This window comes from Cryobacterium sp. TMT1-2-1, assembly GCF_004403955.1.
GTDB lineage: Bacteria > Actinomycetota > Actinomycetes > Actinomycetales > Microbacteriaceae > Cryobacterium > Cryobacterium psychrotolerans.
Map to the genome: position 1 here is coordinate 1 of NZ_SOHC01000031.1, position 56,255 is coordinate 56,255.

The window sequence follows — 56,255 nt, forward strand, 5'->3', positions numbered from 1 at the left end:
CGACCCCCGGCCAAACCCCAGGCCCCCGGCCCGGCCGCGCCTCGCCCAGGCCCGGCCGGCGCACGGGCGTCGCCGCGGCCCAGTCGAAGAGGCGGCGCTCCAAACCGTCGAGGCACGGCTGGAACGGCGCCGCGCGAGCCGCGTCCTCGAACCACGAAGCCAGCTGCCCGGCCGCAGGCGAGGCTGGATCCTCGGCGTCGAGACAGTCGAACACCCCACGAACCAGTATGCCCAGCCGCAGGTAATTGGCGCGGAGCGCCGGGATCCGCGGTCTTCCGGCCGGCGGCAGGTCGCGGAGGCCGCCGAGTCCGGCGAGGACCGGGCGTCCGCTCGCGTCGAAGAGCACCGAGGCCTGGCTGAGGCCATCATGCGCGTAGCCGGCCGCATGCAGCGCCGAGAGTGCCGTGACGACCGGGGCGAGGATTGTGACGGCCTCCCCCGGCCCGATCGTGTCGACGCAGGCCAGGTGCCGGCTGAGGGACGTCCCGGCCAGGCGTTCCAGCACCAGGCAGACCCGTCCGTCGGGAAGGGTCGCAACGTCCAGCAGCGCGGGCAACAGCCCCGCGGGACACCGCGACAGCGCACGGATCTCACGTTCGACCGACGCAGGATCCGCCTCCGGGCCGAAGACCTTCAGCGCCACGACGACCGCACGGCCGGCTCCCTCGCCCGTGGGCCGCCCCGCGCCCGGGCCGGCATGCCCGAGGTAGACGACGGCCCGTCGGCCCGACCCGAGGCGGCGCACCACCCGGTAGCCGGCGATCATCGACACGTGCGGGAACTCACCGGGACCGCCGCCGACCGGGTCGTCGGGCTGCGTGCCCGGGGTGTCCCCCGGCGCCGCAGCCCGGTGTGCGCGTCTTCCCACCAGGCCAGTGTCGCGCCGGGGCGGTGAGCGCCGGTCTCCACCACGGACTCCGGGGGACGACGCTTCGGCCATCGACGGTGGAGGAGGGGCCCAGACCCTAGACTGGACCCCATGCTCGACTTTGTCGTCGCGGGGCTAAGCGCCAACTCCGTGCCGTATGTTGAGGGCCTTGAGCTCCAACGCGCAGTCCACCGTTCGGTCGTCTCCGGTGAGAGACCCGACACCGTCATCCTGCTGGAACACCCCGCCGTGTACACCGCCGGCAAACGCACCAATCCGGAGGACCGTCCCACCGACGGAACGCCGGTCATCGATGTGGACCGGGGCGGCAAGATCACCTGGCACGGGCCGGGACAGCTGGTCGGGTATCCGATTCTGCACCTCGCCGAGCCCGTCGACGTCGTCGGCTACGTGCGCGGCCTCGAGGGGATCCTCATCGACGTGCTCGCCGGCTTCGGCATCGAGGGAGTCCGCGTCCCCGGCCGCTCGGGGGTCTGGGTCGGCCCGGCCGGCCGGGAAGACAAGATCGCGGCCATCGGCATCCGGGTTGCCGAAGGCGTGACCATGCACGGCTTCGCCCTCAATTGCAGCAATTCGCTCGAACCGTACAGCCGGATCGTCCCCTGCGGGATCAAGGATGCCGGCGTGACGACCATGTCGCGCGTGCTCGGCCGCGAGGTGGACACGTCCGAACTCATCGAACCCGTCCGCGCCCGATTCCAAAACGACGCGATGAGCAACGTGATGGACATCGTGACGAGCGACGTGGCGGTGACCGCGTGAGCGCCGCACCCGACGGCCGGAAGATGCTCCGCCTGGAGATCCGCAACGCCGAGACACCGATCGAGCGCAAGCCCGAGTGGATCAAGATCAAGGCCAAAATGGGGCCCGAATACCAGAAGATGCAGAGCCTTGTGAAGAGCGAGGACCTGCACACGGTCTGCCAGGAGGCGGGCTGCCCGAACATCTACGAGTGCTGGGAAGACCGCGAGGCGACATTCCTGATCGGCGGCTCGCAGTGCACCAGACGCTGCGACTTCTGCATGATCGACACCGGCAAACCGGCCGACTACGACCGCGACGAACCGCGCCGCGTCGCGGAATCCGTCGTCAAGATGCAGCTGCGGTACGCCACCGTCACCGGCGTGGCCCGCGACGACCAGCCCGACGAGGGCTCGTGGATCTACGCCGAAACGATCCGCGAAATCCACCGGCAGAGCCCGGGCACGGGCGTGGAAATCCTGGTGCCGGACTTCTCCGGCAATCCGGACCACCTCGGCGAGGTCTTCTCGGCCCGGCCCGAGGTGTTCGCGCATAACGTCGAGACCGTGCCGCGCATCTTCAAGCGCGTCCGCCCGGCATTCCGGTATGACCGGTCCCTCGACGTGCTCACGCAGGGGCGGAACGCCGGCCTGATCACCAAGTCGAACCTGATCCTCGGCATGGGCGAGGAGCGGGCGGAGGTCAGCCAGGCCCTCCAGGACCTCCACGATGCCGGCACCGACATCATCACAATCACCCAGTACCTGCGCCCCAGCGCCCGCCACCTGCCGGTGGCGCGCTGGGTGAAGCCGGAGGAGTTCGTCGAGCTCAAGGAGGAAGCCGAGGCGATCGGATTCCTCGGCGTGCTGTCCGGGCCGCTCGTGCGGTCGTCCTACCGGGCCGGCCGCCTGTGGGCCCAATCCATGCAGAAGAGCGGCCGCGACGTGCCCGACCATCTGCGGCATCTTGCGGATGCCACGCTCGGCTTCGCGCAGGCCGTGTCGTGAGCCCTTTTCGGTCACGCGGTATTCGGCTGACTGGGTAGTCTTAGACTCATGGCACGCAGCAAGGACAAGACCCCCCGTCCCCCGAAAGAACCCGGCCGCATAAAGCAAATGTGGCAGGTCTTCCAGATGACGAGGCGCTACGACTCGAACATCGTCCTGTTCATGATCCTGGGCTTCCTGATCCCCGTCGTGGTGAGCATCGGATTCGCCCTGCTCACCTCGGGCGGCGGCTGGACCATCGCCCTGTGGGCCGTCGCCGGCGTGCTCGGCGGCGTGCTCGCGATGATGATCATCCTCGGTCGCCGTGCCGAGAAGGCCGCGTACTCCCAGATCGAGGGCCAGCCGGGAGCCGTCGGCGCGGTGCTTCGCAGTTCGCTCAAGCGCGGCTGGGTCGGCAGCGAAATGCCGGTCGCCGTGAACGGCAAGACCCAGGACGCCATCTACCGCGCCGTCGGCCGCGGCGGTGTCGTGCTGATCAGCGAGGGACCTCGCACCCGCACCGCGCGCATGCTGGACGACGAGCGCCGCATGGTGTCCCGGCTCGGCGGCAGCATCGCCGTCACCGTCATTTCGGTCGGTCCGGACGAGGACGCGGTCCCCCTGCACAAACTGGCGCGCCGCCTGACAAAGATCAAACCGACGCTCACGAAGGCTGAAGTTCTGGCCGTCAACAACCGTTTGAACTCCATGGCCAGGAAGCTGCCCATCCCCAAGGGCGTCGACCCGGCGAAGGCGCGCCCGAAGCGCGCGTAGCCGCAGCCGAACCGGAACGCCCGGCCCGTCGGGCCGGGCGTTTTCATGCCCGGACCCACGCTGGTGCAGGCCCGGACCAGGCTCGACGTTCCGACGACTCGAGGTCAGCCTCGGACGAGAACGGTTCCGGCTACCTTGTCGTGGAAGCCGCGCTGGTCTGAGTCCCAGACGAGCGCCGGAATGACCAGGCCGAGCAGGATCGAGCGCACGATCGGCCGCCAGGGCCCCACCCAGCCGCCGGTGAGCGGCACGACGTACAGCCCGACCAGGCGGTGTCCGATGCTACCGCCGATCGTCGGAATGAACACGATCTGCAACGCGACGAAGATGGCCGTGGTCGCGATGCCGTTCACGAAACCGTCCCGGGAGAAGAACAGGGCCGATGCCGCATAGGCCAGCGCCCAGTCGATCGCGAGGGCAGCGATCCGTCGCCCGGCGCGGGCCACCGATCGGGGCCCGGATCGGGGAAGACCAAGCCGCTCGCCCGGCCATGTGCTCGGTGCGAGCTGGCCAAAGGGAATGGATTTCGATCTCGGTTCCGGCACTCGATCAGTCTACCGAGCTGGCTCCGGCGTAACATGTGTGAAACATAAGCGTCACCCTCGGGTAACGCCGCCAGACTAATCTCGGGGAAGTCGTACCGACCGACCTCTGTCCCAGATCCACGCCCATTGGAGTTAATCCGCATGTTCCGCGATTCCTCAGAAGTGCTCAAATTCATCAAGGAAACGGACGTCAAGTTCCTTGACATCCGCTTCACCGACCTGCCCGGTGTGCAGCAGCACTTCAACATCCCGGCATCGACGGTGGATGAAGACTTCTTCACGGTCGGCCAGATGTTCGATGGTTCGTCGATCCGCGGTTTCGCGTCGATCCACGAGTCGGACATGCAGCTCATCCCCGACGTCACCACCGCCTACATCGACGCTTTCCGCGCCGAGCGCACCCTCATCATGCTCTTCGACATCTATAACCCGCGCAACGGCGAGATCTACTCGAAGGACCCGCGCCAGGTCGCCAAGAAGGCCGAGAAGTACCTGGCCTCCACCGGCATCGCCGACACCGCGTTCTTCGCTCCCGAGGCCGAGTTCTACATCTTCGACGACGTGCGCTACGAAGTGAACCAGCACTCCAGCTTCTACTCCGTCGACTCCAGCGAGGGCGCTTGGAACTCCGGCAAGCAGGAAGAGGGCGGAAACCTCGCCAACAAGACCCCGTTCAAGGGCGGCTACTTCCCGGTCAGCCCGGTCGACCAGCACGCCGACCTGCGCGACGACATCTGCCTCAAACTGATCGACGCCGGCCTCATCCTCGAGCGCAGCCACCACGAGGTGGGCACGGGCGGCCAGGGCGAGATCAACTACCGCTTCGACACCATGGTGCACGCGGCCGACGACATCCTGAAGTTCAAGTACATCGTCAAGAACACCGCGCACGACTGGGGCAAGACCGCCACCTTCATGCCGAAGCCCCTGTTCGGCGACAACGGCTCCGGGATGCACACGCACCAGTCCCTCTGGGCCGACGGCCAGCCGCTGTTCTACGACGAGGCCGGCTACGGCGGTCTCTCCGACCTCGCCCGCTGGTACATCGGCGGGCTGCTCAAGCATGCCCCCGCGGTCCTCGCGTTCACCAACCCGAGCGTGAACTCGTTCCGTCGCCTGGTCCCCGGTTTCGAAGCTCCCGTCAACCTGGTCTACTCGGCCGGTAACCGCTCCGCGTGCATCCGGATTCCGATCACCGGCACGAACCCGAAGGCAAAACGCATCGAGTTCCGCGTTCCGGACGGCGCGAGCAACCCGTACCTCGCCTTCGCTGCGCAGCTGATGGCCGGCCTCGACGGGATCAAGAACCGCATCGAGCCGCACGAGCCCGTCGACAAGGACCTGTACGAGCTCCCGCCCGAAGAAGCCAAGAGCATCCCCCAGCTTCCCGCGTCGCTCGAGGCCGCGCTGGACGCGCTCGAGGCCGACCACGACTTCCTGCTCGCCGGAAACGTGTTCACGCCCGAACTGATCGAGACCTGGATCAGCTACAAGCGCGAGAACGAGATCAAGCCGCTCGCGCAGCGTCCGCACCCGTTCGAGTTCGAGCTCTACTACGGCGTCTGACGACGTCGCCACGCGTTCCCGCCGGGGCCGCATCTCTTCGGAGGTGCGGCCCCGCCGCGTTGCGCGGGCTGGCGTGCGGGTCAGCCGGTGGCGGGCCCGGCGCGCTCCACCGGGCCGTAGAAGAGCCGCTCGAACACGGCGCGCGCCCGGCGGGTGACGGCGAGGTATTCCTCCTCGAGCGCGTTTGCGGAGCCCGGCGGATACTCCATCATCCGGGCGATGCCCTCGAGTTGAACGCGGTCGGTGGGGAGCACATCCGAGGTGCGGTTCGTCCAGAGGGTGATGGCCGAGCGGGCGCGCGAGGCGAATTCCCACGCGGCACGGAGCGTAGCCGCGTCCGCCTCGGCGACCAGGTCGGCGTCGACGGCAGCCTGGAGCGCGCTCAGGGTCGATGTCGTGCGCAGGCCGGGCACGGCCGCTGCGTGCTGCAACTGGAGCAGCTGAACGAACCACTCCACGTCGCTCAGCGAGCCCCGGCCGAGCTTGAGGTGCCGGTTCGGATCCGCCGCCTGGGGAAGGCGTTCGTTCTCGACCCGCGCCTTGATGCGCTTGACCTCGCGCACCTCCTGCTCGGCGATCGCGACCGGATAACGCACCGAGTCCGCCACCGCCTCGAAGTCGCGAAGCAGCGCCGGGTCCCCCGCCACTCCCCTGCCCCGCAGCAGCGCCTGAGCCTCCCAGGTGAGAGACCAGCGCCGGTAGTACGCCTCGTAGGAGTCGAGTGAGCGGGCCACGGGGCCGTTCTTGCCTTCCGGCCGCAGGCCGATGTCCAGGTCGAGCGGGAGGCGGTTGTCCTCGGTGAGCCGGTTGATTTCGAGCACAATGAACCTGGCGCGGTCGTGGGCGGCTTCGCCCTGCAGCGTACCCGCCCGGAACACATACATGACGTCGGCATCCGAGCCGAAGCCCAGTTCGGCGCCGCCGAACCGCCCCATGCCGATGACCGCGAATTCGATCCCGTCCGGCGGGGCTGCTGCGTCCGCGCCGCCCAGTGCCGTTCCGCGGATGGCGGCAAGCACGCTCTGGATGACGGTGGCATTGACGTTGGTCAGCCCGGCAGCGAGCTGCTCGATCGTGAGTTTGCCGAGGACGGACGAGAACGCCAGCCGGAGCATCTCCCTGCGCCGGGCCGTGCGCAGGATCGACGCGGCGGCATCCGGGCTCTCATGCCTGGCGAGCACGGCGCGCGCCTCCTCCTGCAACGCAGCGAGCGGTCGCGGCCGCAAATCGTCTTCGTGTTCCAGCCACGCGACGGCCTCGGGGATCTTCTCGAGCAGCTCGCCGACGAACCGGGACGCGGACAGCACGTGGGTCAGGCGCTGTGCGGCGCCGGATGAGTCCCGCAGCATGCGGAGGAACCAGTACGTCGAGCCCAGGTTGTCGCTCAGCCGCCGGAAGGCAAGCAGACCGTAGTCGGGGTCGGCGCCCTCCGAGAACCACTGCAGCATCACCGGGAGCAGGTGGCGCTGGATCGCCGCGCGGCGGGACACCCCGCCGGTGAGCGCGGCGATGTGGCCGAGGGCTCCCTTCGGGTTGCGGAAGCCGATCGCGGCGAGCCTGGCCTCGGCCTGGGCGCTCGTGAGGGCTCGTCCCTCGGCCGGCAGCGCGGCGACGGCGGACAGCAGCGGGCGGTAGAACAGGCGTTCGTGCAGGCCGCGCACGCGCTGTTTGGTGTCCATCCACCGTGCCGTCAGTTGGGAGGCGCTCGTGGCCAGCCCGGTCGCGCGGGCCAGGATGCGCAGGCTGGCCTCATCGCGCGGCACCAGGTGGGTGCGGCGCAGCTTCTCAAGCTGCAGCCGGTGTTCCATCAGCCTGAGCATGCGGTAGTCCTGCGCGAATTCGGCGGCCTCCGCGCGCCCGACGTAGCCCGCCTCCGCGAGGGCGACCAGGGCGGGCAGGGTTCCCGGCTGCCTCACGTCGGGGTCGGCCTGGCCGTGCACCAGCTGGAGCAGCTGCACGGTGAACTCGATGTCGCGCAGACCGCCGGGACCGAGCTTGAGCTGCACGTCGACTTCGTCATCGGGAATATTCGTCGTCACGCGCTCACGCATCCGCTGGACGGATTCGACGAAGTTCTCCCGGCTCGCGCTGGTCCACACCTTCGGGCCGACCGCCTCGACGTACCGGGCGCCCAGGTCGTGGTCGCCCGCAAGCGGCCTGGCCTTGAGCAGGGCCTGGAACTCCCAGCTCTTCGCCCACCGGTCGTAGTAGGCCAGATGCGACTCCAGCGAGCGAACGAGGGCGCCGTCCTTGCCCTCCGGCCGGAGGTTCGGATCGACCTCCCAGAGCTCCGGCTCGACGGCGAACTCATTAATGCCGCGCATCATCAGGATGGCCAGCCTGGTGGCAATGTCGACCGCCCGCGCGCTGTCGAGGTCGGATGCCTCGTCGCCCTCGGCGACGAAGATCACGTCCACGTCGCTGACGTAGTTCAGTTCGTTCGCCCCGGCCTTTCCCATACCGATGACCGCCAGGCGCGTCGCACGCACCTGCTCGACCGGGAAGATACCGTGGGCGGCAACGGCACCCGAGCACATGCTGCGGGCGACGGCCAGCGACGCCTCCAGGGCCGCCGCCGCGAGGTCGGCCAGGGTGCGCGCCACACCGTCGACGCCCGCGACCGGGTCTTCCTGCTCCAGGTCGAATGCCGCCAGCTCCGCGAGCCGCCTGCGGTAGCGCACGCGCAGAGCCACCCACCCCGCATCCTCGACCAGGGTGGCGAAGCCGTCGCGGGCGCCGACGGAATCGAGGAGGTCGGCGGACAACTCGTCGAGGCCCGGGAGGGACGTCCGGGCCTCCGCGAGTATGCCGAGTTCATCGGGGTGCCGGAGGAAGAAGTCGGCCAGGCCGCTCGACGCCCCGATCACCCGCAGCAGGCGGAGGGTTGCGTCCGGATGCTCGAGCAGGGCGCGCACCTCCCCCGGCGCCTGGCGCAGGAGGGCCAGCAGGGCGCCGAGGGCGGCATCCGGGCTCGCCGTGCTGCCGAGCAGTGGCAGGAGTTCGGCTCCATCCGGGCCGCCCAGGGAGAGGACCTCCGCGAGCCGGTCCCGGACGACGCCGAGTTCGACGAATCCCACCCGGGCAAGCTCGGTCAGGGTCAACTGTGGCCGCGCCATGACGAGCCGCTCCTCCGCCTCCGCCTAGAGCATCTCGAGGTTCTTGCGCAGCTCGAACGGGGTGACCTGGGACCGGTACTCCCGCCACTCCTGGCGCTTGTTGAGCAGCACATAGTTGAAGACCTGCTCGCCCAGCGTTTCCGCGACGAGCTCCGACTCCTCCATGAACTGGATGGCGTGGTCGAGGCTGGCGGGAAGCTGGTGGTAGCCGAGGGCACGGCGCTCCGTGTCGCTCAGGCTCCAGACGTTGTCCTCCGCCTCCGGGGGAAGCTCGTAGCCCTCCTCGATGCCCTTGAGACCGGCGGCGAGCATGAGCGAGTAGGCGAGGTAGGGGTTTGCAGCGGAGTCGATGGCCCGGTACTCGACGCGCGCACTCTGCCCCTTGTTGGGCTTGTACAGGGGCACGCGGATGAGCGCCGAGCGATTGTTGTGGCCCCAGCAGACGAAGCTCGGGGCCTCGTCGCCGCCCCACAGCCTCTTGTAGGAGTTGACGAACTGGTTCGTGACCGCGGTGATCTCCGGCGCGTGCTTGAGCAGGCCGGCGATGAACTGGCGGCCGGTTTTGGAGAGCTGGTACTGAGCCCCGGCCTCGTAGAAGGCGTTCGTGTCGCCTTCGAACAGTGACAGGTGCGTGTGCATCCCGGAACCCGGATGCTCGGACATGGGCTTGGGCATGAACGTCGCGTAGACGCCCTGCTCGATCGCCACCTCCTTGATGACGGTCCGGAAGGTCATGATGTTGTCCGCCGTCGTCAACGCGTCGGCGTAGCGCAGGTCGATCTCGTTCTGGCCCGGGCCCGCCTCGTGATGGCTGAACTCGACCGAGATGCCCAGGTCTTCGAGCATCCGCACCGAGCGGCGGCGGAAGTCGTGCGCCGTGCCGCCGGGGACGTTGTCGAAGTATCCGGCCGAGTCGACGGGAACCGGGCCGTTCTTGCCGTACTTGGACGACTTGAGCAGGTAGAACTCGATCTCGGGGTGCGTGTAGAAGGTGAAGCCGCGCTCGGCCGCCTTCGCGAGGGTGCGTTTGAGCACGTTCCTCGGGTCGGCCACGGCCGGCTGGCCGTCCGGGGTCGTGATGTCGCAGAACATGCGTGCGGTCGGGTCCACTTCGCCGCGCCAGGGCAGGATCTGGAACGTGGTCGGGTCGGGGTGCGCGAGCACATCGGCCTCGAACGACCGGGTCAGGCCTTCGATGGCCGACCCGTCGAATCCGAGCCCCTCGGCGAACGCCCCTTCGACCTCGGCCGGGGCGATGGCGACCGATTTGAGGGTACCGACGACGTCGGTGAACCACAGCCGGACGAACTTGATTCCCCGCTCCTCGATGGTACGAAGAACGAAGTCGCGCTGCTTGTCCATTCTGGCCCTTTCTTGTTCCCTCCTAGGCTAGTGTCTGGCGCCGCCGATATCGCGAAAACCGGGCCGGGGAGCCGCCGATGACGGTCTGACTACACTTGAGCCATGCCAGAGTCACCCGCCCCCGCCGCATCCGCCGCCGCCCCGGAGCAGAACCCGTTCGCGGTCGTTCCCCCCGGTCCCAAGCGAGTACGCACCCGCCATTTCCACACCGCGAAGCAGCAGGGGATCCCGATCACCGGGCTCACCAGCTACGACATGCTCACGGCCCAGATCTTCGACCAGGCGGGGATCGATTTCCTGCTCGTGGGCGATTCGGCCGGAAACAACGTGTTCGGCTACGAGACGACCCTCCCGGTGACCGTCGACGAACTCATCCCCCTTACCCGCGCCGTGGCCCGAGCCGTGACACGGGCACTCGTGGTGGCGGACATGCCGTTCGGGTCTTACGAGACCGGCGCGACCGAGGCCCTGCACACCGCCGTTCGCTTCATGAAGGAAGCCCAGGCCCACGCGGTCAAGCTCGAGGGCGGCGTGCGCAGCCACAAGCAGATCAAACGGATCGTCACCTCCGGTATCCCGGTGATGGGCCACATCGGCTTCACCCCACAGAGCGAGCACGGCCTGGGCGGGCACATCATCCAGGGCCGCGGCGAGGCAGCAGATCGGCTGATCGAGGACGCTCTCGCCGTGCAGGACGCCGGCGCATTCGCGATTGTCCTCGAAATGGTGCCCGCGACGGTCGCCGCCCAGGTGACCGCGCGCCTCGAGATCCCTACCATCGGGGTCGGGGCCGGGCCCGACGTTGACGGCCAGCTGATGGTCTGGACCGACTTCGCCGGCATGACCGACGGCCGGGTGCCCCGCTTCGTGCGCCAGTACGCGAACCTGCGCGCCGTCCTGACGGATGCCGTGCACCAGTTCAAGGACGACGTCGATTCAGGCGCCTACCCGGCCCCCGAGCACAGCTACGAGTGAGCCGGCGGCGCGGTCAGCGTTCGTCCCGGGCGTCGTCCTCTGCCCATTTGGCGCTGTTCGCCCGGAGCTTCTCCAGGGCGTGACTCGCCTCGAGCTCGGTGGCGAAGGGACCTACCCGATCGATTGACTGCGACTGGGGGCCCTGTTCGACCTTGCCGGTGCGCATGTTGTACCAGAACTGGTGTTCAGAATCAGCGGTCATAATTGATCCTATGCCTAAGAATCCCGTCGGTCATCTCATCCCCGGAACGGTCTCGGCCACCCGCCCGGTCCCCTCCCGCATCGCCCGCCCCGAGTACGTCGGCAAGGAAGCCCCCTCCCGTTTCGAGGGCTCGGACGTCTACTCGCCCGAGAAGATCGAACTGATCCGCGAATCCGGCCGGATCGCCGCCCAGGCCATCCAGGCCGTCGGCCGGGCCGTCCGGCCCGGAGCGACCACGGAGGAGCTCGACGCCGTCGGCCACGACTTCCTGGTCGCCAACGATGCCTACCCGTCGACGCTCGGCTACCGGGGCTACCCCAAGTCCCTGTGCAGCTCGGTGAACGAAGTGATCTGCCATGGCATCCCCGACGACACCGTGCTGGAGAACGGCGACCTCGTGAACATCGACATCACCGCGTTCAAGAACGGTGTGCACGGCGACAGCAATGTCACGTTCATCGTCGGTGAGGCGACCGAGGAGGTCACCCTCCTTGTCGAGCGAACCCGGGAGGCCCTCGCGAGGGGGATCAAAGCCGTGGCGCCCGGGCGCCGGGTCAACGTGATCGGCCGGGCGATCGAGTCCTACGCCAAACGCTTCAACTACGGAGTCGTGCGCGATTTCACCGGCCACGGTGTCGGCGAGGCGTTCCACTCCGGGCTGATCATCCCCCACTACGACTCGGCCCCGCTCTACGACACAGTGATGGAGGTCGGCATGGTGTTCACGATCGAGCCGATGCTCACCCTGGGCACGCACCAGTGGGACATGTGGTCGGACGACTGGACCGTGACGACGAGGGATCGGAGCATGACGGCCCAGTTCGAGCACACCCTCGTGGTCACGGAGCGCGGAGCCGATATCCTCACCCTGCCGTAGCGGGTAGGTTTTCCTTATGAGTTCTACCACGGCCATCGGGATCGACATCGGCGGCACCGGCATCAAGGGGGCTGTGGTCGACCTCTCGACCGGTGCGCTGCTCTCCGATCGAGTCAAGCTCGCGACGCCGAAGGGCGGGAGCCCACGGGACATCGTCGAAACCACCCGCCAGCTCCTGGGCATGGTGTCGACGGGCTCGGCGGGGGGTGCCGACCTTCCGATCGGCGTCTGCTTCCCCGCCGTGGTCAAGCACGGCCGGACCATGTCGGCCGCAAACGTGTCCGAGAAATGGATCGGCCTGGCGGCCGAGCAGCTCTTCGAGGACGGCCTCGGCCGCCCGATCCACTTCGTGAACGACGCGGATGCCGCCGGCTATGCCGAGGCGCAGTTCGGCGCCGCCCGCAATGTGCCGGGCGTCGTGCTCCTGACCACGCTCGGCACCGGCATCGGCACCGCGCTGCTCAACGATGGCCTGCTCGTGCCGAACACCGAGCTCGGCCACCTCGAGATCGACGGGCACGATTACGAGACCCGCGCGGCCTACTCGGTCAAGGAACGGGAGAACCTGAGCTGGGCGAAGTGGGCCGGCCGCCTGCAGAAGTACTACTCGACGCTCGAGAAGCTCTTCACCCCCGACCTGTTCATCGTCGGCGGCGGCGTGTCCAAGCACCACCAGGAGTTCCTGCCGCTGCTGAGCCTGTCGACCCCGATCGTGCCCGCCGTGCACCGCAACAACGCCGGCATCCTGGGCGCGGCGGCACTGGCGATCGGGTTCGCCGGCGTCTGAACCCGCGCCCGGGTAGGCTCCCGCCGTGGACCTATCGTGTGTGAGGAGGCTCGCCGCATGACGCCGCTCGCTGACCTTTCTTTCATCGAACCGGCGGACCGTCGGCAGTGGCGGGCCTGGCTGGAGGCCAACCATGCCGACTCCCCCGGCGTGTGGCTGGCCGTGGGTAAGAAGGGGAACACGGTCACCACGCTGACCTACCAGGCTGCGGTGGAGGAGGCCGTGTGTTTCGGCTGGATCGACAGCGTGGTGAATCGCCTGGACGAGGCCCGCTTCAAGCAGCTCATGACCCCGCGGAGGCCCGGCAGCGTGTGGGCGCAGAGCAACAAGGAACGCGTCGCTCGGCTCGCCGAGCAGGGCTTGCTGGCTCCCGCGGGATTGGCGGCCGTGGCGGCCGCGAAGGCCGACGGATCATGGACGATCCTGGACGAGGTGGAGACACTCGTTGCCCCGGCCGACCTCGCCGCGGTCCTCGCCGGCAAACCCGGTGCCGAGCACGGGTTTGCGGCGCTTCCGCCGTCGACGCGCAAGCAACTCCTGTACTGGGTCGCGAGCGCCAAACGCCCGGTGACGCGCGAGAAACGGATCGCGGAGGTCGTCGCGGCCGCCGCGGAGAACCGTCCGGTGCGACCCGGGCCGGCCGCGCCCTGACCCCGGGGGCCGAGGCCGACGACCGGGCGCTGCGGGGAGGGAATGGGCCGGCTGGTACGCCGGGTTCTGTCCCGGTGCCAAAGCACCCTGGACGGCCATCTATCTTGGGACTGCGTTGCCGCAGCCCTCTAGCGGTCTACCCGGAAACTCGGCGAGCAGCCTTAGCGTTTCCTGTTCGACCTTGCTCCGGACGAGGTTTACCGAGCCGACCAGGTCACCCTGGCCTCTGGTGGTCTCTTACACCACCGTTTCACCCTTACCCCCAGCCGAGGCCGGTGGCGGTTTACTTTCTGTGGCACTGTCTCGCGGGTTGCCCCGGGTGGGTGTTACCCACCGCCCTGCTCTGTGGAGCCCGGACGTTCCTCGGCATCCGCTGCTCCGAAAAGCACCGAATGACGCGACCGTCTTGCCGACCCATTCAGGTCAAATCCTACAGCCCGAAGCTGTGTCCCATGTCCATGGCCCGGTTGGCCAGCGCATCCGCGCGGGCATTCTCGGCGCGCGGAATCCACTCGAAGGTGACCGGCCGGTGGCCGATCAGTTCCCGTGCCTCGGCCGCCAACTCCCGCATGTCGGGATGTTTGATCTTCCAGCGGCCGGACATCTGTTCGACGACGAGCTGGGAGTCCATGCGCACGAGGATGCCCGCCGTCGGATCGAGCTCGAGTGCGCGGCGGAGGCCTTCGACCATTCCGCGGTACTCGGCGACGTTGTTCGTGGCGATGCCGACCCAGGTCCCGATTTCGGCAAGAATCTCGCCGGTCTCAGCGTCGATGACGAGCGATCCGCTGCCGGCGCGCCCCGGGTTCCCGCGAGACCCGCCGTCCGCCTCGACGATGAATGACCGGCCCACTAGATGCCGGATTCCTCCGTGCGCACCAGGATGGCCCCGCAATCGGGGCAGAAGACGACTTCGTCGGCGTCGGCGGAACGCACGCTCTCCAGGTCGCTGCCGGTGAGCGTCATCGTGCAGCCGCTGCAGGTGCGCGCCCGGAGCAGGGCCGCGGCGTTGCCCCGGCCAACCACCCGCCGCTTCTCGTAGAGTGCGCGAAGTTCTTCGGTCAGGGTCGCCGCGATCGTCTCGCGGTCCCTGGCGAGGTCGCCCAGCTCGCGGTTCAGTTCGGCGAGCCGGATGTCCCTGGCCTTCTCCGCCTCGCTGATCCGGTCCGCGAGGGCGTCGCGGACGGTTTCCACCTCGGCGACGGCGGCTTCGCGCTCTTCGAGGCGTTCCATCACAGCCAGTTCGATTTCCTCGAGGTCGGTGTGCCGCTTCCGCAGGGCGGCCAGTTCGGTCTCGAGCGCCTGGACGTCTTTGACCGACGATGTGTGCTCGACGCGCTCGGTGTCCCGGGCGATGCGCTTCTCCACCACATCGACATCGGACTCGATCCGGCCCAGCTCGATCCGCACATCCTCGAGTTCGCCGGTGCGCGCCGTCAGGGTCGTCCGTGTCTTCTCGGCCTCGGTGCCGAGCGCGGCGAGTTCGGCGTGCTGGGGCAGCGCCTTCGTCTGGTGCTGCGTCTGCTGGAGCCTGGTGTCGAGCGCCTGGAGCCGAAGAAGCTCCTTCTGCTGTGCTGGGGATGCCTTCACAATGTCCTGACCTTTACGAGTGTTGAGTGGGAACGGGTTGAGGGAGCCGGCCGGCTACTGGATGACGGCAAAGTCCCACGGATCCGTGCGGAGCTCGCTGACGGAGACGCGCATGCCGGGAAGAGCTTCGCGCAATTGCCCGGCCGCGGTCTCAAGCCACAACCATTCACTGGCCCAATGTGAGACGTCGAGCAGCGCGGGACCGGCGCCGCCGAGCCGGGCCTGCTCGCGCGCCTCGGAGGCGGGGTGGTGCCGGAGGTCGGCGGTGATGTACACGTCGGCGGCGAGCACGGACGGGTGCGCGAGGAGCGAGTCCCCGGCGCCGCCGCACAGGGCGACGGTTTCAATCGGCTGCCCGTACTCCCCCGCCGCCCGCACCCCTGATGCAGTGGGCGGCAGCAGCTGGGCCACCCGACGGGCCAGCTGGCCCAGGGTCGTCGGTTCGGCGAGCCGGCCAACGCGTCCGATGCCCGTCCCGGGGACCGTGCCCGCCGTGATGGGCAGGGCGTCAACGAGCCCCAGCCGTGAGGCGAAGACGTCCGAGACGCCGTCGACGACGATGTCGGCGTTGGTGTGGGCCGCCAGCAGCGCGCAGTTCGCGCGGATGAGACGGCTCAGCAGCGCCCCCTTGTAGCGGTCCTCGGCGACGGTGGTCACGCCGCGCAGCAACAGTGGGTGGTGCACGAACAGGAGGTCGGCATTGGCCTCGATGGCCTCGTCGACGGTGTCGGCCACGGCATCGACGGCCAGGTGGATGTGGTCGATCGGACCGGCCGGATCCCCGCTCAGCAAGCCGGGCGCGTCCCACTGCTCGGCTCCGGACAGCGGCCACAGATCGTGGGCGACCCGGGTTACGTCGGCGAGCGAGAATGACACGGGGCCAGCCTACCGGTGACTAGCTGTCGTCCGGGTGCCTGCGGACTCTGCTGCGCCTTTTCGAGAAGAATCCCCATCGCCTCGTGACCTCGACGACGCGCTCGTCCGCACGAACGCGCGGGCTGGTGATCGGTTCGGCGGCCCCGGGGACGACGTCGTCGGCATCATCCGGGAGATCCGCGTCGAACCCGCTCGCCGGCACCGCGTGAGACGGAACCGGATGAGAGGCGGTCCGGGCACCGTCATCGACCGCAGCGGCGAGATCGTCATCGCCGTGCGCTTCGGGTCCTTCGGGTGGTCCGGAGCCTTCCTGCCCCGCCGACTCGCGGTCGAGCATGCCCGGATTCTACCAACACGGGCTCCAGTTTGGTCCGGTCCGGAGCAACGAGCGCGAACACGCTTGCCATCAAGAGGATGAGGCCGGTCCAGCCGACCGGGTGGAGCCGCTCGCCGACGACGAGCACGGCCAGAACGGTGGCCACCAGCGGCTCAATCAGCGTGAGGGTCGTGGCCGTGCTGCTCCGCACGTGCCGCAGCCCCGCGCCGAAAAGCAGATAGGCCGCGAACATCGGCCCGATGGCCAGGTAGGTCGAGATCCCGATCGTGCGAGCCTCGGCCAGGAGCGGGGCCCCCGTCGCGATGAGCACAGGCAGGAGGCACAGCGCTCCAACGCCGAACAGAGCCCCCATCGTGGCGCTGGAGCCGTGCCCCCGGGCGATCATCCGGTGGGAACTGTCGGTGTAGACGGCGTAGCTCAGGCCTGCCACGAGGCCGAGCAGCACCCCGAGCGGAGCCGAGCCGTCCGCTGCAACGTCGGCCGGGCGCCCGATCACCAGCAGGGCCGTGCCGACGAGGGCGATGGCCGTGCACGCGGCCCACCGCCGAGTCAGGCCGCCCGGGTCCCGGAGGAACTCGATCAGGCCGGCGAAGACGGGAGCCGAGGCCAGCGACACCACGGTGCCCATCATCACCCCGGCCAGGTGCATGGAACTGTAGAAGGCCAGCGGGTAGAGCACGACTCCGACGACGCCGACGACCAGGTGCGGACGGATCGAGCGATCCCGAATCACCCGCAGCGCACCGAGCGAGGAGAGCGCGAACAACAGCGCCCCACCGACGGCCATCGTCGCTGCGCCGGTTGCGAGCGGGCCGACGCTGCCCGGCAGGAAATGTGCGGCCGTGCCCGTCGTTCCCCAGAGCACTGCCGCCAGGAGGATCGGGGCGACCCCGCGGGCCTCTCTCACCAGCCCAGGGTCCCGGGCTCACCCTTGAACGGCCCGACGACGCGCGAGGTGATCCAGCCGCCGTAGAACCCGCCGGCCTGCGGCCGCACCCGTTCACCGTCCACCGTGCACTCGTCCATCCGGCCGGGATACACGGCGACGCGGCCGACCAGGTCCAGGTATCCGGGACGAGGCGACGGATAGGACCAGGCCGCGGAGTCGGCCCGCTCCCCGGTGGGGGCGACCACGGTCAGGTACGACGCTTCCCCCTTGTATTCGCACACGGTGTGGCCCTCCGCGGGCTGCAGGACCCCTGGCGCGAAGGCCGCTCGCGGCAGGTAGTAGACCGGCGGATGGCTGGTCTCCAGCACACGCACGGCATCCGTCGTGTCGGCGATGACCCGGCCGCCGAAGCGCACGACGACTCGGGATGGAACCGACTCAACCCGGGGCGGGCGCGGATAGTCCCACACGGATTCCTGGCCCGGCCCGGGCCGGGCGACCTCTTCAGGGGGCGGTTTCATCCAGCCAGCGTACGGCACCGTGACCCGGGTAGACTCCCCGCTGACAGCCTGATCGAGTAGCGCACTCCGGCGCGACTCGCGGAAAAGGAGACGTTTCCATGGCCGAACGCGTGATTGTCGCCATCGACGGCGGCCCGGCCAGCAGCGCGGCCGTGGACTGGATGCTCGAGCGAGCGCGAACGGTCAACCTGACCGTGGAACTGACCACGGTGATCGAACTGGGCTGGGTCCCGGCCGGAGGGCCGCAAGACGACTTCCACCTCGTGTACGAACGGGCGCTGGCGGAGGCGGCACGCCGGGTCGACGAGGCCGCGCCGAGCCTCAAGAAGACCAGTGTCATGCGTCGGGGCGCCCCGGTCGAGGAACTCATCCGCGCCTCCGCCAAGGCCGACCTCCTGGTGATCGGCACGAAGAAAACGGGCTTCATGGCCGGGGCGGTGTACGGCACCCTGCCGCTCCGCCTCGCCGCGCACGCTCGTTGCCCGCTTGTCGTCGTTCCGGCCAATTGGACGCACCTGGACGGGCCTGTCGTGGTCGGCGTTGAGGACGATGACACCTCGGATGTCGCGCTTGACTTCGCCGCCCGTGAGGCCGTCCGACTCGGTCGCGGCCTGGTCATCGTGCACGCCTGGAGCATCCCGGCGACCCTGGGCTTCGACGACGGCCTGATGATCCCTTTCGACGACCTCCGGCAGGCCCACGACGAGATTCTGGCCAGGGCCGCGGGGCGCATCCGGGAGGCGAATCCTGGCATGGACGTCACCGTGACCCTCGAGCAGGGCCCGGCCGCGCAAACACTCGTCGACGCGTCGCGGACCGCGGAGCTCCTGGTCGTCGGCACTCACGGGCGCGGGGCGGTAGCCGGGCTCATCCTGGGTTCGGTGAGCCACGATGTGCTGCTCAACATGCCCTGCCCGATTGCGGTTGTTCCCCGCGCGGTCACCGGTGCGGCGACCGCGATGCAGCCCAAGCAGTAGCCGAATTCGATCAGTAGTCGAATTCGTCGAACTGGGCGAATGCGGGATCGTGGGCCAGCCCGATGGGAGTCTGGAGCGACTGGTCCTCGGCCTTGCGATGCAGGAGTTCCGTCGTGCCCAGTTCGACCAGTTCGAACGCGGCCGGTTCGGACGTCACGCTGACCAGCTGGCTCGCGGAGCCGATCAGGAACTGAGCACGGCCCTGCCTGCCGTCATCGCTGATGATCGGGATGTCCACGACGTCGACCTGGCGTCGCCCGCTAAGCGCCTCGGCATAGACGAGCACGGCGTCTGCTAGATCGCTTCCGGTGACGACGGACCCGCCCGGATGAAAGATGCGCTTCATTGGAATCCCTCGATTGCGCACGGCTGAACGTGTGCTGCCGGGGTCCGGGGCTGCACAACCATTCTACGCCGAGCCGAGCCTTGAGCGCGCCCGGTTCACCACCGAATGTGCAGCGGTGAGGGTCAGAGGGAAAGGGTGCGGGTGACGACGCGTTCGGCGACGTCGACCAACGGGATGCCGTTACGCCGGGCGTAGTCTCGCAGCAGGGCGAACGCCTCATCCATGTTGGCGGAATGGGTGAAGGCGAGGACCCCCTTGGCCTGCTCGATCAAGACCCGGCTGTTCAGCGCATGCTGGAGCTGCTGGCGTGCGTCGTCGCTCTCCCGGATGGCCCGTTCCTGGAGGATGCCGATGGTGGCCACATCGGCGAGGGCCTGCACCGTGACGATATCCGCCTCGCCGAGGGCGCCGAGGCGGTCCCAGAAGATGTTCAGTGAACCGATGGTCGTCGTGCGCAACCTCAGCGGCACGGCGATCATGGAAGCGAAACCCTGTTCGAGCGCCCCGGCGCGAAACCGCGGCCACTTGGGTCCGACGGCGTCGATGTCCCCGACGGCGACCGCACGCCCGGTCGTGAGGCACTCCACGCACGGGCCGCTACCGGATCGGAGCTGGAGGATCTCAACGAGTCGGCCGCGTTCATTGGTCGATGCAACGACCTCGAGTTCGCCTTCCCCGGCCGACAGGATGATACCCGCTGCCGAGGCCTCGAAGAGGGGCACGCACTTCTCCACCAGCGTCTGCAAGAGGTCGACTATGTCATAGCCGACGACGAGGGTGTCGGCAAGTGTGACGAAAGTCTCGACCAGCTGACCTTCACGTGTCTGGGTCACCATGAGGCCATTCTAGATGTCGTTCAAATGCGAGGTGAAATCCACCCGCCGAGCGACGATGTCCGCCGCAACCTCGCGCACCGACCGTCCGTGTGAAAACGCGTAGCCGTTGATGACGAGCAACGCATCCGCGGCGGACAAACCGAGTTGGGCCAGGATCATCCCGGTGGCCTGGTGAACGACCCGTCGGGAGTAGCCGCTGTCGGCCTCGGCGTCCTGCTTGAGGGTCTGCGCGGAAAGGCTGCGCCGGAGCACCTGGAGGGCGACGATGCCCGCCAGGGCAACGGCATCCGCGATCTGCGCCGGCGACAGTGTTCCCGGTCGCCGGGCATACAGGTCGACGGCTCCGATATCGAGGGACCCGAGCGTGAGCGGGAATGCGTAGAGCGCCCCCACCGGTGCGTCACCGATCGCCTCGAGGAAAATGGGCCAGGACGAGGGAGCGGCGCTGTGGAGGTCGGGCGCGAGGACCGGCCGGCGCGACGTCAGCGCCTCCCAGCAGGGCCCCTCGCCGAGGTCGAACTGGAGCTCGTCGATCCGGGCCGCCTGCGTGTCGCTCGCACACACCGTTTCGGTGCCGAACGGGGCGCCCAGCGTCGAAATCGCGACCCCGGTGACCGGCAGCAACCCCAGGAACGGCCGACACAGGCTGGTCGCGTTTTCGTGGGCCGTGGAGAGTTCCTCGACCGCTGCTCCGAATGCTCGACCATCAGGCATGGTGGGCAGGTGCGGACGCGGGTGCAGTACAGCGGGTTGTCATGGTGACCTCAGGATCACCCCGCTTCGCGGCGGACCAACCAGTTTCGACGTGTGGCACGGACAAGGCCGCGTTACCTTCAGCGTATCCCCCCGCCGGCGAGCCGAGCCGGATTGGCCGACCCCCCTTGACAAAGTGAGCGACGCACCCCAAGGCGGAAGCGGTGCAGGAGGAGGGACGCGACCACTATTGCGCGATCACTCGTGGTGGGCCCTACCGGGCTCGAACCGATGACATCCACGGTGTAAACGTGGCGCTCTACCAACTGAGCTAAAGGCCCCGACCGCGCCACTCCGGCGCGAGATCGAGTAGGTCAAGCATACCCAACGTGGACCTACAGTGGTGCATGAGCACTGAGCGACTGACCTGGCACGGCCAGCACAAGAAGACCCTCGACCGTGGCGCCCGGGCGGCCGACGTCATGCGCAACAAGATGGGCAGCTGGCCGTTCGTAGGAGCGTTCCTCGCCATCATGGCGGTCTGGGCGGTCCTGAACACGGTCGGGCTGGACCGTGCGCTGCACTGGGATCCCTACCCGTTCATCCTGCTCAACCTGTTCCTCAGCATGCTCGCCGGCCTGCAGGGCGCCATCCTGCTGATTGCGGCGAAGCGGCAGGACGCCATCTCGGCCGCGCTCGCCCAGCACGACTATGACACCGACGTCGCGGCGAAGGCCGATATCGGCCTGCTCATGGAAGTCAATAACCGCCAGCTGGAGATGATCATGGACCTGCGCCTGCTGGTGACGGCCCTGCACGACGAACGGTCCGGCACCCCGGCCCCCGCGGCCCAGTAAGCGGCCGGCGGCAACGGGGTCAGGCGGGCTGAAGTTCGGCCAGCGCCGCCTGGTACGCGCTGAAGGAGCGGGGCTCCCCCGGCTCTGTGATGAAACTCGCTCGGATGATCCCGCGCGGGTCGATCAGGAAGGTCGCCCGGTTCGAGAACCCCCTGGCATCCAGGAACACCCCGTATTCCTTGGCGACGGCGCCGTGCGGCCAGAAATCGGCGACCAGGCTGAAGGTGTAGCCCTCCTGCTCCCCCCACGCGCGCAGCGCGTGCCGGGAATCGACGGAGATGCCGATGACCTCAACCCCGGCGTCGGCGAAGAGCGACAGGTTGTCGCGCAGCTCGCAGAGCTCGCCGCTGCAGATTCCCGAGAAGGCCAGCGGGAAGAACACCAGCGCGACCGACTTGTCACCGCGGTACTGGCTGAGCTGGATGCGCTCGCCGTACTGGTTGACGAGCTCGAAATCGGGTGCAAGGGTCTCGTTTTCCAGTGCCATGCTGCGTTTCCTTTCCGTGCCGCGATGGAGGCGGCTGAACACGGTCCCAAAGCATAGCCCCGCCGGATCGGCGCACCAAGACGACCGAGCCCCGGCGTGCGCGGACGGGGACTAAAATCAGTAGGCTGGCGTGGTGTCGTGGGGTGTGATTGACCCACCCCCGCTTGCGGCACCACTAAACATGGCACGACCTGCCGAATAGAGAGAGGTCGAGTGTGACTGTCGACGATCAGGATCCCTACTCCGTTGCTAAGCACGACGCAGACCCCCAGGAGACCGCCGAATGGTCTGAATCGCTGGACTCACTCGTAGCGGCCCACGGCCACGAACGCGGCCGCGAGATCATGCTGAGCCTGCTCAAGCGTTCCAAGGAACTGCACCTGGGTGTGCCGATGGTGCCCACCACGGACTACATCAACACGATCGCGGCGGAGAACGAACCCGAGTTCCCCGGTGACGAAGACATCGAGCGCCGCTACCGCGCCTGGATCCGGTGGAACGCGGCCGTGCTGGTGCACCGCTCACAGCGCCCCGGCATCGCCGTCGGCGGCCACATCGCGACCTACGCGTCGTCCGCCGCCCTCTACGAGGTCGGCTACAACCACTTCTTCCGCGGCCAGGACCACCCGGGCGGCGGCGACCAGATCTTCATCCAGGGCCACGCCTCCCCAGGCACCTACGCGCGCGCCTTCCTCGAGGGCCGTCTGAGCACGGACCAGCTCGACGGGTTCCGCCAGGAGAAATCGCACGCTCCCAACGGCATTTCGTCTTACCCGCACCCGCGCCTGATGCCGGAGTTCTGGCAGTTCCCGACCGTGTCGATGGGCCTCGGGCCGATCAACGCGATCTACCAGGCCCAGCTGAACCGGTACCTGACCAACCGCGGGATCAAGGATGCGAGCGACCAGCAGGTCTGGGCATTCCTCGGCGACGGCGAAATGGACGAGGTCGAAAGCCGCGGCCAGCTCCAGGTTGCCGCCAACGACGGCCTCGACAACCTCAACTTCGTCGTCAACTGCAACCTGCAGCGCCTCGACGGCCCTGTGCGCGGCAACGGCAAGATCATCCAGGAGCTCGAGAGCTTCTTCCGCGGCGCCGGCTGGAACGTCATCAAGGTCGTCTGGGGCCGCGAATGGGACGAGCTCCTCCGGCGCGACACCGATGGCGCCCTGCTCAACCTGATGAACGTCACGCCCGACGGTGACTACCAGACGTACAAGGCCGAAAGTGGAGCCTACGTGCGGGAGAACTTCTTCGGCCGCGACCCGCGCGCGCTCAAGCTGATCGAGGACTACAGCGACGAAGAGGTCTGGAACCTCAAGCGCGGCGGGCACGACTACCGCAAGGTCTACGCGGCGTTCAAGGCGGCATCCGAACACAAGGGACAGCCCACCGTCATCCTGGCGAAGACGATCAAGGGCTACGGCCTCGGACCGAGCTTCGAGGGCCGCAATGCGACCCACCAGATGAAGAAGATGACGCTCGACAACCTCAAAACCTTCCGCGACAGCATGCACGTGCCAATCACGGATGCCCAGCTCGAGGAGAACCCGTACCTGCCGCCGTACTACACCCCGGGAGACCAGGACGAGGCGATCCAGTACCTGCACGAGCGCCGCCGCGCGCTCGGCGGCTACCTGCCGGAGCGTCGCAGCAAGTACACCCAGCTCACCCTGCCGGAAGACGCCACCTACGCGATCTCGAAGAAGGGCTCCGGCACCCAGGAGATCGCCACCACCATGGCGTTCGTGCGGCTGCTCAAGGACCTCCTGCGCTCGAAGGACTTCGGCCACCGCATCGTGCCGATCATCCCGGACGAGGCCCGCACGTTCGGCATGGACGCGTTCTTCCCGAACGCCAAGATCTACAACCCGAACGGCCAGCATTACACCGCGGTGGACCACGCCCAGCTGCTCGCCTACAAGGAGAGCCCGCAGGGTCAGATCCTGCACGTCGGCATCAACGAGGCCGGCGCCATGGCTGCGTTCACCAACGTCGGCACGTCGTACGCCACCCAGGGCGAACCGCTGATTCCGATCTACGTGTTCTACTCCATGTTCGGTTTCCAGCGCACCGGCGACGCCATGTGGGCAGCGGGCGACCAGATGGCGCGCGGCTTCATGATCGGCGCCACCGCCGGCCGCACCACGCTTACCGGTGAAGGCCTGCAGCATGCTGACGGCCACTCGCCGCTGCTGGCCTCGACCAACCCCGCCGTCGTCTCCTACGACCCCGCGTACGGTTACGAGATCGGCCACATCATGCGCGCCGGGCTCGAGCGGATGTACGGCGGCAAGCACGCGACGCCGAACGTCATGTACTACATCACGGTCTACAACGAGCCGTACGTGCAGCCTCCGCAGCCCGAGAACGTGGATGTCGACGGAATCCTTCGGGGCATCCACCGCATCAACGAGTCCTCGCTGACCGGGCCGAAGGCGCAGCTGCTGGCCTCCGGTGTCGCCGTGGGCTGGGCCCTCGAGGCGCAGAAGATGCTCGCAGACGACTGGGGAGTGTCGGCCGACGTCTGGTCGGTCACCTCCTGGTCCGAGCTGCGCCGCGACGGCCTGGCGGCCGAGGACCACAACTTCCTCCACCCGGATGCCGAGCCGCGCACCGCGTATGTGACCGAGAAGCTTGCGGGTGCGAGCGGACCGTTCGTCGCCGTGACCGACTTCATGCACGCGATTCCCGACCAGATTCGCCAGTTCGTTCCCGGTGACTTCGCGACGCTCGGCGCCGACGACTTCGGGTTCTCGGACACGCGTCCGGCCGCTCGCCGCTTCTTCAAGATCGATGGACCCTCGATGGTGGTGCGTACGCTCCAGCAGCTCGCCAGGCGTGGCGAGATCGACCGGAGCCTGGTCAGCCAGGCGATCGCAAAGTATGAGCTGCACGACGTCACGGCGGGCACCACCGGCTCCGCCGGGGGCGAGAGCTAAGCTCCCCGTGGCACCGGCCCCCAAGACGAAGGAACAGACGCTCGCCTGGCTGCGGACAATCTCGGGTGAGTTGTCCACGGCCACGCTCAAGCGGCTCGAGGACACGCTGCCCTGGTACGGCGACATGCCGCCGGGGCGGCGGTCCGCCGTCGGGCTGGTCGCGCAGGCCGGCATTACCTCGTTCATCTCCTGGTTCGACGACCCCACGTCGACCCCGTGGATCGCGGCGGATGTCTTCGGCGCCGCCCCGCGGGAGCTTCTGCGCTCGATCAGCCTGCAGCAGACCCTGCAGCTGATCCGGGTCAGTGTGGAAGTCGTCGAGGAACGGGTCAAGGACGGCAGCGAACTGCTGCGCGAGGCCATCCTGCTCTACTCCCGGGAAATCGCGTTCGGGGCGGCGGATGTCTACGCCCGCGCCGCCGAGGCCCGCGGGCTCTGGGACGCCCGCCTCGAGGCCCTCGTCGTTGACTCGATCCTCAGCGGCGAATACGACGACGAACTGCCCAGCCGCATCGCGGCGCTCGGCTGGCACGGGCACGGCGAGGTCTGTGTGCTCGTCGGAACGACTCCGAAGATGCTCGACGTCGACCGTCTGCGCCGCTCGGCCAGGCACATGGCCGCTGACGTGCTGATCGGCGTGCAGGGCAACCGCCTCGTGCTCGTCATCGGCCGCGCCCATCCCACCCCGGTCGACACCGACGACGCGATCGGCACCGCAGGCGCGCTCAGCTTCATGGAAATCGCCCTGCAGCTCGAGCCCAGCTTCGGCCCCGGCCACCTGGTGCTCGGCCACGAGGTGCCCAACCTCGTCGACGCGTCCAAGAGTGCGAAGGCCGCTCTGGCCGGCTTCGCCGTCGCCCGCTCGTGGCGGAACGCCCCACGACCGGTCCAGGCCGACGACCTGCTCCCCGAGCGCGCCCTCGCCGGCGACCCGCTCGCCCGCGCCACGCTGATCCACCGGATCTACCGCCCGTTGCAGGCGCACTCCACCGAGCTCCTCACCACGCTGTGGTGCTACCTCGACAACGGCCGATCGCTCGAAGCGACGGCGCGTGAGTTGTTCGTGCACCCCAACACGGTGCGCTATCGGCTCAAGCGGGTGTCGGAAGTCATCGGCTACGACGCCACCGGAGCCCGGGAAGCCCTCATCCTGCAGGCGGCACTCATCATCGGTTCGATCAGCGACCACGACGGTTCTGCCCGTCGCCGCTGACCCGGCCGACGGCGAATATGCCGAAAACGACAAACGATCGCCGAATACTTGGTGCACCCTCGACACACGGACCTCGGCCCGGGTTGGGAGACTAGTCACGTGATTGTCGTCGTTTGCCCAGGACAGGGCTCCCAAACCCCAGGTTTCCTCACCCCGTGGCTCGAACGCCCCGACTTCGCCGCCGGACTGGCGGACATGTCGGACCAGGTCGGCATCGACCTCACGGCGCACGGGACCCTCAGTGACGCCGACACGATCCGAGACACCGCGATCGCCCAGCCCCTCATCGTTGCGGCCGGACTCCTCACCCTCCGGGCCCTTCTGGCCGACGGACGCCACACCGCCGTCGCCGGCATAGCCGGCCACTCCGTCGGCGAGATCACCGCTGCCGCGGGCGCCGGCATCCTGGACGCCGTCGACGCGATGCGATTCGTGCGCGAGCGCGGCGCCGCGATGGCACGGGCGGCAGCGCTCGAACCCACCGGAATGAGCGCCGTCATCGGCGCCGACGAGGGCGAACTCCTCGCGAGGCTCGCCGAACTGGACCTCGAACCAGCCAACTTCAACGGCGGCGGCCAGATCGTCGTGGCCGGCGCGCTGCCCGCGCTGGGCGCACTCGCCGAAACCCCGCCCAGCCGGGCCCGGGTCATTCCGCTTCAGGTCGCCGGCGCATTCCACACCCGGTATATGCGGCCCGCCGCCGAGCATCTCGCGTCCGTCGCGGCCGGGTTCTCGCCCCACGACCCCGCCCTGCCGATCTGGACCAATCACGACGGAAGCCGAGTTTCCGACGGCGCCCGTTTCCTCGAGCTACTCGTCGGCCAGGTCTCCTCGCCGGTACGGTGGGACCTGTGCATGCAATCGTTCGCAGATGCCGGCGTGACCGGAATCATCGAAGTTGCGCCGGCCGGAGCCCTCGTCGGGCTCGCTAAGCGGGCACTCAAGGGCGTTCCCAGCGTCGCCATCAAAACGCCGGGCGATCTTCCGGCCGCGTGGGCGCTGCTCGAGCAGCAGTCCTGAGCCGGAACCAAAGAAACACAAGCGAGGAAGTCGCATGACCCAGCCAACACTTCAGCAGTCGCACGGCCCGCAGTACACCCGCATCCTGTCGGTGGGAGCCGCCCGCGGCGACCTCGTCGTTCCCAACGACGACCTGGTCGGGCCGATCGATTCCTCCGACGAGTGGATCCAGCAGCGCACCGGGATCATCACGCGCACCCGGGCCAGCCAGGACCTGCTCGCCGTCGACCTCGCCACAGATGCCGCCCGCGAGGCCATCGAGCGCAGCGGGATCGACCCCACCCTCATCGACGCCGTCATCGTCGCCACGATCAGCAACACCCAGCAGACGCCATCCATGGCCGCGGTCGTTGCCGACCGCGTCGGCACGACGCCCGCCGCCGCCTATGACGTCAACGCGGCCTGCGCCGGCTACTCGTATGCCATCGCCCAGGCTGACGCGCTCATCCGCGCCGGCGCCGCCCACTACGCACTCGTGATCGGCGCGGAGAAGCTGTCCGACGTGGTCGACCCCACCGACCGCAGCATTTCCTTCCTTCTCGGCGACGGCGCCGGCGCCGTGGTGATCGGCCCGAGCGAGTTCCCTGGGATCTCCCCCACTGTGTGGGGTTCCGACGGGTCGAAGGCGGACGCCGTGGGCATGAACCACACGCTGCAGGAATACCGGCGGGGCGAGGCGCCCTGGCCGACCCTGCGCCAGGAGGGCCAGACGGTCTTCCGCTGGGCGGTGTGGGACATGGCCAAGGTGGCCAAGAAGGCGCTCGAGGCTGCCGGTATCACGGCAGACCAGCTCGCCGCTTTCATCCCGCACCAGGCCAACATGCGCATCATCGACGAGTTCGCGAAGCAGCTGAAGCTTCCGGCATCCGTCGTGATCGCCCGCGACATCGCGACGACCGGCAACACGTCGGCCGCGTCCATCCCGCTGGCCACCCACCGCCTGCTCGAAGAACACCCCGAGCTCAGCGGCGGCCTCGCGCTCCAGATCGGCTTCGGCGCCGGACTGGTCTACGGCGCGCAGGTCGTTGTGCTGCCTTAGTCCCCCACGTCCATCTAAACTGAGTCTCGGTCTAACGAGACACCCCCAAGGAGAAAACAACATGGCATTGTCCACCGAAGAAGTTCTTGCCGGCCTGGCCGAACTCATCAACGACGAGACGGGCATCGCAGCCGACACGGTCGAGCTGGACAAGTCGTTCACCGACGACCTGGACATCGACTCCATCTCCATGATGACCATCGTCGTCAACGCAGAAGAGAAGTTCGACGTCAAGATCCCCGACGAAGAGGTCAAGAACCTCAAGACCGTCGGCGACGCCGTCACGTTCATCACCAAGGCCCAGGGCTAAGACCCGGCCGATGAACAGGCCGGCCGGCATCTGCCGACCGGCCTGTTCGTGCGGGACTTGCGTCTCGCGTTTCCATGCCTCACGGGGAGTTATGTTATGACCAAGAAGATCGTTATCACCGGCATCGGCGCGACCTCGCCTCTCGGCGGGACCGCCTCCGAAAGCTGGTCGGCACTGCTGGCCGGTGAGTCCGGCGCACGCACGCTCGACTACGACTGGGTCGCCGAAACTCAACTTCCGGTGACGTTCGCCGCGCAGGCCAGGGTCTCCCCGAGTGAGATCCTTGCCCGGCACGAAACGAAGCGCCTCGACCCGTCCAGCCAGTTTGCGCTGATCGCCGGCCGCGAGGCCTGGGCGGATGCCGGCTCCCCCGAAGTCGACCCGGACCGCCTGGCCGTCGACTGGTCGACCGGTATCGGCGGTGTCTGGACCCTGCTCGACGCCTGGGACACGCTGCGCGAGCGCGGTCCGCGCCGGGTTCTGCCGATGACCGTGCCGATGCTGATGCCCAACGGCCCCGGAGCGGCAATCGGCATGGACCTGCATGCCCGCGCCGGCATCCGGACCGTCGTTTCCGCCTGCGCGTCCAGCACCGAGGCCCTCGTCAACGCCTACGACCGCCTGCAGGCAGGGCACGCCGACATCATCATCGCCGGAGGCTCCGAGGCGGCGATCCACCCGCTCCCGATCGCGGCCTTCGCGTCGATGCAGGCGCTCTCCAAGCGCAACGACGACCCGGCCAGGGCGTCCCGCCCCTACGACATCAACCGCGATGGTTTCGTGCTCGGTGAGGGCGCTGCCGCCCTCGTCGTCGAGACCGAGGAGCACGCCAGGGCCCGCGGCGCCCGCATCTACGCCGAGCTCCTCGGCGGTGCCGTGACCAGCGACGCATACCACATCACCGCTCCGGACCCCGAGGGATCCGCCGCCGCCCGGGCCATGATCACCGCGATCCGCAACGCCGGCGCGGAGCTCGGCGACGTCTCGCACATCAACGCTCATGCCACGAGCACGCCCGTCGGCGACATCGCCGAGTACAACGCCCTGCGCCGCGTCTTCGGGGACCTGCTCGACGGCATTCCCGTTTCGGCAACCAAGGCGTCCACCGGTCATCTGCTCGGAGGGGCCGGAGCCATCGAGGCTCTGTTCACCGTGCTGGCGCTCTCGGACCGCGTGGCACCCCCGACGATCAACCTGACCGACCAGGACCCGAGCATTCCGCTCGACGTGGTCACGTCGCCGCGCGCCCTCCCGTCCGGCGACCTGCTCGCGATCAGCAACTCGTTCGGATTCGGCGGCCACAACGCCGTCGTCGCTTTCCGCAGCGTGTAGCCGCGGATCGCGGCAAACTCGACCGCGCGATCCCCCAGAAAGACCCCGACCGGCTTCCGGTCGGGGTCTTCTTCTTGAGTGCGATTCGCGTCGTTTCGTTTACGTGCCGCCGGGAGTGCTCTCCGACCTGCGCGCCTGGCGCCACGATCCTGCGAATCGCAGGTTCCTGGGTCAGCCGACCTTGTGCAGCCAGACGACGGAATTGAAATCGCTCGCGTGGCGGAACGGTTCCAGCTCGTCATCCCACGCCTGGCCGAGTGCGAGCCGGAGCTCCCGGTGGAGTTCGATCGCGTTGGCGCCGGCCACCTCAATGGCGTACCGCACTCGGTCCTCCGGCACGACGATGTTGCCGGCGGTGTCGGTCTGCGCATAGAAGATACCGAGGTCCGGCGTGTGCAGCCAGCGTCCGCCGTCGGTGCCGAGGCCGGCATCTTCCGTCACCTCGTAGCGCAGGTGTTCCCATCCGCGCAGGGCTGATGCGAGGGCCGCGCCGGTTCCCCGGTCGCCCTCCCAGTAATACTCGGCGCGCTGCGAACCCTTCTGCACGGGCTGTTCGGTCCAGTCGAAATTGACCGCCTCGCCCAGGGCGCGCCCTGCCGCCCACTCGACGTGGGGGCAGAGTGCACGAGGAGAGGAGTGCACATAAAGCACTCCCCGTGCAGTTGCTGCCTGCCGTGCCTGTGTTGCCGCCATCGTTTTTCTCCGTTCCTCTGAGGTGCGTCTTCCCCAACGACCTCTGAACGGCGAACTCGAATGCAGTGAGTACGGCCTGGCTATGAAATTGAACGACATCGCAGTCGCTAGCTGAATTATGCCTCACCCCGCAACGAAATCACAACACTGTTATTCCGCGAGTCCGTCCGACCTCGGTCGATTCTGTATATTCGGTATAGAAATATCGGGCAATTTTCACGGAGGCATGGTGTCGGTTCGAAGCAATCTGCTGGTCATCCTCACGATCGGCCCGGCCTACGGGTTTCAGTTGCACGGCGAGTTGCAGTCCCGGACCGCGGGCAGGCGAACCGTGAACGTCGGCCAGATCTACGGCACCCTGGACCGACTGGTCAGCCAGGGCGCCGTGGAGTCCGCCGGGACCACCCACGACGGACTTCCCCTGTACCGGCTGACCGACGCCGGGCGCGCCGAGGCGTTGACCTGGCTCTCCGACACGAGCAGCCCCGTCGGCGAGGAATGGAACGACCTCGTGGACCGGGTGCTCCTGGCGTCCTCGCTGCCGCACAGCGATGTGCCGGCCATCATCGCCGGCTACCGAAGTCGCTGGCAGCGCACACGTAACGGGGCTGGGCTGACCGGACAGGACAGGCTGGCCGCCTCGGCGGCATCCGCCCTCGCCGCCGCAGCCCTGGCCTGGCTGGACGAAGCCGAGGCGGCGCTGGCCGGCGTATCGGCGGGCGCGTTCCGCCGGGAGCTCAGCCACGCACGCCCACGGCGGGGCCGGCGCCCCGCGGCGGCTGTGCCGGCACACTAGGTGCCGCACTCGTCAGTGCAGGAGCTCGCCGCCCTTGGCCAGCACGTTCCGCTCCCCCGCCTCGATGGCGAACGGTAACCGGTTCCGGGCCGGCGGGATGGGGCAGTTGAAGTTGTAGCTGAAGGCGCACGGGGGCAGGTGCGCCCGGTTGAAATCGAGGATGACGCTCCCGTCGTCGCCGGGCGCCACGCGCAGGAAGCGCCCCATGCCGTACGTGTACACGCCGTTGGTCGTGTCGCCGAAGACCAGCAGGAGGGAGGGCCCGTCCGGGAAGGCGGCCAGGCGATACTCCACTCCGTCCCGGCCGACCACGATCTCTCCGGGCAGCCTCTTCTGCCGGGTCGCGCCCTGGTCATGGAGATGGGCGACGCTCACCTCTGCGTCACCGTCGAGCGGCGCGAAGGAGGCGCGGATGACCCACTCGGGGTCCCAGGGGAAGGCGTCGATGGAGCCGAACGCGCGGATACCGTCGGATTGGGCGTCCCACACGCGCAGGGCGTACCCGCCGGCCGCGTCGGCGATGATGGTGCCCGTGCGGCCCGTGCTGAACCGGATGTGTGACGGGGCGAGCGCATCCATCCCGGCGACGATCACGCTGCCATCGACGAGCTCTTCGTCGACCCGGATGCCGTCGGCCGCCGTCGCGGTCAGGCGCAACCCGGAGAGCCCGCTCGGCAGGGGCGACCAGAGGCCCGGAACGCCCCGGACGCGCCGGGATTCTCCGGCGTCGCCGGTGACCCACTGGGTGTTCACGAGGGCCAGGTTACCCTGGGGCGCCACAACCGACCGCCGTCGCTTCGCCCGGAAGGACTCGAGGCCGCCGGCCCCGGCGTCATCGGCGGCGCTCACATTACTTCGCCTCCGCGTAGCTGTCGACGGTGGCCGCGGTGAGGAGGAAGTCGACGGGGAAGTCGCCGAAGAGCAGGCGGCCGGCCGTCGCAGCCGCCCTCGTGATGATCTGCTCCACCTCGCCCGCCAGGGCGACCGGGGTGTGCACGATGACCTCGTCGTGCAGGAAGAAGACCAGGTGCGGCGTGGCGGCGAACGCCGCCGGTCGGTCCGGAGCCTCGGTGCCGCGGAGGGACCACAGCTCCTTACGCACCTCGGCCATCCAGCAGAGCGCCCATTCCGCGGCGCTCCCCTGCACCACGAAATTGCGGGTGAACCGGCCCCAGTCCCGGGCCTGGCTGCGCGCACGGCGTTCGTCGCCGTCCGACGCCGCCGGGTCATACGCCTGCGCCTGGGTGGCCTGCCAACTCTCGCCCGGCCGGGGTGAGGACCGCCCGAGCCGGGTTGTGACGATGTCGCCGCGTTCGCCGGCGCGCGCAGCGGCCTCGGTCAAGCCGAGCGCCCGCGGGTAGGCCCGGGCGAGCCTGGGCAGCAGGCGCCCGCTCTCCCCCGTGGTCGCGCCGTACATCGCCCCGAGCATGGCGACCTTGGCCTGGTCGCGGGTTTCGACCACGCCGCTGGCGACGATGCCGGCATACAGGTCGGTGTCGCGCCCGGCCGCGGCCATGGCCGTGTCGGCGGAAAGCGCGGCGAGGATGCGGGGTTCCAGCTGCGCGGCATCCGCCACCACCAGCTTCCAACCCTCGTCGGCGACGACGGCGCCGCGCACCTGCCTGGGCAGCTGCAAGGGGCCCCCGCCGCTGGCGCCCCACCTGCCGGTGGTGGCGGCGCCGGGGACATACTCGGGATGGAACCGGCCGTGCACGATCCAGGTGTCCATCCAGTACCAGCCGTTCGCGCTGAGCAGGCGGGCCAGCTTCTTGTACTCGAGCAGCGGCTCGATCACCGGATGCTCGAGCTTCTTCAATTCCCAGGCGCGCGTCGACGTGGCCATCAGCCCGGAACGCTGCAGAGCCTTGAGCAACTCCTGCTGTGAGTCCAGGTTGAACACCTGGTCGTCGAGTTCGCAGCGGATTCGCCCGGCCAGCTCCTCGAGCCGTTCCGGCCGGGTGCCGTGGGCCACTCGGGGGCCGAGTTCCGCCGTCAACAGCCGATCGTGGATGTCCGTTCGCCACGGCAACCCGGCAAACTGCATTTCCGCCGCGATGAGCGCTCCGACCGACTCGGCGGCGAGCAGGAGCCGGAGGCGGCCGGGCTCCGGGCAGGAGGCGACCGCCTGGAGCTGGCTCAGGAACTCGGCCATCGTGTCGTCGTCGGCCGGTTCGTCGTCGAAGGCCAGGTCGAAGAGCGTCGCGCCCTGGGGCACAGCCGCCTCCAGGGCCGCCGCGCGATCCCACCCGCCGGGGGCTCGCCCGGCCAGTTCACTCGCCCGGGTCAGCTCGGATCCACGCAGGATCGCGTGGCACAGCCTCAGGTCGTGGCAGCGGCGCACCCGGGTCCCGGCCGCAAGCAGGCCGGGCGACCACCGCGAGGTGTCATCCCACACCCAGCGCGGCCCGGCGGGCTCCCTGGCCGCCACGAAGGCCGGGAAGTCGAGCTGGGTGAGGCGCTCGGCTGGAGCGGTGGGGGCGCCGGCAGCGTCGAGTGCGGTGACGAGGATCTCTCCGTTGCCCGTTCGGCTGGCCAGAAGGTACACAGTGCCATTCTGCCGTGTGCCACCGGCGCCCGGCGCGACGCCCGGCCGATTCAGTCGCCCGACCACGCCGTCCGGAGCAGGCCGATCGTCTCGTCGTCGGTCAGCTGGTGGAAGTCGGTGTAGAACGGGCCAATCGCCCAGAACTCGGAGGGAACGTCGAGAACGACGACGACATCCGCCAGCCCCCTCATCTCGGCCACGGTGTCCGCGGGTGCGACGGGTACCGCGAGCACGGTGGTGGCCGCCCCCTGGCGTTTCACGGCAGCCAGCGCCACCTTGGCCGTGGCACCGGTCGCGATCCCGTCATCGACGATGACCGCGACCCGGCCGGCCGGGCTCACCTGCGGCCGATCGCCCAGGTAGCGCTTGCGTCGCCGTTCGATCTCCTCGAGCTCCGCCTGGCGCGCACGCGCCAGGCCCGCCGCATCGCTGCCGGTCGCCGCGTACACGTCTTCGTTGATGATGGTCTGCGGATCCTCCCCGTCCACGACCGCGCCCATGGCCACCTCCGGCCACCCCGGAGCCCCGATCTTGCGCACGAGGATGAGGTCGAGCGGCGCCCGGAGCCGCCTGGCGACCTCCACGGCGACCGGTACTCCCCCACGGGGAAGGGCGTAGACGACCGGATCGCGCAGGTCGAGCGTCTCCAACTGCTCGGCCAGCTTCTCGGCCAGTTGTCTGCCGGCGTCGGGGCGGTCCCTGAACACGATTCGTCCTTTTCGCCTACGGTACGCGTGCGTCGATGGTGAACGAGTCCGTGAAGCTGCCGCCGGCGACGGGTACGAATCCCGCCGTCAGCGTGTCCTCCGTCACCCGAACATCCAGATTGCCGTGGCTGGGGTCCAGGTTCAGCCCGGACCAGGCCGCGAAGTAGCCGGCCTCCGGGTCGCTCGGGTTGACGTCGCGCAGGGCCACACCGCCCGTCCCGACGATGGCCATGACCGTCCCGGCGCCGTGGGTGAGGTCACTGTCGCTATCCGAGACGCACGCGGAGGAGTAGCTTTCGGGCTCGAGATCCGGGCAGGACTCGCCGAGCGCGAGCTGCTTCGATCGCGCGTACAGGTGTTCGTGACCGCTCAGCACGAGATCCACGCGCTTGGCCACGAGCAGGTTGAGCAGGTCGGCTCCGGGATCGCAGGGGTACCTGCCGACGGACAGGCACGGCTTGTGCATGCCGGTCACCACCCAGGGGATGCCGGCACTGCGGGCGCCATCGATGGCCCTCGCGGTCCACCGGTAGCGCGCGCTGCCCGCGGAATACGACCACCGCCTATCCGGGTACTTCAACCCCGGCGAGATCATGATGAACCGCACGAGCGGGTTCACCCGGGGCACATCCACGAAATACTGGCGCCCGTAGGTCCCGACCAGTCCCGGGAGTTGGTTGGGCAGGCAGTCGGAGAAGTCGTCGATATTGCCGTTCCGCCCGTCGCTCTCATGGTTGCCCGCGAGGAGCTCAAACGGCACACCCTCTCCAACCCGGGAGGTCACGAAATCGCACCAGGCCGCCTCGCTCCCTGGCGTGCCGTAGGAGAGGTCGCCGAGGGCGAGGTGCAGGTCGGGTCTGATGCTCGCTACCTGGTCGAGCACGGCCGCGGACTGGGTGCGCTCGGCGATGTCGCCGGAGGCCGTGAACCGCACGGAGGTCGCTCCGTCCGCCCGGACGGACGTCTGCGGCACCGGGACCGGGGCCGACGCCGCGCATCCGGCCAGCACGATGCCCGCGACCGCTATTCCGGCCGCACAAGACGTCGCGACCCTCAACCTTGTCCCTCGCATATGCCCGCTCCTCGCATGTCGGCCGTATGAGAGGAAGCTAAACCCTGTTCGCCCCGGAAGACAATGAGTCGGCGACGGATGCCTCCGGCGGATGCCGCAGCGGTCGCCAGGTGTCGAGGGCGATCGCCAATCCGAGGACACAGAGGGAGAGCGACAGGGAGGCGGCGATATCCGTCACCCAGTGGTAGCCGAGGTAGACGCGCGTGAGCGCGACCAGGCCGACACCGACGATCGCGGCGAGGACCAGGAGCAGGGAAGCGACCCAGCCTCTCCCCCGGGAGAGCACCAGGTAGCCACCCACGATGAGAAAATCGGCCACCCCGAGCACGTGGCCGGAGGGGAAGGAGAAGGACGGGTCGACGCCGATGAGCATGAACTCTTCCGGGGGCCGCTCCCTGCCGACCAGGCGCGCAATCAGCAGCGCGAGGGACATGCCGGTGAGCATCGCCACCGAAAGGACGAGCACCCGCCACGCGTGCTTGGAACGCCAGATCCACAGCACGATGAATACCGCCACGACAATCGGCATCCCGATCGGGCCGGAAACCTCGGCGATGAGGATCATCGCGGCGGTCCAGCCCTCGGTGCGGTGCTCGACCATCCACGCCCGCACCGGCTCGTCGAGGAGGGCGAGTCCTCGCTGCTCGAGGACACCGTTCAAGACCAGGAAGAAGGCGGTCGTCCCGAAGGCGACGAGCAGGGCTGCGGCGATGAACCAACCGGTTCGGGCGGGCTGCACCGGCGGGAACTCTTCGGACAGGTAGTCCTGCACCCATCGGGGCCGTTGGCGCTGTTGGGCGCGGGGGCTCTGGCTCATGCATTCAGGCTAGACGATGGAGGGGGGCTCGTTGAAATGTCCCCGGGCGCCGACAGTAGGTAGAACAGCATTCAACGAGTAGAACGGCGTTCAACCGGCCTCGCGGTCTCCGGCGGATCCGGAGCGCGCCAACTCGGTGAGCTCGACCACTTCGGCGAGTTCGGCCAGGCGATGCGCGCGACCCGATTCGGCCGGCGTGAACGGCTCCCCGGGGCGGGAGAAGTAGAGCGGCGCGTGCCAGGTGGTCGGGACTTTGAGGAGGGTGGACTCCGAACCCATGTCTCGCGCCACCGGCTTGCCGGGGACGTCGATGACGATTTCGGCCGCGAGGAGCTCGGCAATGGCCTGCGGGAGTTCGCTCGGGTTGCCGGCAACGCGAGCGGCGAGGGCCAGCGTCCGGGTCTGACCGTCGGTCAGCGCGACGGGGGTGGTGGGCCAGAGCCGGGTTTGGCGACCGCCGCTCAATTCCACCGCAGCCGACAACTCCTCCTCGGCCAGGTCGCCTGGAGCGCTGAGCACGAGCTCGTCGAGCACGCCGCCGGCGACCGGGTGCACATGAATGCTCAGGATGTTCGCCTCAAGACCGGCCAGGGCCCGGCTGAGGCGCTGCAGGGCGCCCGGCTCGTCGGCAAGCACCGTGCGCACGCGCCAGAGCGCCGGTGAGGTGTCGAGTTTCCGCCGCCGGCGCAGGGCGGGCGCGTGCAGCCAGCTCCACAGGAACCGCCTGGCGGAGGGTTCGGCGACCCAGATCACGAGGGCCGTCGCAGTGAAGGCAAGCACGATGACCTTCGCGAGGTACGGCAACGCGGTCTGCACGACGAGTGCGTGCACGAGGAGTTCGATGGGCAGGATGGTCACCACGTTGACCACGGTCAGCCGCCCTTTGGAGGCCTCGGGCAACTGACCGCAGCCGTCGCAGGTCAATTCTGCTGGGCTCGGTTTTGCAGTGCCCGGTTTTCGTGCGTTCCCCCGCGTCATGGGTCCATTCTGGGCAGCTCCGGTTACGGGAACGTTGCGGAGCTGTCACAGACGTGCGAATTCGGGGACGTCAGCCGGGCAGGGTCATGTCAATGACGAGCGACCCGGACGCCGATCCCGCCCTGAGGTCGTCGAGCGCGCTATCGACCTGGCCGAAGGGGTACGCGGTCACCGAAGGCGTGATTCCCAGGTTGTGGGCGATTTTGAGGAAGTCCCTGCCGTCGGTCCGCGTGTTCGAGGTCACGCTGCGGAGGTCGCGTTCGTAGAACAGGGTGGAGTCGTAGTCCAGGGCGGGGATCCGGGAGACGTGGATGCCGGCGAGCACGACCGTGCCGCCACGAGCCGTCGCCCGCAGGGCCGGCGGCACGAGCGTTCCGGCCGGGGCGAAGATGATGGCGGAATCCAGCGGCTCCGTGGGCACGGCATCCGCTTCGCCCACGAAGGACGCGCCCAGGGTTCGCGCCAGCGCCTGGCTCTGCTCCCCTCGCGTCATCGCGAACACTTCCGCGCCGGCCGCCAGGGCGAGCTGGGCGGTGATGTGGGCGCTCGACCCGAATCCGTAGAGGCCCAGCCGGCCGCCGGGCGGCAGGGCGGCACGGGTCAGCGCCCGGTAGCCGATGATCCCCGCGCAGAGCAGGGGCGCCGTTTCGACCGGATCGCTTCCCTCGGCCAGCAGGTAGGCGAAGCTTTCCGGCACGGTCGCGTACTCGGCGAAACCGCCGTCCGCATCCCACCCCGTGTACTGCGATTGGGGGCAGAGGTTCTCTCGCCCGGCCTGACACCATTGGCACGCCCCGCAGGTGCGACGGAGCCAGGCGATGCCGACCAGGTCGCCCAGCCGCAGCTGACCCACGTCGATGCCCAGACGTACAACGCTGCCGACGACCTGGTGACCGGGCGTCACGGCGGGGTGATGGGGCGCGAGTTCTCCGTCCACCACGTGCAGGTCCGTGCGGCATACTCCGCAGGCCAGCACCTTCACGAGAACCTCGTCGGCGGCCGGCGTCGGCACCGGCTTCCGGCCGGGCTCGACGCGATGATGCTCGAGATCCGTTGTCCACGCCCTCATGCTCTCCACCGGTGGCCTCCTGCTTGTGACTCCAGTATCGCCAGCTCCGGGGTTCCGGGCTATGCCGTGTCCCCCATCCGGCCGACTGCGGTCGCCCGGCGCCGGCTGCTACCGTGACGCCAGCGACACACCCGGTCGACGATCCCCAGGCATTGACGTCTGCCGGACGCGACCGAATGAAGGGGCTGTAATTCATGAGAATCCTGTGCCCCCACTGTCACGCGGAAGCTTCGCTCACCCCGAACCGGGCTCGCTTCGACGGGGTCGTACTCCCCCGCTATGTCGTGGTGTGTTCGGGTTGCGATCGGACCACGGCGCACCATGACAAGCAGGAGCGTCTCGTCGCTGCGCTGGTCGGAAATCGCCACGGCAGCGGCAGCCATGAGCTCACGGTCGCTGCCGAGGGCGTGGGGCATGTCCGTTTCCACACCGACCCGACCGGGGAGACGACGCCGGCCGTGGAGCACTCGGAGCTGTTGGAGTACGTCACGAGCAGCATCATCTCAGAAGACACCTTCAGCCTCGTGCTTCGCACGGTCGAGACGGGGTCGAACTGCCCATCACCGGAGGGCGCCATCCCGTACACGGCCGTGCGCGGCTGGCTGGTCGTCAACGGAGAGATTCTCGCCCTCACGGGACAGGAGGTCTGGGAAGCGTCCTGCCGGGATTCCCTATCAGATGGCCCGCTCGACCCCGAGGCGGACGTGCATTTGCATTACGTCGACGCGGACGCGATTCCGCGGCCGTACGGCTGGTGACGCGGCTCGCAGCAGGCGTCCGCCGGTCAGACCAGGCCGAGGAACCCCGCGCCGAGCCAGGCGCACGCGACACCGATGACCAGGAACACCACCACCCAGACGATGCCCGGCAGATGGGTGAGGCGCGCTAACTGATCGGCGTCCGACGACCGCGCCGCCTGGCGGGAATGCGAACGGGTCCGGTGTAGCTCCAGTACCGCACGCACCGCGCCGAGGAGCAGAACCGCCGTCACCAGGAGCGCGAAAACACCCTGCACGCCGGCAGAGCCGAACCACGAAACGCCGAGGACCACGGCTCCGCTCGCGGCGACCGACCACAGGCCGAACCAGTTCCGAATCTGCACCAGCATGAGCGCCAGCGCGGCGAGCATGAGCCAGAGCAGGGCGACGTCGTAACCGAGGCTGAGCATCCGGGCGGCGCCGAGCCCGAGGAACGACGGGGCGAGGTACCCGGCCAGGAGGGTGAAGACCATCCCGGGCCCGCCGGGCCGGCCGTGGCTGACGGTGAGTCCGGAGGTGTCCGAGTGCAGGCGGATGCCGCCCAGCCGCCGGCCGCTCAGCGTCGCGGCGACGGCGTGCCCGCCCTCGTGCACCAGGGTGATCACGTGCCGGCTTTGCCGCCAGAAGGCGGGAACGAGCACGAGGGCCGCAGCCGCAGCGACGGTCAGCCAGGCGGCCTGGAGCGGGAGCGGCGCGTTGCGGGTCGTGATCTGCTCCCAGAACCCGAGCAGCACATCCATGGTCACAGCCTAGCTGCGGGCGGAGCGCGTAAGCCGTCCCGGCGGGTATGGAGGCCGCGCCGACATCCGGCTAGACTCCCACTTTGTTTCACTCATACCCTGAGCGGGACTCCGCAGGAGCCGAGGCTCCCTGAGCGAAAGCAGGACTCCATGAAGATCACCGCGGAGAACATCAGCGCCATCATGGGCGCTCATGTGCTGGGCCCGGATGGCGACAAGATCGGCACCGTCGGCCAGGTGTTCGAGGATCAGATCAGCGGCCGCCCGAGCTGGGTCAGCGTGCGCACGGGACTGTTCGGATTGTTCGAATCCTTCGTGCCCCTCGATGACGCCGACTGGGACGGCGCGGACCTGCATGTCCCCTACGACAAGGCGCTCGTCAAGGACGCACCGCAAGTCGATGTGGACAACGATGAGCCCCTCAGCGCCACTGAGGAGCAGGAACTCTACGACCACTACCAGCTGGCCTACGCCGAGCCCACGGAAACGGGCATGGGCGCTTCGGGCACGGGTACTTCGGGCACGGGCACTTCGGGCACCGGCACTTCGGGCTCCGGCACGACCGGCCCGGCGGCCGACAGCGCCCGGTTCCGCAAGCACGTCCCGTCGGACGCACAGGCGGGAGACGAAGGGGCCGCGTCGAAGGACGCCGGCTGACCCCCTAACGGCTGCGCGAAGCGCGGTCGAACCCGGGAATTGTCCCGATCCCCCCTTTCGCCACGAGAGAGGATGGCATATCGTGGCCGTTCTGCTAGTCAACAAACTTAGAGAAGGGGGCCGATTATGAGCGGCGCTGACAAGATCGAGAACGCGGCCAAGGAAGCAGCCGGTAAGGCCAAGGAGGCGGTCGGAAACGCGACCGGCAACGAATCGCTGGAGGCCGAGGGCAAGACCGACCAGACCGAAGCCAACCTGAAGCAGGCGGGCGAGAACATCAAGGACGCCTTCAAGAAGTAGCCGGGCGATCGGAGCGTTCGAAGCGGATTCCCCGAGGGCAACAGTCGCGTTCGACTCCCGTCGCGCGCGTCTGGCCCCCTCCCGGCTGGTCTGTGGGAGACACACGCCCTAGTCTCAGGGAATGGGTGGGATACGGGGCGGTTCGGGCTTGCTGGTCGGCGTGCTGGCCCTCGGAGCGCTCGGTTTCGTCGCCGCCCAGCAACTCGGGCCGTTGACCCCGGCCCTCGAGGGCATCCTGAGCACTCCGCTCGGCGAACCGAACGACGCCGCAGAGCCGGGGGCGGGCGCGGCCGGCGGAGCTCCCGCCTCGTCAGGCGGCGGCATCCCGGCCAGTCCGGGCAATGCCGTGTCGATGACCGTTGAACACGTGCACGACGGTGACACGCTGTTCCTGCGCACGAATCAGCCGAACGCTTTCGTGGCGACGACGGACACCGTCAAGGTGCGGCTCGTCGGGATCGACACGCCCGAAGTGGGCGACCGCGCCGAATGCTTCGGCGACGAGGCCACCCGACAATTGCGAACACTCTTGCCCGACGGCAGTGTGACCTGGATCACCGCCGACAGTGACCCCGTCGACCAATACGGGCGCAGCCTGTTCTACCTGTGGACCGAGGACGGGCGATTCGTGAACTACGAGCTCGTTGCCGCCGGCGCTGCCGAATCGCTCATGATCGAGCCGAACGACGCCTACTACCCTCTGCTGCTTGCGGCCGAGGACGCCGCTGCGGCGGCCGGCGCCGGCATGTGGGGCGCCTGTTGATGCGCCGTTAGCCCCCGTAGCCCTCCGGGTAGAACTGGACGACCTCGTCGGTCCGGCACTCGGCCGGGACAGTCTCATCCGACGTTCCAAACGACCCCCACGGCACGTAGCCTCCCCCGGCGACGACCGTGTCCACGCCGATGACGATCGCCTGGTCCACGGTGGGCACCACGAGCAGCCAGGAGTCGCCGTCCCGCGTGAGTTGGCTGCCGTGCGGGAGCACCGCGAGGATCATGGTGCCGTCCTGGCCGGTCACGCCGACACAGGTGTTCGCGATGAACTCCAGTTTCGTCTCGAACCGAGCCTGCATGAACACGTTGTAGTCATACGTGAACACCATCCGCGTGTCCTCGACGGTCGGGGTCGGCTCCGGGGCCGGCGAGGCGCAGCCGGCCAGGGCTGTCGACCCCAGGATCGCCACCGCGAGAGACGCGAATCGTCTCCTCAGTGCGCGCGAGAGGGGCAGCTCAACGTGAACGATCATGATCGGCCCCCGTGTCGATTTTTCGACAGCCTAGCCGGGATTCGGTGACGTCCCGGGGACTGCGAAATCAGGGTGAGTGGATCAGTAGCTGGGGGCCGCCGGCAGGCGGAAGAACTCCTCGAGGGTTGTGAAGCCCGTCCGGCGCATCTCGGTGGTCAGGTACGGGCCCACGAAACGGTAATGCCACGGCTCGAAGCTGTAGCCGGTGACCGCCACCTTGTTAGCCGGGTAGCGGAGCAGGAACCCGAAGCGCCAGGCATTCGCCGAGAGCCATTTCCCCTGGTGGGTGTTGGCGAAGCAGGTGCTCAGCGAGCAGTTCGACGGCAGGGCGCTGACGTCGATGGCCCAACCCGTCTGGTGTTCACTCGTGCCGGGGCGTGCAATGATCTTGTCCGTGGCCGCGACGCCGCGGATCCGCACGCTCGCGTTGTACACCGACACCTGAGTGGCGTAGCTGCGGTACGCGCTTTGCGACTGCATTCGGCGTCCGGTCTCTGCCTGGTAGGTCGCGAGCATTTTTGTGGCGGCTTTGGAGGCCCCCACTGCAGCGACGGGCGCCACACGTAGTTGATCGGTACGTATACGAGCGGAGGCACGTAGCTGCGGGGGTTGAGCGGGCGCTTCTTGTTGACGACGACCCAGGGGCTCCTGGGGTCGGTGATCGAGGCCGCGTTGCGGTTGAACACGACGGCGGACGTGACCGCGAACGCTTTGGTGGTCGCTCGGCTCACGAGTGTCTGTTCTGGGGCCGCCTGCGCCTGAGACGGGGAGCCGGTCAGGGCGGCGCCGAGAGTGAGAGATGTGACAACGCCCAGGGTGGCGAGCACGGCCCGGCGGCGTGCGCGAGGGCGTGGGGTGTTGGTCATGTCCTTAGCATGGCAACACAGGGCGAATCACGCGGCCGACTCCCCCGGCGCTGCCCGCCCGTCACAGTGCCTTGTCCGTCGTGTCGGCGCTCGACTGAACCGAACGAGAGACGCCCGCGTGATAGACAGTGGGCATGCCCCGCCATGAGACCGCCTTCGCACACGGGTCCGGCCGCTCAGGCAAGGCCTGCTGGCCCAACCAGGTCGGGAACATCCCGGGTGCCGTGTTCGTCACGTTTCCGGGATATGGCAACGACTCCCCCAGGCCGACCGAGATTGGATGCTGGGTTGACAGCCTCCTGCGGGTGAGCGCCGAGCCGATCCACATCGTGGCGTCTTCCTACGGCGGAATCCCGGCAATCCTTGCTGCCATGGTGCGCCGCGAATGGCGTCACCCAGTCGATGGGGCTGTTGGCGTGTGCTGGGACAACGCCGTGGCCGAGTCTTTCTTCTCGCATATGAAGACCGAAATATACTACCAGCACGACTTTCAGAATCACCTCGCTGCGCGCACCGCGGTGATGGAATACATCGAATCCTGGTACAACCGGCGTCGCCCCCATTCGCACAACGGAGGACTACAACCAGCCGCCGCGCTGGCCGCTCACCACGACCGCCGCCAAAAGGCAGCGGCTTAGAAGAAAAACACATCAGACTGTCTCAAGAACTTGACGGGCGCAGTCGCTGAATAGCGCGAACCCGGCGTTGTTGAACGAGGACACGGCGTGGAACACTCCCAGCCAGATCGACCGGCCGACCGGACCGACAGCTTCCGGGCGATCGTGAGACCGATCACGGAGGCGAACGTCATGATCCCGAACCCGCCGACTTGGATCAGCAGGAGGATGACGACCTGGCCGACTGGGCTCCGGTACGTTGCCGTGTCGACGACGGTGGCACGGTCTCGCAGACGGCCAAGGTTGCCGTGAAGATGGCCTCGAGGAAGGTCACCCCGCCGTCGACGGATCGTTTTCGTCCCGCCCTGGCGGGTCATCCGTGATTGCGCGTGTTCACTCTACGCGCGCGCCGGCGCGGACAGACCCCGGGTATCCCCCCAGCGCGCTCGGTGCGCCAGCTCACCCGCGCGGGCCCGACGATGCTCTCAGCCGCCGCCCACGTGGATACCCGGCCTCCGGCTCGGGTCGGACTCGCTCTTGCGCAGGATCTCACGCACGACCGGTGCGGTGTCTCCGATCCCGAGTAGCAGGTAGCGAAGAAGATGTCCCAGCGGATTGCCCTCCGACCATTCGAAGTAGGCGTGCGGCCGCACCCCGGACGCGTCCCGCATCGCGAGCAGGATGGCCGCGATGGCGTTCGGGGCCGCAGGGCTCTCCGCCCGCAACACCCGATAGCCGGCGATCTCGACGCCGCGAACCCGCAGCGTCTCGCTGAAGCCGGACGGATCCACGACATCGACCTCCAGGAACAGGACGTCGGCGGCGCCCGGCACCGGGTTCATCCCTCGCTGTTCGGCCTCCTTCGCCGCATACCCCGCCTCCTCGTCGGCCTGAGGCCGGTTGGCGATGACGTTGAGCGCGCCATCGAAAACGAGGGAATCGCTGATGAACCGGCGGGCAGCCTCGTCGAACTCGACGTGCTCCACCCGCAGCTCGGTCGTGCGTGACACCCGGGACACCAGGGAGACGACGATGATCCCGGCGATGAAGAACGCCGAGATCATGATGCCGTCGGGCTTCTCCAGGATGTTCGCTCCCAGGGCGTACAAAAGCACGACGGTCAGGGCGCTGAAGGCCATGGCGGCTCGTCGTTGCCGACGCCGGGCGGCCGAAATGGTGACGGCCACGGCCCCGGAGACCATCATGGCGAGGATTCCGGTGGCGTAGGCGCCGGCCTGGGCGTTCACGTCGGCGTTGAATCCGATCGTGATCAGGATGCTGATTCCGGTGTAGACGAGCACGACCGGCCGCACAGCACGGCTCCAGTCCGGGGCCATGCCGTACGCCGGGAGGTAACGCGGAACGATGTTGATCAGGCCAGCCATCGCGGATGCGCCGGCGAACCACAGGATGAGGATGCTGCTGATGTCGTAAGCGGTGCCGAACGTGTTCCCGACGCGCTCATGGGCCAGGTAGGCCAGGGCGCGGCCGCTGGCTTCGCCGCCGTCCTGGAAAGCGTCTGCCGGGATGAGTACCGTCGTGACGAAGCTGCTGGTCAGCAGGTACACGCTCATGATGACGGCGGCCGCGGTCAGGAGCTTTCGCGTATTGCGGATCCGCGACGCCAGTCGCTCCTCCCGGGTCTTCCCCTTCGAGGCAACCAGCGGCATCATGCTCACCCCGGTTTCGAAACCCGACAGCCCGAGTACCAGAAGCGGGAACGCGATGAGCGCCGGGCCGATGATGTCGCCGAAGCTGCCGCCGCGGGACATGAGGGCGTCCGTCCAGCCCGCCAGGGCACCAGATTCGGTGAACACGTCGTACAAACCGAAGCCGATGACGATCCCGTTGAGGAGCAGGTAGACGGCCACGAGCGGAATCGCGACCCTGACGGCTTCGGTGAAGCCGAGGAGAAAGACTCCGCCCAGCACGAGGAGAAGCACGATCGTGATCGTTACCGCCTGTCCCTCGAGGAACGCGGGGACGTACGGGTTCTCGAGCAGGTGCACCGTGGCATCCGCCGACGACAGCGTGATCGTGATGATCCATGACGTCGCGACGAACCCGAGCAGAACCAGCACAAAGAACTTGCCCCGCCAGAACGGCAGCAGGCGTTCCAGCATGGCCACGGACCCCTGGCCGTGTGGGCTCTCCTTGGCGACCCGATGGTACATCGGCAGCATCCCGAGCAGCGTGAGGGCCACGATCAGCAGCGTCGCCAGGGGCGACAGGGCGCCGGCGGCGAGGAAGGCGATTCCGGGCAGATATGAGAGCGTCGAGAAGTAGTCAACGCCGGTCAGGCACATCACTTTCCACCAGGAGTGCGTCGTCGCGGTGTCTTCGGTGCTCTCTGGCCCAACGGGCTGCACCCTGTGCTGCAGCAGCCACCGCGTAAGGCTGTTCGGCTGTGCTCCGACATGGATGGGCCGGGGAACGCTCTCCGGGATTACCGGCGCATTTGCTGAATCCACTTCGCTTTTCCTCTTGTTGCTCGCGCCGGTCGAACATCGAGCGATTGCGCGAATGCGCGAATGCGCGAATGCGCGAATGCGCGAATGCGAAACTCCAGCTTCAATTGTCTGCCCTGCAAAGGCAAGCGCCGCACATTCAGGCTGGGCACGCGGGGGGAATGTCGTTAGGTTTCCGGCCACGTCCGTTGGGGAATCGTAAGGCCCGTTTCGTACTCGCTCCGGCTGGGTGTGTGCTCGTGCCGTACCCCGGTACTCGCGCACCGATCGGGTGACGCGTTTCCGGCCTTCGGATGGAGTCTCCTGTGCTGGACATTGCGTACGTGCTCGGCGTGATCGCCGTCTTTGCACTGATCGGATTCGTCGCGTGGGAAGTCGAAGAGCTGTGATCGGCTTGGACCTCTCGTCACCCGGCAGTGGGGGGCCTCCTGAGGGTTCCAATTGGCGCCCCGACGAGAGCGCAGAGGGAACTGAGGGCGAAACGGGACGCTCCAGCCTGAAATCGAGACTTCATTTTCCGATGAGTTCTCGGGCGGCTGCGCGTCCGGTCCGCACGGCGCCTTCCATGTAACCGCAGACCCATTGGTCGGAGCCCACCACCCAGAAGGGAGGTTCGTGCGTGCCATGAAGGGGACCGACGGCAGTGAGTTCCCCAGGACGCCACGCTGTGATGTAACCCTGTGTCCACGGATCCGCACCCCAGTTGCGCATGAAGACGGCCTCTGGGGCCGTCGCCCGCGGCCCGTAGGCTGATCCCAGTTCCGCCGTCAAAGCCTTCTCACGGAGCATTGGCGGCGTGGCAAAGTAGGGCCCCAGTTTGCCAACGGGTACGAGTGCAGAGAGAATGCCCGTGTTCTGCACCCACGTCCCGCCGAGGATGGTGTGTTCAAAGTAGCCGGTGCCGTTCTGGTTGTTCTCCTCCCAGAAGGAGGAATCGTAGACGGTCACGAACTTCGCGGTCGGGGCGTGTTGTTGGCGGTGTAGCGATGCGAGGCGCTCGGCGCTGAGACCGGTTATGCGAACGTCCCGAAGCGGCCCTGCCGGCAAGGAGCAGACGACGTCGGACGCGGTGAAGCGCTCACCGGTGTGGAGGGTCACGGAGACACCGTTCGTGGTGATGTCGATGGCGGCCACGGGGCTGGAATAGCGAATGCGGTGCGCGAGTTGCTCGGCCATGAGAAGTGCGACGGTAGCGGAGCCCTCGACGACCTTCAAGCTCTCCCACGCGTCGTAGTTGTAGAACCCGAGGGCACCCGCCGCCGACTCCTTGCGGAGGTCGCCGAGCAGCGACCGCCGCTCGACGGAGTCGTCCGCCAAGGCCATCGCACGAACTTCCATGGCGCGTACGATGTTGGCGGTGGCGCCTTCAGAGCGCAACCAGTCACCGACTGACAGGCGGTCCAGAGCCACAGCGTCGGGATGCCCCCAGGGATTGTCCGGATCCACGGTCGCCGCCAACTCTGCGAACTGCCGCTCGATTCGGTCGTGCTTCCGCTGGTCCGAGGCCGATAGCCATGGCACCGCGTTGCCCACGGACAGGCCGTCGTTCATCAGCCAGGTCGACTCGCCCGGGATATCGGTGAAGCTCGGACCGAGGTGCAGGCCCAGGTCATCGACGAGCCCACGATACGCCGTGTGGAAGTCGCCCACGACCTCTCCGCCAAGTTGAACGAGGCGGCCATCGGCAGTCCTGGTCTGCTCGACCCGCCCGCCGGGCCGGGCGCGAGCCTCCAACACAACGACATCCGACCCGGCATTCATCAGGTCCCGAGCAGCGCTCAGCCCAGCGAGGCCGGCTCCAACTACAACCACATCGTGCGGACTCATTCTGCCTCTTCGGTCTGCGGGAACGCCAGCACGAACTCGAACTCGAACTCGAACTCGAACTCCACGAATCGCTATCTGGGCTGCTGCGGACATTTCGGACGGCGGAATAAGTGCCTTCTTCAAGCGGTCAGGGCTGGCTGTTGATAACCATAGTGGTCTCCATTGGGCCTGCGGTAGCCCGGGGCTGAGTGCCGGCGCTGCCGTCAGTGGCCGATGTATTTCCAAACACTCGATGCAATCTTTGAGGGTTTCCCCGAGCGCGCCTCGTTGCGATCCGCCTGCGCGAAAGCCTGCGTGACGGCATTGACCCCAAGCCACCGCAGTGGCTCCGGTTCCCATCGCGGTGAATGCCGTTGAACCCAGGGGAGTTGACGAAGCTCCGACTCAGTGTCAAGAATTTCCGCGGCAAGTGTCCTTCCCGCGACGAATGCCGTCGATACGCCGTCGCCGACGTACCCTCCGGCCTGTCCGAAACCGGTAGCGCGATCGAATGTCACCGAGGGATACCAGTCACGCGGGATTCCCAGATTCCCTCCCCACTCGTGGGTGAATTGAACATCCGCGAGGGCTGGGAAAAGGTCCCTAAGAATGTGACGAAGCATCGCGTGAACATCCGGCTCGCTGTCGAAAGACGCACGGACGCGCGACGCATAGTGGTAAGGCGCGCCGCGACCGCCGAACGCTAGACGGCCGTCGGCCGTGCGTTGACCGTAAATCCGCAGGTGCCGCTTGTCGGAGAAGGTTTCGCGTTCGGCCAGACCAATTTTTTCCCAGATGTCCTTGGGAAGCGGTTCGGTGGCGACCATGAGTGAGTACATGGGGACGATATCCCGGTGGAATTGTGGAAACTCCGCCGTGAACCCTTCGGTCGCGCGAATGATGTAGTCGGCCGTGACGGTTCCCCCCGTCGTTTCCAACTTTCGAGTACCAATCGCCGTCACGCGCGAACGCTCGTAAATCGAAACGCCGAGCTTCTCGACGACCCGAGCCAGTCCTGACGCCAGTTTTGCAGGTTGGATGGCTGCACAATTCGGGGTGTAGGTGCCGCCCATCACCTCAGTGGCGTTGCTCCGTGCCGACGCTTCCTTTGCGGACAGAAGGCTCATGTGCTCATCACCGAAGCCCCAGGACCTCCACCCTTGGACCTCGTTCTGGGAACGAACCAATTGAGCCTCGTTTCGTGCAAGCGAGACGTAGCCGCCTTGCTTCCAGTCACAGTCGATCCTTTCCTGGGCGAGAATTGTGCCCATTTCTGTGATCGATTCGTTCATCGCCTGCTGAAGTCGGATAGCCGCATCGCGCGAACTGAGGCTCGCTATCTTCTTCATCGATGCCGGGAACAGGGCCGAACACCATCCACCGTTTCGCCCTGACGCTCCGTAACCGACCGTTTCGGCCTCAAAGATCGCAATGGACAGATTCGGCTGCTGTTGCTTGAGGAAATAGGCAGTCCACAAACCCGTATAGCCGGCACCGATGATAGCGACATCGACATCCAGATCGCCTCCCAATGGCTCGGAGCCGAACGGTACGAGGCTGGAATCTGCATGCCAGAGGGACAAGGGGCTGTGGGTCGCGGAGTTGATCACGGTTCTCAGTGTGGATGTGAGGCGATTGTCTGTAAACGTGACGTTGATACAAGAGTTGACACATATTCGTACTTTTTTACAGTTCAGATTGTGGACGGCTTTGCTCACACTTGTCCACGAAGCCAAACGCAATACGTGAATGAACTTCGGGACTCGACAAACGAGATCCAATCCCCGACAACGAAGTCAAATGGAGAAGCAATCATGACCACAACGCGATCCGATTCGACCTTGATTGGTCAGATTGAAGTGCGCTCGATTGATTACGTGCCCGCGCACGAACGCAAGGGCAAACTCACGGACCAGGCAACGATTTGGTTTGCCGGCAGTGCACATCTCTTGAGCATGGCAACCGGTGCGCTCGGAATTGTTATGGGACTCAACTTGGGGTGGACGCTCATTGCGCTCGTCGTCGGCACCGTCGTCGGCACCGCGCCGGTAGCCTCACACGCCACCCAGGGACCGCACCTTGGCTTGCCCCAAATGATTCAGAGTCGACCGCAGTTCGGCCGCTACGGAGCCCTCGCCATTTGGCTGATGGCCATCGTCGTTTACTGGGGTTACATCGTATTCGGAGGCAACCTCCTCGGTGCCACCGCCGAAGAGCTTGGCGGCGGAAGCGCCCCGACGTGGGCGATCATTACGGGACTCGTCGCTGTTGCTCTCGCGATTTTTGGATATCACTGGCTCCACGTAGCTCAACGGTATATTTCGGTTGCGCTCATCATCGCGCTGGTGATTTACATCCTCGGGTTGTTCGCTAACGGTGCCATCCCGGCAAGCTCATGGGATCTCAGCTCGGCAACGTTCAAGCCTGCCGCGTTCTTCACTGCAGTCTCCGCCGCGGCCGCCTACCAGTTGTCGTGGGCGTTCTTCGTCTCCGACTACTCGCGGTACATGCCTGCCAGCACCCACAAGGCCAAGATCATGACCTGGACGTCACTTGGATTGTTCTTCGGGGTCTTCTCGTTCGAGGCGGTCGGCGCAATCTGCATGGCGCTGCTCCCGGATGAGTACTTCATCACGAGCCTCTCGCAAACGGGCGACTCGGTCTTTGCAGGGCTCGGACCAATAATGCTCGTCCTGGGTGGGCTCGGACTTCTCGGCCTCATGGCGATGTGCGTGTATGGCGGATCACTCACCATCATCACGGCCATTGACAGCGTCCGATCGGTGGTACCAACGCGCCGAATCCGCATCGTGACCATTCTCATGGTCGGACTGACGGCGACCGTTGCCGGCGCGTACATGCCCGCCGACTTTCTCAACACGAGCTTCGCGACCATCCTCGTCGTGCTGTCGTACCTGATGGCGCCGTGGACCGCCATTAACCTGACGGACTTTTTTCTGGTGCGTCGTGGTCACTACTCGATTCGCGAGATGTTCTCGCGCACCGGTATTTACAGCAACTGGAACTGGCGCGGAATAGCCGCCTACGTCCTGACATTCGTCATCATGATTCCGTTCATGTATCTGTCCTTCTACCAGGGGCCAATTGCACTCGCACTCGGTGGCGTTGACGTCGCCTTCTTCGTGGGAATCCCGATTGGTGGTCTCATCTACTGGATTCTCTGCCGAGGTATGGATCTTGATGCTGAGCGGAAAATCATCGAATCCGCTGACCGCGACCTCGATTCCTTCGCCGCTCCCATCGAATAGTTCAAAGGAAAAGACCACGATGAACACAACCCTTCACCGCGGCTCAAGGGTCGCGCACGACACCATGGCAGCGCTCAGCAATTCGTACTTCGGCAAGAACGGACTTGCCAAAGCTGGTGACGAGAAATTCGCCGACGTACTCAACCCGAGCACTGCGGAGGTCATCGGGTCGATATCGGACCTTACGGAGAAGCAGGTCGATGACGTCGTGCGCGACGCGAATGCGGCTCAACGTGAGTGGTACGCGCTCAGTGCCCTCGATAGAGCGGAGTTGATTCACGAAGCAGGTCGACGCGTTCGAGAGGACCAGCGCCTCATCGCCGAAATTCTTTCGACGGAAACGGGAAAGCCGTTCAAGGAGAGTTACGACGAAGTGAGTTGGGCCATCACCGCCATGGACTACTTCGCCGAGGTTGGCCGACACGCCATCGGCACGGTTCAGGGCCCGGCGACAGCCGGGCAATTGCATTACACGATCAAGGAACCGATGGGCACCGCAGTAATCATCCTGCCCGCAAATTACCCCATCGTCTTATCCATGTGGACGGGAGCGGCGGCGCTTGCGGCGGGTAATGCGATCATCATCAAACCGTCCGAGTGGGCAACGCTGACAACGCTGGCATTTGTGCGGGCGTTCGAGGTCCTGCCTGCGGGGCTCGTGCAGTGTGTTCCGGGAACGGCCCGCACCTCATCGCAACTGGTCAGCCACGCCGACACGCATCAGGTCTCGTTCACGGGAAGCGTACCGACTGGTCGGATTGTGGCGAAGGCGTGTGCCGATACCTTCAAGCCGTTCATCATTGAGGCGTCGGGAAGCGACCCGTTCATCGTCATGCCGTCCGCGAACCTTGATGTTGCGGCACGCGGTGCGGCTTTTGCCGCCTTTATCAATGGGGGGCAGGTCTGCACGTCGACCGAAAAGCTTATCGTGCACACGGACGTTTATGACGAGTTCATGGGTAAGTTCCGAAAGCACATCGCTGCTCTTCGCGTCGGTCACCCGCTTGACAAAGTCGACGTCGGTCCGATGGAGAACGCTCGAGAACTCGCGCGAGTGACGAGGATTCTCGAGCGCGCCATCGAACAGGGTGCACAGGTAACTCTCGGGGGTAAGCGCCCAGCGATTGCGGATGAGTCACTGGCCAGCGGATTCTTCCTGGAACCGACGATTCTTGAGGGGATGACGCGGGACATGGACATATACATGCAGGAAATATTCGGCCCCGTCGTCGCTGTCTATCGAGTCTCGAGTTTCGATGACGCACTGGACCTGGCGAACGGATCGCCGTTCGGTCTTGGGGCCAATCTTTACTCGGCAGACATCGTTGAGATCGACCGAGCCAATCAGGAGCTCATCGCGGGAATGGTTTGGATCAACGCCCCGCTTCTCGATAACGACGCGGGACCGTTCGGCGGCCGAAAAATGTCGGGAATCGGGCGTCAACTCGGTGCGGAAGGGTTAGACACTTTCCGTCACGCGAAGTTCATCATTGTCGACGCGAAGCAGTCCGAACAGAACTTCTGGTGGTTCCCCTACGACGATTCCGAAGCGTTCTAAGTCAATGCGGCTTTCGCGTCTTAGTTCAGCCACGGTGCATTCAACCTCCGTGGGAACACATCTAGCGGTCAACGTCGTCTGCTAAACCGCTGTAGGAAGGCCAGCCTTGGTAGGCAATCCAGAAAGCCGACAGATCAGCCGAACTCGAGACGTCTCGTCCCGTGATCTCCTTGATCTTCATGAGTCTGTACGAAAGGGTTTGCCGATGGATATTAAGTTCCTGAGCCGTATCGATCCATCGTCGGTCATTGCGGATGAAGCAGAACAGGGTCTCTCTCAGGGCTGCAGACTTCAGATCGACTCGAGCCAGGTCTCCGAGCACCTGGGCGACGATTTCCGATGCTTCTTTTCGTGAACGTGTCAGTAGAGAGATCGAGACACCCTCAAAGTCGTTCCACATCTGATTCGTTCCACGGGCGGATGCCAATGTTTTAGCTGCTTGGATCGCGGCAAACTGTGTGTCGCGATAATCGGTGAAGGTTGAGGAAGCAGCAGCCTGTATTGAGAGCTTCGCTAAGAGCGCTTGCACAGGCTCGAGTGAGCTCAGCGGTACAAATATGAGCATGGCGCCTCGGTGCAGCGTAGCCAAGGCGGGAAGTTCCGCCATACCGATAGACCGTCCAACCCGTTCCTCTTCGTGGCCCGAGACGGCGACAAGTTGGAAGCCGTCGGAAAACGTTGAGTGCCCGAGGATGTCATCCAGCCCCGGCGGGAGATGACTATTGAGAAGTTCCTGCAGTGCCAGACTGCTTCTTTCTACGCGTCGTCTGACGGAACGAAGGACTCTGCTGACCGCAATGTCCACCACCTGCAGCAGGTGCACTTGAATGAAGCTGTCAAGCTCCTCGCCTGGGAATTCAGTGACCCTCAGGGCTATTCCTCGGTCTGTGGGCAGGGCGAACGATCGTACCGGTGAGTCCTCGTGGGCATCAAGATTTCGTAGCTCGCCTCCATCAACAATCACAATCCCCGTGCTGTTGTCCACGACGCTCAGTGCAACTCCGAGCAATCCTTGCAGATCACGAAGAAGGGTGCGGGGATCAGATTCAGCGAACGTGGCGAGATGGTACAACTTGCTGAGCTTCAAGACTTGAAAGGTCTGCTCGGTGGTTGTGGCGGCAGCAACCGTGCGCCCGATGGAAGCGAACGGAGTATCCCGCCCCGTTTCAAGGAGGGGAAACCCTCGCTTGTTTGCCTCATCAATCATGTCCGGGCTGATCGCGGGTGCAATGTCGTTAAGGCCGATTGCGATTCCTGCCAGGCCGGCGTCATCCAGAGCAGAGACGAATTCCCTCTGACGCGCAGGGTCTTCGGGGACGCACAGGCCGACGGTCATGAGGAGTTCGTCAGGACCGAGCCAACGCCAGGGATCGTCCATCTCGCAACTGTGGGCCCATAAGACCTTGCGGGAGAGCCCGGCTGCACCGCCGAGTACGCGGGTGTCCAGACTGGCTGTCGTCGTTAGATCGCCGACTGTAAGTACTGAGCGTTTCATGCGCCGGAGGACTACCAGGCAGCAGGGCGTGGGGAATCAGACATCCCCCAATCATGGCATCCTGAGCCGGCCCACACGATCTGGCATGCTCACCCCACAACGGGGCTTACGCACTATGCTTCGACCTGGATCGCCCTCCCTGATCAAACGGTGTTCTGATGTAGGGCGGATGGGACTTGAACCCATGACCGACGGATTATGAGTCCGCTGCTCTAACCAGCTGAGCTACCGCCCCGCGCCGTGACTACTCCGGAGAGCTGGCCGTGGCTTCGTCGTTGACCGGATCGATCACCGGTTCCCCACGATACAGGCATTCAAATGTGTTCAAGGTGCGGTTGATGTCGTGCGCGCCGATGAGCCTGATCGACTCGCGCTTGAGGGCTTCGAGTTGCAGCGGCGGCGCGGTGAGCACCTTCGTGAGCTTGTCGGCGAGGTCCCGAGCATTGCCCGGCCGGAACAGGTAACCGTTCTCGTTGTCGTGGATCAGGTGCGGAAGGGCCATGGCATCCGCTCCGACGACCGGCAAGCCGGAGGCCATGGCCTCCATCGTCGCGATGCTCTGCAGTTCCGCGATCGAGGGCATGGCGAAGACGGTGGCACGCGAGTATGCCTCGCGCAGCTCCTCGTCCGTGACGTAGCCGGCGAAGATGACGCGGTCGCTGATGCCGAGGGTGTCGGCTAGGTGCTCCAGGTTGCGTTTCTGGTCGCCGCCGCCCACGATTTCGAGTGTCACCTTGAGCTCGGGTGCGAGCAAGGCGATCGCCTGCAGGAGAACATCAATCTGCTTCTCGCCGGTCACCCGACCAACGAACAGGATGCGGTTCTCCGTGCGCGGGCCGAAGCTCGGCGAGTAGTTGTCTGCGTTGATTCCGCAGGAGATGGCGTGCACGCCGACGAGTCCCGTGTATTTCTCGAGGAACTGGGCGGCCCGACGGGTCGGCGTCGTGACGGCCTCGGCACGGCTGAAGGTGCGTCGTGCTGCCCGCCACAATGCCGTGATGACCCGGTCCTGGAATCCCTTCGGGACGAGCGAGAACTGCAGCAGGTTTTCCGGCATGAGATGGTTCGTGCCTACGATACGGATGCCCCGCTTCGCCGCCTCGATCGCCACGCCACGCCCGACATTGATGGCCGACTGGAAGTGCACGACATCCGGCTGGAAGGTGTCCAGGATGTGTCGGCTGTGACGACGCACGATCCACGGCAGGGCGAAGCGCAGCCAGTCGTGCGGCCTCCAGCGCCAGCTCTGCAGGCGGTGCACCATCATGGGCTGGCCCTCATGGACTTCAATCCAGCTGCCGTGCTTGCGCGTGGGGGCGGGCGCCATGACGTGAACGTCGTGGCCGCGGGAGACCAGGCCTGCCGCCAGGCGCTCTGCGAACTTGGCGGCGCCGTTGACGTCAGGGGCGAACGTGTCGGCCGCGATCAGTACACGGATGCGATCCTTCGCCATCCCTGCCCCTTTTTGTGACAAGTCGATCGGCAGGTCCGTCGAATCTGACAAGTGGCGTGGTCCCAACGTAGATGTGCCGGGGAGAATCATCCGGCATAGAAGTTTCGGTTTCGGCGACGCGCGCCGTAGAGGTCTGCTTGCACCCTATTCTAAACCGACGCCGCTTCGGCGAGCCTGAGTTACGGCGCGCCACGCTAGTGCAGGGCCAATCCCCCGCCTCCCGGAACTGTCAGGGGCGAGTCTGCGGGTGGTGCTTCGACAGCAGGAAGACGCCCCAGATCGCGATGACGCCCGCCACGAGAAAGGCGGCCGCCGCCCATGGCGGAGCCTGCGAGGCTTCCCCGAGGACGACGATGCCGATGCCCACGGCGACGAGGGGATCGACAACGGTCAGCCCGGCGATCACCAGGTCCGGAGGACCCGATGCGTAGGCGTTCTGCACGAAGTAGGCGCCGAGTGCGGCCGCCAGGAGCAGCCCCGCGACGCAAATCAACGTGAGCCATTCGAAGTTTCCGTACTGGGTGCGGTTGATGACGACCTTGGCCAGCGTCGCCACGAAGCCGTAGAGGACGCCGGCGCCGATGATGTAGAAGATCGCCTGGAACCGT

The 56,255-nt window shown here is 66.9% G+C and carries 53 protein-coding genes, 2 tRNA genes, 1 other RNA gene and 4 pseudogenes (1 of these 60 running past the window's edge); 25 read left to right on the forward strand and 35 right to left on the reverse strand.

The annotated features are described in order from the left end of the window. A pseudogene (locus tag E3T33_RS05935) lies at positions 1 to 868 on the reverse strand (hypothetical protein); the annotation flags it as partial. 111 nt (positions 869 to 979) lie between these two features. On the opposite strand from E3T33_RS05935, the gene lipB reads away from it, so the two are divergent. The 3 genes from lipB to E3T33_RS05950 are packed head-to-tail and all read left to right on the forward strand — an operon-like array spanning position 980 to position 3,390. Further along, positions 980 to 1,651 carry a lipoyl(octanoyl) transferase LipB gene (gene lipB / locus E3T33_RS05940; protein ID WP_134574949.1) on the forward strand — a complete coding sequence of 224 codons (672 nt, stop codon included), beginning with the start codon at positions 980 to 982 and terminating at the stop codon, positions 1,649 to 1,651. Next, positions 1,648 to 2,637, forward strand: coding sequence for a lipoyl synthase (gene lipA, locus E3T33_RS05945; RefSeq protein ID WP_174775341.1), 990 nt, complete (start codon positions 1,648 to 1,650; stop codon positions 2,635 to 2,637). The genes lipB and lipA overlap by 4 nt, the downstream gene beginning before the upstream one ends. 48 nt (positions 2,638 to 2,685) lie before the next feature. Next, positions 2,686 to 3,390 (forward strand): DUF4191 domain-containing protein, encoded by a 705-nt coding sequence (locus E3T33_RS05950; RefSeq protein WP_092321822.1) that lies wholly within the window; start codon positions 2,686 to 2,688, stop codon positions 3,388 to 3,390. A 104-nt stretch (positions 3,391 to 3,494) separates the two neighbouring features. Here E3T33_RS05950 and E3T33_RS05955 read toward each other — a convergent pair whose 3' ends face one another. Next, complete coding sequence (locus tag E3T33_RS05955) at positions 3,495 to 3,935, reverse strand: RDD family protein (RefSeq protein ID WP_092321821.1); 441 nt, start codon at positions 3,933 to 3,935, stop codon at positions 3,495 to 3,497. Between the two features lie 141 nt (positions 3,936 to 4,076). Here E3T33_RS05955 and glnA point away from each other — a divergent pair, with 141 nt between their 5' ends. Beyond that, on the forward strand, positions 4,077 to 5,501 hold the full coding sequence (gene glnA / locus E3T33_RS05960) for a type I glutamate--ammonia ligase (RefSeq protein ID WP_092321819.1): 1,425 nt from the start codon (positions 4,077 to 4,079) through the stop codon (positions 5,499 to 5,501). A gap of 80 nt (positions 5,502 to 5,581) precedes the next feature. On the opposite strand, the gene E3T33_RS05965 is transcribed toward glnA, so the two are convergent. Beyond that, positions 5,582 to 8,617, reverse strand: a complete 3,036-nt coding sequence (locus tag E3T33_RS05965) for a bifunctional [glutamine synthetase] adenylyltransferase/[glutamine synthetase]-adenylyl-L-tyrosine phosphorylase (protein ID WP_134574950.1) — start codon at positions 8,615 to 8,617, stop codon at positions 5,582 to 5,584. A 24-nt stretch (positions 8,618 to 8,641) separates the two neighbouring features. Beyond that, positions 8,642 to 9,979, reverse strand: a complete 1,338-nt coding sequence (locus E3T33_RS05970; RefSeq protein WP_134574951.1) for a glutamine synthetase family protein — start codon at positions 9,977 to 9,979, stop codon at positions 8,642 to 8,644. A 102-nt stretch (positions 9,980 to 10,081) separates the two neighbouring features. Here E3T33_RS05970 and panB point away from each other — a divergent pair, with 102 nt between their 5' ends. Further along, positions 10,082 to 10,954: a 3-methyl-2-oxobutanoate hydroxymethyltransferase gene (gene panB / locus E3T33_RS05975; RefSeq protein ID WP_134574952.1), complete on the forward strand. Its 873-nt coding sequence runs from the start codon at positions 10,082 to 10,084 to the stop codon at positions 10,952 to 10,954. Between the two features lie 13 nt (positions 10,955 to 10,967). Here the strand turns inward: panB and E3T33_RS05980 are convergent, their stop codons facing one another. Further along, on the reverse strand, positions 10,968 to 11,156 hold the full coding sequence (locus E3T33_RS05980; RefSeq protein WP_092321813.1) for a hypothetical protein: 189 nt from the start codon (positions 11,154 to 11,156) through the stop codon (positions 10,968 to 10,970). Between the two features lie 10 nt (positions 11,157 to 11,166). Here E3T33_RS05980 and map point away from each other — a divergent pair, with 10 nt between their 5' ends. From map to E3T33_RS05995, 3 genes are read left to right on the forward strand one after another with little or no spacing between them, the layout of a single operon-like run. Then, complete coding sequence (gene map, locus E3T33_RS05985; protein ID WP_134574953.1) at positions 11,167 to 12,033, forward strand: type I methionyl aminopeptidase; 867 nt, start codon at positions 11,167 to 11,169, stop codon at positions 12,031 to 12,033. Between the two features lie 16 nt (positions 12,034 to 12,049). Further along, on the forward strand, positions 12,050 to 12,820 hold the full coding sequence (gene ppgK / locus E3T33_RS05990) for a polyphosphate--glucose phosphotransferase (protein WP_092321809.1): 771 nt from the start codon (positions 12,050 to 12,052) through the stop codon (positions 12,818 to 12,820). Between the two features lie 57 nt (positions 12,821 to 12,877). Continuing rightward, positions 12,878 to 13,471 (forward strand): YdeI/OmpD-associated family protein, encoded by a 594-nt coding sequence (locus E3T33_RS05995; RefSeq protein WP_092321808.1) that lies wholly within the window; start codon positions 12,878 to 12,880, stop codon positions 13,469 to 13,471. Positions 13,472 to 13,510: 39 nt separating this feature from the next. Here E3T33_RS05995 and rnpB read toward each other — a convergent pair. From rnpB to E3T33_RS06030, 6 genes are all read right to left on the reverse strand, one after another. Further along, an RNA gene (gene rnpB / locus E3T33_RS06000) (RNase P RNA component class A) lies at positions 13,511 to 13,888 on the reverse strand. A gap of 13 nt (positions 13,889 to 13,901) precedes the next feature. Beyond that, complete coding sequence (locus E3T33_RS06005) at positions 13,902 to 14,324, reverse strand: reverse transcriptase-like protein (protein WP_134474789.1); 423 nt, start codon at positions 14,322 to 14,324, stop codon at positions 13,902 to 13,904. Further along, positions 14,324 to 15,061 carry a C4-type zinc ribbon domain-containing protein gene (locus E3T33_RS06010; protein ID WP_134574954.1) on the reverse strand — a complete coding sequence of 246 codons (738 nt, stop codon included), beginning with the start codon at positions 15,059 to 15,061 and terminating at the stop codon, positions 14,324 to 14,326. Before E3T33_RS06010 ends, E3T33_RS06005 begins: the two co-directional genes overlap by 1 nt. Before the next feature lie 54 nt (positions 15,062 to 15,115). Then, the gene (locus E3T33_RS06015; RefSeq protein WP_092321803.1) at positions 15,116 to 15,937 is read right to left on the reverse strand and encodes a Nif3-like dinuclear metal center hexameric protein; all 822 of its coding nucleotides are present in this window, start codon (positions 15,935 to 15,937) and stop codon (positions 15,116 to 15,118) included. 266 nt (positions 15,938 to 16,203) lie between these two features. Beyond that, entirely contained in the window at positions 16,204 to 17,181 is a 978-nt protein-coding gene (locus E3T33_RS06025) for an EamA family transporter (protein WP_241982844.1), read from the reverse strand. After that, a complete protein-coding gene (locus E3T33_RS06030; protein ID WP_092321799.1) occupies positions 17,178 to 17,684 on the reverse strand; it encodes a DUF427 domain-containing protein in 507 nt (168 codons plus the stop codon). The genes E3T33_RS06025 and E3T33_RS06030 overlap by 4 nt, the downstream gene beginning before the upstream one ends. A 98-nt stretch (positions 17,685 to 17,782) precedes the next feature. On the opposite strand from E3T33_RS06030, the gene E3T33_RS06035 reads away from it, so the two are divergent. Then, complete coding sequence (locus E3T33_RS06035; RefSeq protein WP_134574956.1) at positions 17,783 to 18,661, forward strand: universal stress protein; 879 nt, start codon at positions 17,783 to 17,785, stop codon at positions 18,659 to 18,661. 10 nt (positions 18,662 to 18,671) lie between these two features. On the opposite strand, the gene E3T33_RS06040 is transcribed toward E3T33_RS06035, so the two are convergent. The 4 genes from E3T33_RS06040 to E3T33_RS06055 all read right to left on the reverse strand — a co-directional run bounded on the left by E3T33_RS06040 (position 18,672) and on the right by E3T33_RS06055 (position 20,877). After that, positions 18,672 to 19,007, reverse strand: coding sequence for a hypothetical protein (locus E3T33_RS06040; protein WP_134574957.1), 336 nt, complete (start codon positions 19,005 to 19,007; stop codon positions 18,672 to 18,674). A 122-nt stretch (positions 19,008 to 19,129) separates the two neighbouring features. Continuing rightward, a complete protein-coding gene (locus E3T33_RS06045) occupies positions 19,130 to 19,843 on the reverse strand; it encodes a GAF and ANTAR domain-containing protein (RefSeq protein WP_174775342.1) in 714 nt (237 codons plus the stop codon). A gap of 9 nt (positions 19,844 to 19,852) precedes the next feature. Beyond that, positions 19,853 to 20,557, reverse strand: coding sequence for a GAF and ANTAR domain-containing protein (locus E3T33_RS06050; protein ID WP_134574958.1), 705 nt, complete (start codon positions 20,555 to 20,557; stop codon positions 19,853 to 19,855). A 244-nt stretch (positions 20,558 to 20,801) separates the two neighbouring features. After that, a tRNA-Val gene (locus E3T33_RS06055) sits at positions 20,802 to 20,877 on the reverse strand. 66 nt (positions 20,878 to 20,943) lie between these two features. Here E3T33_RS06055 and E3T33_RS06060 point away from each other — a divergent pair. Then, entirely contained in the window at positions 20,944 to 21,393 is a 450-nt protein-coding gene (locus E3T33_RS06060) for a DUF1003 domain-containing protein (protein WP_134574959.1), read from the forward strand. A gap of 19 nt (positions 21,394 to 21,412) precedes the next feature. On the opposite strand, the gene E3T33_RS06065 is transcribed toward E3T33_RS06060, so the two are convergent. Next, entirely contained in the window at positions 21,413 to 21,880 is a 468-nt protein-coding gene (locus E3T33_RS06065) for a peroxiredoxin (RefSeq protein WP_092321791.1), read from the reverse strand. Positions 21,881 to 22,095: 215 nt separating this feature from the next. Here E3T33_RS06065 and aceE point away from each other — a divergent pair, with 215 nt between their 5' ends. The 6 genes from aceE to E3T33_RS06095 all read left to right on the forward strand — a co-directional run bounded on the left by aceE (position 22,096) and on the right by E3T33_RS06095 (position 29,736). Then, a complete protein-coding gene (gene aceE / locus E3T33_RS06070) occupies positions 22,096 to 24,822 on the forward strand; it encodes a pyruvate dehydrogenase (acetyl-transferring), homodimeric type (protein WP_092321790.1) in 2,727 nt (908 codons plus the stop codon). A gap of 49 nt (positions 24,823 to 24,871) precedes the next feature. After that, the gene (locus tag E3T33_RS06075) at positions 24,872 to 26,035 is read left to right on the forward strand and encodes a helix-turn-helix domain-containing protein (protein ID WP_241977065.1); all 1,164 of its coding nucleotides are present in this window, start codon (positions 24,872 to 24,874) and stop codon (positions 26,033 to 26,035) included. Between the two features lie 99 nt (positions 26,036 to 26,134). Then, positions 26,135 to 27,055, forward strand: a complete 921-nt coding sequence (locus tag E3T33_RS06080) for an ACP S-malonyltransferase (RefSeq protein WP_134574960.1) — start codon at positions 26,135 to 26,137, stop codon at positions 27,053 to 27,055. A gap of 34 nt (positions 27,056 to 27,089) precedes the next feature. After that, the gene (locus tag E3T33_RS06085) at positions 27,090 to 28,094 is read left to right on the forward strand and encodes a beta-ketoacyl-ACP synthase III (protein WP_092321785.1); all 1,005 of its coding nucleotides are present in this window, start codon (positions 27,090 to 27,092) and stop codon (positions 28,092 to 28,094) included. 61 nt (positions 28,095 to 28,155) lie between these two features. Further along, positions 28,156 to 28,404 (forward strand): acyl carrier protein, encoded by a 249-nt coding sequence (locus tag E3T33_RS06090; RefSeq protein WP_092321784.1) that lies wholly within the window; start codon positions 28,156 to 28,158, stop codon positions 28,402 to 28,404. Between the two features lie 96 nt (positions 28,405 to 28,500). After that, on the forward strand, positions 28,501 to 29,736 hold the full coding sequence (locus tag E3T33_RS06095) for a beta-ketoacyl-[acyl-carrier-protein] synthase family protein (protein WP_134574961.1): 1,236 nt from the start codon (positions 28,501 to 28,503) through the stop codon (positions 29,734 to 29,736). Positions 29,737 to 29,907: 171 nt separating this feature from the next. Here the strand turns inward: E3T33_RS06095 and E3T33_RS06100 are convergent, their stop codons facing one another. Then, on the reverse strand, positions 29,908 to 30,429 hold the full coding sequence (locus E3T33_RS06100) for a DUF3145 domain-containing protein (protein WP_092321781.1): 522 nt from the start codon (positions 30,427 to 30,429) through the stop codon (positions 29,908 to 29,910). 226 nt (positions 30,430 to 30,655) lie between these two features. On the opposite strand from E3T33_RS06100, the gene E3T33_RS06105 reads away from it, so the two are divergent. Continuing rightward, the gene (locus tag E3T33_RS06105; RefSeq protein WP_166784411.1) at positions 30,656 to 31,225 is read left to right on the forward strand and encodes a PadR family transcriptional regulator; all 570 of its coding nucleotides are present in this window, start codon (positions 30,656 to 30,658) and stop codon (positions 31,223 to 31,225) included. A 12-nt stretch (positions 31,226 to 31,237) separates the two neighbouring features. On the opposite strand, the gene E3T33_RS06110 is transcribed toward E3T33_RS06105, so the two are convergent. The 7 genes from E3T33_RS06110 to E3T33_RS06140 all read right to left on the reverse strand — a co-directional run bounded on the left by E3T33_RS06110 (position 31,238) and on the right by E3T33_RS06140 (position 38,413). Beyond that, positions 31,238 to 32,074: a DUF1684 domain-containing protein gene (locus E3T33_RS06110; protein WP_134574963.1), complete on the reverse strand. Its 837-nt coding sequence runs from the start codon at positions 32,072 to 32,074 to the stop codon at positions 31,238 to 31,240. A gap of 1 nt (position 32,075) precedes the next feature. Continuing rightward, entirely contained in the window at positions 32,076 to 33,770 is a 1,695-nt protein-coding gene (locus E3T33_RS06115) for a bifunctional 3'-5' exonuclease/DNA polymerase (RefSeq protein ID WP_092321776.1), read from the reverse strand. 50 nt (positions 33,771 to 33,820) lie between these two features. After that, entirely contained in the window at positions 33,821 to 34,477 is a 657-nt protein-coding gene (locus E3T33_RS06120) for a phosphoribosyltransferase family protein (RefSeq protein WP_241982845.1), read from the reverse strand. A gap of 16 nt (positions 34,478 to 34,493) precedes the next feature. Next, positions 34,494 to 35,534: a metallophosphoesterase gene (locus E3T33_RS06125; protein ID WP_241982846.1), complete on the reverse strand. Its 1,041-nt coding sequence runs from the start codon at positions 35,532 to 35,534 to the stop codon at positions 34,494 to 34,496. Positions 35,535 to 35,586: 52 nt separating this feature from the next. Next, positions 35,587 to 36,366: a phosphatase PAP2 family protein gene (locus E3T33_RS06130; RefSeq protein ID WP_092321772.1), complete on the reverse strand. Its 780-nt coding sequence runs from the start codon at positions 36,364 to 36,366 to the stop codon at positions 35,587 to 35,589. A 90-nt stretch (positions 36,367 to 36,456) separates the two neighbouring features. Then, a complete protein-coding gene (locus tag E3T33_RS06135) occupies positions 36,457 to 37,344 on the reverse strand; it encodes an amino acid-binding protein (RefSeq protein WP_092321771.1) in 888 nt (295 codons plus the stop codon). Between the two features lie 70 nt (positions 37,345 to 37,414). Further along, a complete protein-coding gene (locus tag E3T33_RS06140) occupies positions 37,415 to 38,413 on the reverse strand; it encodes a zinc-dependent alcohol dehydrogenase family protein (RefSeq protein WP_092322106.1) in 999 nt (332 codons plus the stop codon). Positions 38,414 to 38,607: 194 nt separating this feature from the next. Between E3T33_RS06140 and E3T33_RS06145 the strand changes: the two genes are divergently transcribed. After that, a complete protein-coding gene (locus E3T33_RS06145) occupies positions 38,608 to 39,171 on the forward strand; it encodes a hypothetical protein (RefSeq protein WP_134574964.1) in 564 nt (187 codons plus the stop codon). A 26-nt stretch (positions 39,172 to 39,197) separates the two neighbouring features. Here the strand turns inward: E3T33_RS06145 and E3T33_RS06150 are convergent, their stop codons facing one another. Continuing rightward, on the reverse strand, positions 39,198 to 39,911 hold the full coding sequence (locus E3T33_RS06150) for a M50 family metallopeptidase (protein WP_092321768.1): 714 nt from the start codon (positions 39,909 to 39,911) through the stop codon (positions 39,198 to 39,200). A gap of 150 nt (positions 39,912 to 40,061) precedes the next feature. Here E3T33_RS06150 and E3T33_RS06155 point away from each other — a divergent pair, with 150 nt between their 5' ends. From E3T33_RS06155 to E3T33_RS06165, 3 genes are all read left to right on the forward strand, one after another. Further along, complete coding sequence (locus E3T33_RS06155; RefSeq protein ID WP_092321766.1) at positions 40,062 to 40,568, forward strand: hypothetical protein; 507 nt, start codon at positions 40,062 to 40,064, stop codon at positions 40,566 to 40,568. Positions 40,569 to 40,694: 126 nt separating this feature from the next. Next, entirely contained in the window at positions 40,695 to 40,868 is a 174-nt protein-coding gene (locus E3T33_RS06160; protein WP_092321765.1) for a CsbD family protein, read from the forward strand. 121 nt (positions 40,869 to 40,989) lie between these two features. After that, on the forward strand, positions 40,990 to 41,631 hold the full coding sequence (locus tag E3T33_RS06165) for a thermonuclease family protein (protein ID WP_134574965.1): 642 nt from the start codon (positions 40,990 to 40,992) through the stop codon (positions 41,629 to 41,631). A gap of 7 nt (positions 41,632 to 41,638) precedes the next feature. On the opposite strand, the gene E3T33_RS06170 is transcribed toward E3T33_RS06165, so the two are convergent. Both E3T33_RS06170 and E3T33_RS06175 read right to left on the reverse strand, forming a co-directional pair. Next, on the reverse strand, positions 41,639 to 42,115 hold the full coding sequence (locus tag E3T33_RS06170) for a hypothetical protein (RefSeq protein ID WP_134574966.1): 477 nt from the start codon (positions 42,113 to 42,115) through the stop codon (positions 41,639 to 41,641). Positions 42,116 to 42,196: 81 nt separating this feature from the next. Next, positions 42,197 to 42,676 carry a M15 family metallopeptidase gene (locus E3T33_RS06175; RefSeq protein WP_347233196.1) on the reverse strand — a complete coding sequence of 160 codons (480 nt, stop codon included), beginning with the start codon at positions 42,674 to 42,676 and terminating at the stop codon, positions 42,197 to 42,199. Between the two features lie 439 nt (positions 42,677 to 43,115). On the opposite strand from E3T33_RS06175, the pseudogene E3T33_RS15710 reads away from it, so the two are divergent. Beyond that, positions 43,116 to 43,397: pseudogene (locus E3T33_RS15710) on the forward strand (alpha/beta fold hydrolase); the annotation flags it as partial. Then, positions 43,395 to 43,619, forward strand: a pseudogene (locus E3T33_RS15535) (integrase core domain-containing protein); the annotation flags it as partial. The pseudogenes E3T33_RS15710 and E3T33_RS15535, both read left to right, overlap by 3 nt. 42 nt (positions 43,620 to 43,661) lie before the next feature. Here the strand turns inward: E3T33_RS15535 and E3T33_RS15540 are convergent. From E3T33_RS15540 to E3T33_RS06200, 4 genes and pseudogenes are all read right to left on the reverse strand, one after another. Beyond that, positions 43,662 to 43,929, reverse strand: a pseudogene (locus E3T33_RS15540) (TrkH family potassium uptake protein); the annotation flags it as partial. Between the two features lie 154 nt (positions 43,930 to 44,083). Then, entirely contained in the window at positions 44,084 to 46,069 is a 1,986-nt protein-coding gene (locus tag E3T33_RS06190; RefSeq protein ID WP_198417251.1) for an APC family permease, read from the reverse strand. Between the two features lie 507 nt (positions 46,070 to 46,576). After that, positions 46,577 to 47,986 (reverse strand): FAD-dependent oxidoreductase, encoded by a 1,410-nt coding sequence (locus tag E3T33_RS06195; protein WP_347233197.1) that lies wholly within the window; start codon positions 47,984 to 47,986, stop codon positions 46,577 to 46,579. Positions 47,987 to 48,096: 110 nt separating this feature from the next. Continuing rightward, positions 48,097 to 49,482: an FAD-dependent oxidoreductase gene (locus tag E3T33_RS06200; RefSeq protein ID WP_092321754.1), complete on the reverse strand. Its 1,386-nt coding sequence runs from the start codon at positions 49,480 to 49,482 to the stop codon at positions 48,097 to 48,099. Positions 49,483 to 49,686: 204 nt separating this feature from the next. Here E3T33_RS06200 and E3T33_RS06205 point away from each other — a divergent pair, with 204 nt between their 5' ends. Both E3T33_RS06205 and E3T33_RS06210 read left to right on the forward strand, forming a co-directional pair. Then, entirely contained in the window at positions 49,687 to 51,141 is a 1,455-nt protein-coding gene (locus E3T33_RS06205; RefSeq protein WP_134574967.1) for a cytosine permease, read from the forward strand. Positions 51,142 to 51,160: 19 nt separating this feature from the next. Beyond that, positions 51,161 to 52,699, forward strand: a complete 1,539-nt coding sequence (locus E3T33_RS06210; protein ID WP_166784413.1) for an aldehyde dehydrogenase family protein — start codon at positions 51,161 to 51,163, stop codon at positions 52,697 to 52,699. Between the two features lie 61 nt (positions 52,700 to 52,760). Here E3T33_RS06210 and E3T33_RS06215 read toward each other — a convergent pair whose 3' ends face one another. From E3T33_RS06215 to E3T33_RS06230, 4 genes are all read right to left on the reverse strand, one after another. Then, positions 52,761 to 54,194, reverse strand: a complete 1,434-nt coding sequence (locus E3T33_RS06215; protein ID WP_134574969.1) for a PucR family transcriptional regulator — start codon at positions 54,192 to 54,194, stop codon at positions 52,761 to 52,763. Positions 54,195 to 54,355: 161 nt separating this feature from the next. Next, a tRNA-Ile gene (locus tag E3T33_RS06220) sits at positions 54,356 to 54,429 on the reverse strand. A gap of 9 nt (positions 54,430 to 54,438) precedes the next feature. Continuing rightward, positions 54,439 to 55,647 carry a glycosyltransferase gene (locus E3T33_RS06225; protein WP_174775343.1) on the reverse strand — a complete coding sequence of 403 codons (1,209 nt, stop codon included), beginning with the start codon at positions 55,645 to 55,647 and terminating at the stop codon, positions 54,439 to 54,441. Between the two features lie 229 nt (positions 55,648 to 55,876). Next, a protein-coding gene (locus E3T33_RS06230) for a DMT family transporter (protein ID WP_166784414.1) crosses the window boundary here: on the reverse strand, positions 55,877 to 56,255 show its final stretch. It continues 536 nt past the right edge of the window; the window shows 379 of its 915 coding nt (coding positions 537–915); the start codon falls outside the window, past its right edge; the stop codon is at positions 55,877 to 55,879.

Coding starts and splice junctions, on each gene's coding strand:
- lipB (WP_134574949.1), top strand. CDS start 980: ATGCTCGACTTTGTCGTCGCGGGGCTAAGCGCCAACTCCGTGCCGTAT.
- E3T33_RS05950 (WP_092321822.1), top strand. CDS start 2,686: ATGGCACGCAGCAAGGACAAGACCCCCCGTCCCCCGAAAGAACCCGGC.
- glnA (WP_092321819.1), top strand. CDS start 4,077: ATGTTCCGCGATTCCTCAGAAGTGCTCAAATTCATCAAGGAAACGGAC.
- E3T33_RS05965 (WP_134574950.1), bottom strand. CDS start 8,617: ATGGCGCGGCCACAGTTGACCCTGACCGAGCTTGCCCGGGTGGGATTC.
- E3T33_RS05970 (WP_134574951.1), bottom strand. CDS start 9,979: ATGGACAAGCAGCGCGACTTCGTTCTTCGTACCATCGAGGAGCGGGGA.
- panB (WP_134574952.1), top strand. CDS start 10,082: ATGCCAGAGTCACCCGCCCCCGCCGCATCCGCCGCCGCCCCGGAGCAG.
- E3T33_RS05980 (WP_092321813.1), bottom strand. CDS start 11,156: ATGACCGCTGATTCTGAACACCAGTTCTGGTACAACATGCGCACCGGC.
- map (WP_134574953.1), top strand. CDS start 11,167: ATGCCTAAGAATCCCGTCGGTCATCTCATCCCCGGAACGGTCTCGGCC.
- ppgK (WP_092321809.1), top strand. CDS start 12,050: ATGAGTTCTACCACGGCCATCGGGATCGACATCGGCGGCACCGGCATC.
- E3T33_RS05995 (WP_092321808.1), top strand. CDS start 12,878: ATGACGCCGCTCGCTGACCTTTCTTTCATCGAACCGGCGGACCGTCGG.
- E3T33_RS06030 (WP_092321799.1), bottom strand. CDS start 17,684: ATGAAACCGCCCCCTGAAGAGGTCGCCCGGCCCGGGCCGGGCCAGGAA.
- E3T33_RS06035 (WP_134574956.1), top strand. CDS start 17,783: ATGGCCGAACGCGTGATTGTCGCCATCGACGGCGGCCCGGCCAGCAGC.
- E3T33_RS06040 (WP_134574957.1), bottom strand. CDS start 19,007: ATGAAGCGCATCTTTCATCCGGGCGGGTCCGTCGTCACCGGAAGCGAT.
- E3T33_RS06045 (WP_174775342.1), bottom strand. CDS start 19,843: ATGGTGACCCAGACACGTGAAGGTCAGCTGGTCGAGACTTTCGTCACA.
- E3T33_RS06050 (WP_134574958.1), bottom strand. CDS start 20,557: ATGCCTGATGGTCGAGCATTCGGAGCAGCGGTCGAGGAACTCTCCACG.
- E3T33_RS06060 (WP_134574959.1), top strand. CDS start 20,944: ATGAGCACTGAGCGACTGACCTGGCACGGCCAGCACAAGAAGACCCTC.
- E3T33_RS06065 (WP_092321791.1), bottom strand. CDS start 21,880: ATGGCACTGGAAAACGAGACCCTTGCACCCGATTTCGAGCTCGTCAAC.
- E3T33_RS06085 (WP_092321785.1), top strand. CDS start 27,090: ATGACCCAGCCAACACTTCAGCAGTCGCACGGCCCGCAGTACACCCGC.
- E3T33_RS06090 (WP_092321784.1), top strand. CDS start 28,156: ATGGCATTGTCCACCGAAGAAGTTCTTGCCGGCCTGGCCGAACTCATC.
- E3T33_RS06095 (WP_134574961.1), top strand. CDS start 28,501: ATGACCAAGAAGATCGTTATCACCGGCATCGGCGCGACCTCGCCTCTC.
- E3T33_RS06100 (WP_092321781.1), bottom strand. CDS start 30,429: ATGGCGGCAACACAGGCACGGCAGGCAGCAACTGCACGGGGAGTGCTT.
- E3T33_RS06105 (WP_166784411.1), top strand. CDS start 30,656: ATGGTGTCGGTTCGAAGCAATCTGCTGGTCATCCTCACGATCGGCCCG.
- E3T33_RS06130 (WP_092321772.1), bottom strand. CDS start 36,366: ATGAGCCAGAGCCCCCGCGCCCAACAGCGCCAACGGCCCCGATGGGTG.
- E3T33_RS06135 (WP_092321771.1), bottom strand. CDS start 37,344: ATGACGCGGGGGAACGCACGAAAACCGGGCACTGCAAAACCGAGCCCA.
- E3T33_RS06140 (WP_092322106.1), bottom strand. CDS start 38,413: ATGAGGGCGTGGACAACGGATCTCGAGCATCATCGCGTCGAGCCCGGC.
- E3T33_RS06145 (WP_134574964.1), top strand. CDS start 38,608: ATGAGAATCCTGTGCCCCCACTGTCACGCGGAAGCTTCGCTCACCCCG.
- E3T33_RS06150 (WP_092321768.1), bottom strand. CDS start 39,911: ATGGATGTGCTGCTCGGGTTCTGGGAGCAGATCACGACCCGCAACGCG.
- E3T33_RS06155 (WP_092321766.1), top strand. CDS start 40,062: ATGAAGATCACCGCGGAGAACATCAGCGCCATCATGGGCGCTCATGTG.
- E3T33_RS06160 (WP_092321765.1), top strand. CDS start 40,695: ATGAGCGGCGCTGACAAGATCGAGAACGCGGCCAAGGAAGCAGCCGGT.
- E3T33_RS06165 (WP_134574965.1), top strand. CDS start 40,990: ATGGGTGGGATACGGGGCGGTTCGGGCTTGCTGGTCGGCGTGCTGGCC.
- E3T33_RS06170 (WP_134574966.1), bottom strand. CDS start 42,115: ATGATCGTTCACGTTGAGCTGCCCCTCTCGCGCGCACTGAGGAGACGA.
- E3T33_RS06195 (WP_347233197.1), bottom strand. CDS start 47,986: ATGTCCGCAGCAGCCCAGATAGCGATTCGTGGAGTTCGAGTTCGAGTT.
- E3T33_RS06205 (WP_134574967.1), top strand. CDS start 49,687: ATGACCACAACGCGATCCGATTCGACCTTGATTGGTCAGATTGAAGTG.
- E3T33_RS06210 (WP_166784413.1), top strand. CDS start 51,161: ATGAACACAACCCTTCACCGCGGCTCAAGGGTCGCGCACGACACCATG.
- E3T33_RS06215 (WP_134574969.1), bottom strand. CDS start 54,194: ATGAAACGCTCAGTACTTACAGTCGGCGATCTAACGACGACAGCCAGT.
- E3T33_RS06225 (WP_174775343.1), bottom strand. CDS start 55,647: ATGGCGAAGGATCGCATCCGTGTACTGATCGCGGCCGACACGTTCGCC.